This window comes from Curvibacter soli, from assembly GCF_029211125.1.
In the GTDB taxonomy this organism is placed as follows: domain Bacteria; phylum Pseudomonadota; class Gammaproteobacteria; order Burkholderiales; family Burkholderiaceae_C; genus Curvibacter_A; species Curvibacter_A soli.
Window position 1 is genome coordinate 1 of sequence record NZ_JARGEN010000008.1, and the last position, 50,189, is coordinate 50,189.

The 50,189-nt window shown below is 68.5% G+C and carries 45 protein-coding genes, 1 tRNA gene and 2 pseudogenes; 31 read left to right on the forward strand and 17 right to left on the reverse strand.

The window, feature by feature from the left end; genetic code table 11:
- Positions 1-315: 315 nt before the first annotated feature.
- Positions 316-810 (forward strand): DUF192 domain-containing protein, encoded by a 495-nt coding sequence (locus tag PY257_RS01065; RefSeq protein WP_419095639.1) that lies wholly within the window; start codon positions 316-318, stop codon positions 808-810.
- Between the two features lie 76 nt (positions 811-886).
- On the opposite strand, the gene PY257_RS01070 is transcribed toward PY257_RS01065, so the two are convergent.
- Both PY257_RS01070 and xseA read right to left on the reverse strand, forming a co-directional pair.
- Complete coding sequence (locus PY257_RS01070; RefSeq protein WP_275737885.1) at positions 887-1,468, reverse strand: superoxide dismutase; 582 nt, start codon at positions 1,466-1,468, stop codon at positions 887-889.
- Between the two features lie 50 nt (positions 1,469-1,518).
- Positions 1,519-2,814 carry an exodeoxyribonuclease VII large subunit gene (xseA, locus tag PY257_RS01075; RefSeq protein ID WP_275737887.1) on the reverse strand — a complete coding sequence of 432 codons (1,296 nt, stop codon included), beginning with the start codon at positions 2,812-2,814 and terminating at the stop codon, positions 1,519-1,521.
- 334 nt (positions 2,815-3,148) lie between these two features.
- On the opposite strand from xseA, the gene PY257_RS01080 reads away from it, so the two are divergent.
- The 11 genes and pseudogenes from PY257_RS01080 (at position 3,149) to PY257_RS01130 (ending at position 12,100) form a co-directional block, all read left to right on the forward strand.
- Positions 3,149-3,781, forward strand: a complete 633-nt coding sequence (locus PY257_RS01080) for a MotA/TolQ/ExbB proton channel family protein (RefSeq protein ID WP_275737890.1) — start codon at positions 3,149-3,151, stop codon at positions 3,779-3,781.
- A gap of 15 nt (positions 3,782-3,796) precedes the next feature.
- Entirely contained in the window at positions 3,797-4,228 is a 432-nt protein-coding gene (locus PY257_RS01085) for an ExbD/TolR family protein (protein WP_275737892.1), read from the forward strand.
- Between the two features lie 6 nt (positions 4,229-4,234).
- Positions 4,235-5,299, forward strand: coding sequence for a tetraacyldisaccharide 4'-kinase (gene lpxK, locus PY257_RS01090; protein ID WP_275737894.1), 1,065 nt, complete (start codon positions 4,235-4,237; stop codon positions 5,297-5,299).
- Between the two features lie 5 nt (positions 5,300-5,304).
- Positions 5,305-5,487, forward strand: coding sequence for a Trm112 family protein (locus PY257_RS01095; RefSeq protein WP_275737896.1), 183 nt, complete (start codon positions 5,305-5,307; stop codon positions 5,485-5,487).
- 19 nt (positions 5,488-5,506) lie between these two features.
- Positions 5,507-6,277, forward strand: a complete 771-nt coding sequence (gene kdsB / locus PY257_RS01100; protein WP_275737898.1) for a 3-deoxy-manno-octulosonate cytidylyltransferase — start codon at positions 5,507-5,509, stop codon at positions 6,275-6,277.
- Positions 6,274-6,891, forward strand: a pseudogene (locus tag PY257_RS01105) (helix-turn-helix domain-containing protein); the annotation flags it as partial. The gene kdsB and the pseudogene PY257_RS01105, both read left to right, overlap by 4 nt.
- Before the next feature lie 88 nt (positions 6,892-6,979).
- Positions 6,980-7,056: transfer RNA gene (locus PY257_RS01110), tRNA-Pro, on the forward strand.
- A 309-nt stretch (positions 7,057-7,365) separates the two neighbouring features.
- Entirely contained in the window at positions 7,366-9,282 is a 1,917-nt protein-coding gene (ftsH, locus tag PY257_RS01115; protein WP_275737900.1) for an ATP-dependent zinc metalloprotease FtsH, read from the forward strand.
- 80 nt (positions 9,283-9,362) lie between these two features.
- Complete coding sequence (folP, locus tag PY257_RS01120) at positions 9,363-10,235, forward strand: dihydropteroate synthase (RefSeq protein ID WP_275737968.1); 873 nt, start codon at positions 9,363-9,365, stop codon at positions 10,233-10,235.
- Positions 10,232-11,566, forward strand: a complete 1,335-nt coding sequence (gene glmM / locus PY257_RS01125; protein WP_275737902.1) for a phosphoglucosamine mutase — start codon at positions 10,232-10,234, stop codon at positions 11,564-11,566. Before folP ends, glmM begins: the two co-directional genes overlap by 4 nt.
- Positions 11,567-11,569: 3 nt before the next feature.
- A complete protein-coding gene (locus tag PY257_RS01130) occupies positions 11,570-12,100 on the forward strand; it encodes a GNAT family N-acetyltransferase (RefSeq protein ID WP_275737904.1) in 531 nt (176 codons plus the stop codon).
- Here PY257_RS01130 and PY257_RS16370 read toward each other — a convergent pair.
- The gene (locus PY257_RS16370; protein ID WP_275737976.1) at positions 12,066-12,260 is read right to left on the reverse strand and encodes an EAL domain-containing protein; all 195 of its coding nucleotides are present in this window, start codon (positions 12,258-12,260) and stop codon (positions 12,066-12,068) included. The two genes, PY257_RS01130 and PY257_RS16370, sit on opposite strands and share 35 nt — an antisense overlap.
- Positions 12,261-12,264: 4 nt before the next feature.
- Positions 12,265-12,387 (reverse strand): annotated as a pseudogene (locus PY257_RS01140) (diguanylate cyclase domain-containing protein); the annotation flags it as partial.
- 249 nt (positions 12,388-12,636) lie between these two features.
- Between PY257_RS01140 and PY257_RS01145 the strand changes: the two are divergent.
- From PY257_RS01145 to PY257_RS01155, 3 genes are all read left to right on the forward strand, one after another.
- Positions 12,637-13,452 carry a GNAT family N-acetyltransferase gene (locus tag PY257_RS01145; RefSeq protein WP_275737906.1) on the forward strand — a complete coding sequence of 272 codons (816 nt, stop codon included), beginning with the start codon at positions 12,637-12,639 and terminating at the stop codon, positions 13,450-13,452.
- A gap of 254 nt (positions 13,453-13,706) precedes the next feature.
- Entirely contained in the window at positions 13,707-15,758 is a 2,052-nt protein-coding gene (ppk1, locus tag PY257_RS01150; protein ID WP_275737970.1) for a polyphosphate kinase 1, read from the forward strand.
- An 18-nt stretch (positions 15,759-15,776) separates the two neighbouring features.
- Positions 15,777-16,241 carry a SixA phosphatase family protein gene (locus PY257_RS01155; protein ID WP_275737972.1) on the forward strand — a complete coding sequence of 155 codons (465 nt, stop codon included), beginning with the start codon at positions 15,777-15,779 and terminating at the stop codon, positions 16,239-16,241.
- A gap of 3 nt (positions 16,242-16,244) precedes the next feature.
- Here the strand turns inward: PY257_RS01155 and PY257_RS01160 are convergent, their stop codons facing one another.
- The 4 genes from PY257_RS01160 to PY257_RS01175 form a co-directional block, all read right to left on the reverse strand.
- Positions 16,245-16,466, reverse strand: coding sequence for a hypothetical protein (locus PY257_RS01160; protein ID WP_275737908.1), 222 nt, complete (start codon positions 16,464-16,466; stop codon positions 16,245-16,247).
- Positions 16,467-16,544: 78 nt separating this feature from the next.
- The gene (locus PY257_RS01165; protein ID WP_275737910.1) at positions 16,545-17,933 is read right to left on the reverse strand and encodes a CoA transferase; all 1,389 of its coding nucleotides are present in this window, start codon (positions 17,931-17,933) and stop codon (positions 16,545-16,547) included.
- 506 nt (positions 17,934-18,439) lie between these two features.
- Positions 18,440-19,921: a Ppx/GppA phosphatase family protein gene (locus tag PY257_RS01170; RefSeq protein WP_275737912.1), complete on the reverse strand. Its 1,482-nt coding sequence runs from the start codon at positions 19,919-19,921 to the stop codon at positions 18,440-18,442.
- Positions 19,922-19,985: 64 nt separating this feature from the next.
- The gene (locus PY257_RS01175) at positions 19,986-21,194 is read right to left on the reverse strand and encodes an ABC transporter substrate-binding protein (RefSeq protein ID WP_275737914.1); all 1,209 of its coding nucleotides are present in this window, start codon (positions 21,192-21,194) and stop codon (positions 19,986-19,988) included.
- A gap of 169 nt (positions 21,195-21,363) precedes the next feature.
- Here PY257_RS01175 and pstS point away from each other — a divergent pair, with 169 nt between their 5' ends.
- From pstS to phoR, 7 genes are all read left to right on the forward strand, one after another.
- Complete coding sequence (pstS, locus tag PY257_RS01180; protein ID WP_275737916.1) at positions 21,364-22,404, forward strand: phosphate ABC transporter substrate-binding protein PstS; 1,041 nt, start codon at positions 21,364-21,366, stop codon at positions 22,402-22,404.
- 132 nt (positions 22,405-22,536) lie between these two features.
- Positions 22,537-23,496, forward strand: a complete 960-nt coding sequence (gene pstC / locus PY257_RS01185) for a phosphate ABC transporter permease subunit PstC (protein WP_275737918.1) — start codon at positions 22,537-22,539, stop codon at positions 23,494-23,496.
- Positions 23,493-24,407 carry a phosphate ABC transporter permease PstA gene (pstA, locus tag PY257_RS01190; RefSeq protein WP_275737920.1) on the forward strand — a complete coding sequence of 305 codons (915 nt, stop codon included), beginning with the start codon at positions 23,493-23,495 and terminating at the stop codon, positions 24,405-24,407. The genes pstC and pstA overlap by 4 nt, the downstream gene beginning before the upstream one ends.
- A gap of 18 nt (positions 24,408-24,425) precedes the next feature.
- On the forward strand, positions 24,426-25,199 hold the full coding sequence (gene pstB / locus PY257_RS01195) for a phosphate ABC transporter ATP-binding protein PstB (RefSeq protein ID WP_275737922.1): 774 nt from the start codon (positions 24,426-24,428) through the stop codon (positions 25,197-25,199).
- Between the two features lie 17 nt (positions 25,200-25,216).
- Positions 25,217-25,918 carry a phosphate signaling complex protein PhoU gene (gene phoU / locus PY257_RS01200; RefSeq protein WP_275737924.1) on the forward strand — a complete coding sequence of 234 codons (702 nt, stop codon included), beginning with the start codon at positions 25,217-25,219 and terminating at the stop codon, positions 25,916-25,918.
- A gap of 25 nt (positions 25,919-25,943) precedes the next feature.
- Positions 25,944-26,648: a phosphate regulon transcriptional regulator PhoB gene (phoB, locus tag PY257_RS01205; RefSeq protein WP_275737926.1), complete on the forward strand. Its 705-nt coding sequence runs from the start codon at positions 25,944-25,946 to the stop codon at positions 26,646-26,648.
- A 48-nt stretch (positions 26,649-26,696) separates the two neighbouring features.
- The gene (gene phoR / locus PY257_RS01210) at positions 26,697-28,031 is read left to right on the forward strand and encodes a phosphate regulon sensor histidine kinase PhoR (protein ID WP_275737928.1); all 1,335 of its coding nucleotides are present in this window, start codon (positions 26,697-26,699) and stop codon (positions 28,029-28,031) included.
- Positions 28,032-28,095: 64 nt separating this feature from the next.
- On the opposite strand, the gene PY257_RS01215 is transcribed toward phoR, so the two are convergent.
- From PY257_RS01215 to trxA, 5 genes are all read right to left on the reverse strand, one after another.
- Positions 28,096-29,415: an MATE family efflux transporter gene (locus tag PY257_RS01215; RefSeq protein ID WP_275737931.1), complete on the reverse strand. Its 1,320-nt coding sequence runs from the start codon at positions 29,413-29,415 to the stop codon at positions 28,096-28,098.
- Positions 29,412-31,121, reverse strand: coding sequence for a hypothetical protein (locus tag PY257_RS01220; RefSeq protein WP_275737933.1), 1,710 nt, complete (start codon positions 31,119-31,121; stop codon positions 29,412-29,414). Before PY257_RS01220 ends, PY257_RS01215 begins: the two co-directional genes overlap by 4 nt.
- Before the next feature lie 142 nt (positions 31,122-31,263).
- Positions 31,264-31,524, reverse strand: a complete 261-nt coding sequence (locus PY257_RS01225; RefSeq protein ID WP_275737935.1) for a type B 50S ribosomal protein L31 — start codon at positions 31,522-31,524, stop codon at positions 31,264-31,266.
- A gap of 100 nt (positions 31,525-31,624) precedes the next feature.
- Positions 31,625-32,887, reverse strand: a complete 1,263-nt coding sequence (rho, locus tag PY257_RS01230) for a transcription termination factor Rho (protein WP_275737937.1) — start codon at positions 32,885-32,887, stop codon at positions 31,625-31,627.
- A gap of 258 nt (positions 32,888-33,145) precedes the next feature.
- Positions 33,146-33,481 (reverse strand): thioredoxin TrxA, encoded by a 336-nt coding sequence (gene trxA, locus PY257_RS01235; RefSeq protein WP_275737939.1) that lies wholly within the window; start codon positions 33,479-33,481, stop codon positions 33,146-33,148.
- An 86-nt stretch (positions 33,482-33,567) separates the two neighbouring features.
- On the opposite strand from trxA, the gene PY257_RS01240 reads away from it, so the two are divergent.
- Positions 33,568-36,201: a PD-(D/E)XK nuclease family protein gene (locus PY257_RS01240; protein ID WP_275737941.1), complete on the forward strand. Its 2,634-nt coding sequence runs from the start codon at positions 33,568-33,570 to the stop codon at positions 36,199-36,201.
- Between the two features lie 100 nt (positions 36,202-36,301).
- Here PY257_RS01240 and PY257_RS01245 read toward each other — a convergent pair whose 3' ends face one another.
- Entirely contained in the window at positions 36,302-37,063 is a 762-nt protein-coding gene (locus tag PY257_RS01245; RefSeq protein ID WP_275737943.1) for a 3-hydroxyacyl-CoA dehydrogenase, read from the reverse strand.
- 530 nt (positions 37,064-37,593) lie between these two features.
- Positions 37,594-38,142, reverse strand: coding sequence for a phasin family protein (locus PY257_RS01250; RefSeq protein WP_275737946.1), 549 nt, complete (start codon positions 38,140-38,142; stop codon positions 37,594-37,596).
- Positions 38,143-38,367: 225 nt separating this feature from the next.
- Between PY257_RS01250 and PY257_RS01255 the strand changes: the two genes are divergently transcribed.
- The 7 genes from PY257_RS01255 (at position 38,368) to PY257_RS01285 (ending at position 46,293) form a co-directional block, all read left to right on the forward strand.
- Positions 38,368-38,829 (forward strand): acyl-CoA thioesterase, encoded by a 462-nt coding sequence (locus tag PY257_RS01255; RefSeq protein ID WP_275737948.1) that lies wholly within the window; start codon positions 38,368-38,370, stop codon positions 38,827-38,829.
- Positions 38,830-38,970: 141 nt separating this feature from the next.
- Positions 38,971-40,155: a nicotinate phosphoribosyltransferase gene (pncB, locus tag PY257_RS01260; RefSeq protein WP_275737974.1), complete on the forward strand. Its 1,185-nt coding sequence runs from the start codon at positions 38,971-38,973 to the stop codon at positions 40,153-40,155.
- Entirely contained in the window at positions 40,152-41,489 is a 1,338-nt protein-coding gene (locus PY257_RS01265) for a sodium:proton antiporter (RefSeq protein ID WP_275737950.1), read from the forward strand. The genes pncB and PY257_RS01265 overlap by 4 nt, the downstream gene beginning before the upstream one ends.
- Positions 41,490-41,495: 6 nt before the next feature.
- Positions 41,496-42,482: a 2-hydroxyacid dehydrogenase gene (locus PY257_RS01270; protein WP_275737952.1), complete on the forward strand. Its 987-nt coding sequence runs from the start codon at positions 41,496-41,498 to the stop codon at positions 42,480-42,482.
- 21 nt (positions 42,483-42,503) lie between these two features.
- Entirely contained in the window at positions 42,504-43,841 is a 1,338-nt protein-coding gene (locus PY257_RS01275; RefSeq protein ID WP_275737954.1) for a DNA recombination protein RmuC, read from the forward strand.
- Between the two features lie 129 nt (positions 43,842-43,970).
- Positions 43,971-45,263 (forward strand): surface lipoprotein assembly modifier, encoded by a 1,293-nt coding sequence (locus tag PY257_RS01280; RefSeq protein WP_275737956.1) that lies wholly within the window; start codon positions 43,971-43,973, stop codon positions 45,261-45,263.
- A 31-nt stretch (positions 45,264-45,294) separates the two neighbouring features.
- Complete coding sequence (locus tag PY257_RS01285; RefSeq protein WP_275737958.1) at positions 45,295-46,293, forward strand: FecR family protein; 999 nt, start codon at positions 45,295-45,297, stop codon at positions 46,291-46,293.
- A gap of 39 nt (positions 46,294-46,332) precedes the next feature.
- On the opposite strand, the gene PY257_RS01290 is transcribed toward PY257_RS01285, so the two are convergent.
- Together PY257_RS01290 and PY257_RS01295 are read right to left on the reverse strand one after the other, a co-directional pair.
- On the reverse strand, positions 46,333-47,196 hold the full coding sequence (locus PY257_RS01290) for an LOG family protein (RefSeq protein WP_275737961.1): 864 nt from the start codon (positions 47,194-47,196) through the stop codon (positions 46,333-46,335).
- Positions 47,197-47,297: 101 nt separating this feature from the next.
- Complete coding sequence (locus PY257_RS01295) at positions 47,298-48,650, reverse strand: chloride channel protein (RefSeq protein WP_275737963.1); 1,353 nt, start codon at positions 48,648-48,650, stop codon at positions 47,298-47,300.
- Between the two features lie 201 nt (positions 48,651-48,851).
- On the opposite strand from PY257_RS01295, the gene PY257_RS01300 reads away from it, so the two are divergent.
- On the forward strand, positions 48,852-50,123 hold the full coding sequence (locus PY257_RS01300) for a putative Na+/H+ antiporter (RefSeq protein ID WP_275737965.1): 1,272 nt from the start codon (positions 48,852-48,854) through the stop codon (positions 50,121-50,123).
- Positions 50,124-50,189: the final 66 nt, after the last annotated feature.

Below are 50,189 nucleotides of genomic sequence, written 5' to 3' on the forward strand. Positions count from 1 at the left end.
AATCCAACAACCGTTAAACCTCAGCTAACATTCAACCGCCTTGCACACAGAAATCCTGACACTCCCGCTTGCGGGGGCGCAATCCACGATGCCCGCACCGTAATCGGTGAATCCTCCTGCGGCAACTTCATCGGTAGCGCCCGGCGCCAAGGCCACTCACAAGCAGGCGGCGGCAAGCAGCCATCACAAGGTGGCCAAGAAGAAATCGATAAAGACCAAGAAGACCACCTCATGAGAATGAGTCGGCGTTATCGACGAGAATCGATACGCGCCGGCGGATTCCTTCTGCGGCCTTTTGGAATGAGAAGACTTGGTATGGCTGGCACGATGCGGAAGCAACGCTCTTTGGTGGTTCATGCGCGCACTGCGGTGCTGGCCGCTCTGCTGCCACTCGTTTTTGCAACAGGCCATGCGCAGGAAGGTCCGCAGACAAATCTGCCGCGGGTACCGCTGGCGGCGGGCATGTACCAGATCGACGCACAAGTCGCACTCACCCCGGCGCAACGACAGATCGGGCTGATGAACCGTCCGGAGATGCCTCCGCAGGAGGGCATGCTGTTCGTGTTCGAAGAGCCTGCAACGCAGTGCTTCTGGATGAAGAACACGCTGCTGCCGTTGACCGCCGCTTTCGTGGCGGACGATGGCACCATCGTGAACCTTGCCGACATGAAGCCGCAGACCCTGGACTCGCATTGTTCCGGAAAACCCGTGCGCTTTGTGCTGGAAATGCACCAGGGGTGGTTCGCCAAAAAAGGGATCAAGGCCGGTTTCAGGCTGACAGGCAAACCCTTCCAGGCAGGAGCCCGCTGACCTGGCGATATCCACGGGCTTGCGCCCAAAAAGAAGAGCCGGCGCAAGCCGGCTCTTCTTTTTGGGAATCTGCAAATCAGCCGAAATTGGACTGCGCGAACGTCCAGTTCACCAGCTTGTCCAGGAAGGTCTCCACGAACTTGGGCCGCAGGTTGCGGTAGTCGATGTAGTAGGCATGCTCCCACACGTCCACCGTCAGGAGCGCCTTGTCGCCAGTGGTGAGCGGCGTGCCCGCGGCCCCGGTGTTGACGATGTCGACGCTGCCATCGGGCTTTTTCACCAGCCAGGTCCAGCCCGAGCCGAAATTGCCCACTGCGGACTTCACGAACGCTTCCTTGAACGCTGTGAAGCTTCCCCACTTGGCTTGGATGGCCTCGGCCAGCTTGCCCGAGGGCTCGCCGCCGCCATTGGGCGCCATGCAGTTCCAGAAGAACGTGTGGTTCCAGATCTGGGCGGCGTTGTTGTAGATGCCGCCCGACGACTTCTTCACGATCTCCTCCAGCGGAAGGCTCTCGAATTCCGTGTCCTTTTGGAGATTATTGAGATTCACCACATACGCCTTGTGGTGCTTGCCATGGTGGTATTCCAGGGTCTCCTGGGAATAATGCGGTGCAAGCGCATCGATGGGATAAGGCAAGGGAGGCAGGGTGTGTTCCATGGTGGGTTCCTCGTAGGTCGTTGTTGGAAAATCCGCACTGATTGTAGAAACTAAAACAAGAGCCGTTCGGTGGCGATCAGATCAACCTCTCCATCGACAAGGGCCGCACGCACCATCTGGCCCGGGTCTACGTTTCGGGCGCTGGTGATGGAGCGTCCTTGCGCATCGGACAGCAAGGCATAGCCGCGCCGCAAGATCGCACGAGGATCCAGCGCCGCCCAGCGGTGCTGCATGTTTTCCAGTGCCGGACGCCGACGTTCCATGTCCCGCGAAAAGGCCACGGGCAAGCGGGCGCGTTGCTGCTCGAACATCATTCTGGCCTGGGCCACCGCGTTGCGTGTCACATGATGCAACCGCTGGCCTTGCGCCTGCAATGCCAGAGCATGCCGCCCCGCCACTGCCGAAGGCCGCCCCAAATGCGCAGCCATGCCATCGAGCCGCAATGCCTGACCATCCAATTGCCGCAGCACGGCGGACTCCATGCGGTTCGCAGCCAGCAGGGTTGCATTCCACCAGGTAGCGCGGGGTTCAGCGGCCAGTTCGGCAGCCGCGGTCGGCGTGGGCGCGCGCAGGTCGGCCACGAAATCGGCAATCGTGAAGTCGGTTTCATGCCCCACGCCGGTTACCACGGGTACGGGGCTGGCCGCAATCGCGCGGGCCAGTCCTTCGTCGTTGAAAGCCCATAGATCTTCCAGCGAGCCACCCCCCCGGACCAGCAAGACGATGTCCACGTTCGCCGTCGATGGATGCCCCGGGCCGAATGCCCCCAGAGCCTGCGCCAGTTGCGCTGCCGCATTCGCGCCCTGCACCGGCGCCGGGACCACGGTCACCGGAATGTGCGGCACGCGGCGGTGCAACGCGGTGGCGACGTCGCGCAATGCGGCGGCGCCCAGGGAAGTCACCACGCCAATGGCACGCGGCGCCCGGGGCAATGCGCGCTTGCGGACATTGTCGAACAGCCCCTCGGCTTCCAGCCGCGCCTTGAGCTGCAGGAACCGCTCGAACAGGACCCCTTGCCCGACGCGCGAGACGCTTTCGACGACAAGCTGCAAATCCCCGCGCGGGGCGTAGACGTCGAGGCGTCCGCGGACTTCCACATGGTCTCCGTCGCGGAGCGAGAAATCGAGCAATTGCGATGCCCGCCGGAACATGGCGCAACGCAATTGGCCCTGGGAATCCTTGAGTGTGAAGTAGCAGTGGCCGCTGGCTGCGCGCGAAAACGCGGAAATCTCGCCGGAAACCGCAACGGGGTTGAACCGGGCTGCAACAGTGTCCGCAATGGCGCGGCATAACGCGCCGACTTCCCAGGAACGGGGTGGAAATTCAGCAGTTCGGGCGTCCAACATTAGCGTTCATGCGCGTTTCCGGCGCTTTCCAAGGGAAGAAGTCCACAGGACGGGCCTTCGGCATACCGCAACACCCAGGCCGGGCCGCTGGCCGTCAGCCACCCCCAGCAGCGATAAGTCAATGATTTGAATACCTTCATGCATCCGTTGTACCGTGGCATGGCTTGCGGTAGACGCACCTGGATGCGGGGGCAAAGGCGAGGCGCTTGGTTTCCCACAAAGTTATCCACACGCTGCGGCCTCCAAGGGCTGAATTGCACGGCCGCACGCGAAAGCGGACAAACAAGTGGGCCATAATCACACGCGAATTCCTTGCTGCGCGGAGAACCGTCAATTGTTTTCGATCATACAGGCCGCAGGATGGCCGATCTGGCCCCTTATCGCATGTTCCGTCCTGGCTCTGGCCTTGATTTTCGAACGCTTCCTGGCCCTGAGAACCTCGCGGGTTGCCCCACCCAAGCTCTTGAACGAAGCGCTGACTGTGTCGGCCAACAACCTCCCGACGCCCGATGTTGTCACGCAGTTGGAGCAGAACTCCGCACTCGGCGAAATTCTCGCCAGCGGGCTCCGGGCGCTGAATGCCAATCCCCGATGCAGCGAAAGCGAACTGAAAGCCACAATGGAAGGTGCTGGCAGGGCTGTCGGACATCGACTGGAAAAGTATCTGGGCGCGCTGGCTACCATTGCATCTGCGGCGCCGCTGCTGGGATTGCTGGGAACCGTGATCGGCATGATCGAAATTTTCGGCGCACAGACAGGCGGCGGCGTATCGTCGGGCAACCCCGCGCAGCTCGCGCAGGGGATATCAATTGCGCTCTACAACACTGCGTTCGGACTCATCGTGGCGATTCCTGCACTCATTTTCTGGCGGTACTTCCGCGGCCGCGTGGATAGCTATCTGCTGGGAATGGAACTGGCCTCGGAGCGGTTCGCCCGGCATCTCGCACGGTTCCGGCGCGGCAACTGAAGCGGGCACAGGGCCATGAACTTCCGCTCGCGCTCCAGGGATGAACCCGAAATCAACCTCATCCCGTTCATCGACGTGCTGCTGGTGATCCTAATCTTCCTGATGTTGTCGACCACCTACAGCAAGTTCACCGAACTCCAGCTCAAGCTCCCCCTGGCCGATGCGGAGCAGCAACGCGACCGTCCGCGCGAGATCGTCGTCACCGTCACGACGGACGGAAAGTACGCGATCAACAAGACTGCGGTTTCCGGCAACGCAGTGGACACGCTTGGCCGCGCCTTGCTCGCCGCCGCAGGCGATGGCCGGGACACCGCCGTCGTCGTCATCAGCGCAGATGCCAACGCCACGCACCAGTCCGTCGTCACGGTCATGGAGGCCGCGCGCCGCACCGGCTTGGCTCAGATCACCTTTGCCACCCAGGCCCCCGCGCAGGCGGGCCAACACTGACCCCCGATGCCGCTGGCTGCACGGCGCACGCTGCGGGCGACACTTACTGAAAGCTGGTTATCCCGCAGTACCTTGACCTGGCTGTTGTGGCCCGCTTCACTGCTGTATGGGGCTGCGGTGCATGTGCGGCACTGGCTGTATGCCTGCGGTGCCATAGCTGTCTACCGGGCGCCAGTGCCTGTCGTCGTCGTGGGCAACGTGGCAGTGGGCGGCGTGGGCAAAACGCCTGTCGTGATCGAGATCGTTCGGCATCTGCGCGCCCGAGGCTTCCGCCCTGGCGTGCTGTCGCGTGGATACGGGCGGCGCACCGGCCCCGGCAGCGCGGCAGTATGTGCGGTGACGGCCGCCAGCGACCCTGCCGAGGCAGGTGATGAGCCGGCCATGATCCACCGGGCCACGGGCGCCCCCGTATTCGTTGCGTCTGCGCGCTCCCGGGCCGCAAGCGCCCTTCTGGCGACCCACGCAGACACGGACGTGCTCGTCTGCGATGACGGCCTGCAGCACTATGCGCTCGCGCGCGATGTCGAAGTGTGCGTATTCGACGACCGGGGCATCGGCAACGGCTTCCAGTTGCCCGCAGGCCTGCTGCGCGAGGCATGGCCGCGGACCCCGCCGCCCGGGGTGCGCATGCTTGTCCTGCACACCGGCAATTCGCCGGCTTTCGCCGGCTTCCGGGCGTACCGGACGATTGCGCAGCATGCCTGCGATGCGCACGGAACCGTAGTGCCGTTCGACGTGCTGCGCGCGGCACCGCTCTGCGCCGTAGCCGGCATTGGCCAGCCGCAGATTTTTTTCGATGCGCTGCGCAGCCAGGGGCTGCGCCTGGAACGGGTGGAGGCCCTGCCCGACCATGCGGACTTTTCCATCTGGACCAACCCCTGCGGCACCAACCGCAGGCTCGTCTGCACGGAAAAGGATGCCGTCAAGCTCTGGCGCACCCATCCCCAGGCGCTTGCGGTGCCCCTGCACGTGCGCCTAGACGATGCGTTCTGGGATGCATTCGACCAGGCGCTGCAGGAAGCCTCGTTATCATCAGGCCCAGCCCTTGAAATCCCGCATCGCGAACCGTAAATCCCATGGACAGCAAACTGCTCGAACTGCTCGTGTGCCCCGTCACCAAAGGCCCGCTGACATATGACCGCGACAGGCAGGAACTGGTCTCTCGCAGCGCCCGGCTGGCTTACCCCGTGCGCGATGGCATTCCGGTCATGCTGGAAAACGAGGCCCGTACCCTGACCGACGAAGAACTGGGGCTGTAGCTCCTGGAATCTACCCCCCATGGCATACACGGTCGTCATCCCCGCCCGCATGGCATCCACGCGCCTGCCGGACAAGCCATTGGCCGACATCCACGGCCTGCCGATGATCGTCAGGGTTGCGCAGCAGGCCCACAAGAGCCAGGCCATGCGAACCGTCGTGGCCGCGGATGACGAAAAGATCGTGAATGCCTGCCGCATGCATGGCGTCGAAGCCATCATGACCAGGCCGGACCACCCCTCGGGCAGCGACCGCCTGGCCGAAGCCAGCCAGATCCTGAAGCTGGCCGACGATGCCATCGTCGTCAACGTCCAGGGGGACGAGCCCCTGATCGACCCGGCGCTGATCGACGCCGTAGCAGCGCTGCTGCAGGCATCCGCGCATGCAGACATGGGGACAGCCGCACATCCCATTGCGACGCCGGAGGAGTTCGACAACCCCAATGTCGTCAAAGTGATACTCAGTCACGACGGCTGTGCCCAGTACTTCAGCCGCGCCGCGATTCCGCACGCGCGCGGACAGCAGGGAACTACTTGGTGGCGGCAGGCTGGCGCCGCCCAACTCCACGCTCCGCTGCGGCACGTGGGCATCTACAGCTACCGCGCAGCCTTCCTGCGGCGCTTTCCGACGCTGCCGGTGGCGCCAACGGAAGCCACAGAGTCGCTGGAGCAATTGCGTGCACTGTGGCATGGCTGCCGGATTGGGGTACACGTCGCCCCTGGCGCGCCAAGCCCGGGGGTCGACACGCCGGAGGACCTGGAACGCGTGCGGGCCCTCTGGCGGGCGTTATGAACGTCTTGAAGCCACATTTGCAAACCACCATCTGGACGCTCCTGCGCGCGGGCAACACCCAGAGCGAGATCGAGCGCCGCACCGGCGTTTCCCGCCACACCATCCGAGCCTGGGCCAAGCGCTTTGAGGCCCAAGGCGATCCGCCGCCCCAGCCGCCCGACGATGCAAACTGCCCCAGGGTGGCCACCGACCCGCCCGCCCCTGTGGCCAGCCATACTGCTCCACCCCGGCCACTGGCTTCACTGCCGGTGGTCGCCCCGATCGCCATATCCCTGTGCGAACCCCACCGCGCCTTCATCGAAGCGCAGCTTCGCCTGGGCCGCAACACCACCGCCATCTACCAGGAACTGGTCGACGCCCACGGTTTTGCCGGGCACTACAACTGCGGCAAGCGTTTCGTGGCCCGCATCCGTGTACGCGAGAACCTGAGCAGTTCGACCGCCTGAGCTTGCTGCCCGGCGAAGAGATGCAAGTCGATTACGGCGAAGGCACGCCCACCCGCGTGCCCGGCTCGGAGCGCTGGCTGCAGGCCCCGCCTGTTCGTGGCTACGCTGCGCTACAGCCGCCACAGCTTTCGCCGCGTGGTCTGGAACTCGGGCCAGCAGGTCTGGGCCGGGCAGACCACGCTGCACTTGACGCCGATGCATGCCGCTGCGGAGGAGCAGGTGGACGCAAGCCAGCAGCGATTAGAATCAGCGCAGTCGGAGCGTAGCGCAGTCTGGTAGCGCATCTGCTTTGGGAGCAGAGGGTCGCGAGTTCGAATCCCGCCGCTCCGACCATTTTCTGTTGCATGGGTGCCCTTGACCGGTAAAGCGGTCGATTGAGGGAGAGTTTGAATTTTCGTGTGCAAGGCGCTGAGACTTTCCCGCGGTGGCGGGCGGCGCTTGCGACGAACCGACCGACGCGGTGGGAAAGTCGAAGTTCAATCTGGCGTCACTTCTTCCCTTGCTTCGCCGGCTGTCTCCGCATCATGTGCGAGCGGAGTCCATGGCTACAGTAGGCAAAAACGGCAGACAGCTCTTGAAGCGCCTAAAATTGCTTCCAACTAGGTTTGTATCTGCCCAACTTCCACGCGACTGGAGCCCTGCTTGAACAATCAATGGTTTTCCAAAATTGCCGTATGGCTTGTGATCGCCATGGTGCTGTTCACGGTCTTCAAGCAGTTTGACTCCCGGGCGGTTGCCGGTGCGGGCTATGTGGGCTATTCCGACTTCCTGGAGGAAGTACGCGGCAACCGCATCAAGTCCGCCACCATCCAGGAAGGGCAGGGCGGTACCGAGATCGTCGCGACGACCACTGACGACCGCAAGATCCGCACGACTGCCACCTATCTGGACCGCGGGCTGGTCGGTGATCTCATCAACAACAACGTCAAGTTCGATGTCAAGCCCCGTGAAGAGGGGTCGCTTCTCATGACCCTGCTCGTGAGCTGGGGGCCGATGCTGCTGCTCATCGGCGTATGGGTCTACTTCATGCGGCAGATGCAGGGCGGCGGCAAGGGTGGGGCGTTCAGCTTTGGCAAGAGCAAGGCCCGCATGCTAGACGAGAACAACAACCAGGTCACGTTCGCCGATGTCGCGGGCTGCGACGAGGCCAAGGAAGAAGTCAAGGAAGTCGTCGATTTCCTCAAGGACCCGCAGAAATTCCAGAAGTTGGGTGGCCGCATCCCGCGCGGCCTGTTGCTGGTGGGCCCTCCGGGTACGGGCAAGACCTTGCTTGCCAAGTCGATTGCTGGTGAAGCCAAGGTGCCGTTCTTCAGCATTTCGGGCTCCGATTTCGTGGAGATGTTTGTCGGCGTTGGCGCTGCCCGCGTGCGTGACATGTTCGAGAACGCCAAGAAAAATGCGCCTTGCATCATCTTCATCGACGAAATCGATGCGGTCGGGCGCCAGCGCGGTGCAGGGCTGGGCGGCGGCAATGACGAGCGCGAGCAGACACTCAACCAGATGCTGGTGGAAATGGATGGCTTCGAGACCAACCTCGGAGTCATCGTCGTGGCGGCCACCAACCGGCCCGACATCCTGGATGCCGCATTGCTGCGCCCGGGCCGCTTCGATCGGCAGGTGTACGTCACGCTGCCCGACATCCGGGGCCGTGAGCAGATCCTCAACGTACATATGCGCAAGATTCCCGTGGCCCAGGATGTCAATGCCGGCATCATCGCGCGTGGCACGCCTGGCATGTCGGGTGCCGATCTCGCCAACCTCTGCAACGAAGCGGCCTTGATGGCCGCCCGCCGCAATGCGCGCACGGTCGAGATGCAGGACTTCGAACGTGCCAAGGACAAGATCATCATGGGGCCGGAACGCAAGTCCATGGTCATGCCCGAGGAGGAGCGCCGCAACACGGCCTACCATGAATCGGGCCATGCATTGATCGGCAAGCTGCTGCCCAAGTGCGATCCGGTGCACAAGGTCACCATCATTCCGCGCGGCCGCGCCCTGGGCGTGACCATGAGCCTGCCGGCGCAGGACCGCTACAGCTACGACCGCGAGTACATGCTCAACCAGATCAGCATGCTGTTCGGCGGCCGCATCGCGGAAGAGGTGTTCATGAACCAGATGACCACCGGCGCCAGCAACGATTTCGAGCGCGCGACGCAGATCGCCCGCGACATGGTCATGCGCTACGGCATGACGGAATCGCTCGGCCCCATGGTCTATGCCGAGAACGAGGGCGAGGTGTTCCTGGGCCGATCCGTCACCAAGACCACCAACATGAGCGAGCAGACCATGCAGAAGGTCGATGCCGAGGTGCGCCGCATCATCGACCAGCAGTATGCCCTGGCGCGCAAGCTGATCGAGGACAACTCCGACAAGATGCACGCGATGGCCAAGGCCCTGCTCGAATGGGAAACCATCGACAGCGAGCAGCTCGACGACATCATGGCCGGCAAGGAGCCACGCCCGCCCAAGGACTGGACGCCACGCACCCCGCCGTCGGGCGGCGGCAGCAGTGGCGGCACGCCTGCCGTGGCACCGGATCCCGCGCCCACCGCTGCCTGATACTGCTGTGAAGGCGGTAACCAAAAACGGGGCGCAATGCCCCGTTTTTTCCATATGCGATGTGTTGAGTGCCTGAAGCCATGCACTGGCAGGCCGCGCGCTTTTCCATCGACCTGTCCCGTCCGCAGGTCATGGGTATCGTCAACGTCACGCCCGACTCCTTCTCGGACGGCGGCACGCATGCGACCGCTGGCGCGGCCCTGCGCCATTGCGAGCAACTCTTGCGGGACGGGGCGGCCATCCTCGACATTGGCGGGGAGTCCACGCGCCCCGGTAGCCCGGCGGTGCCATTGGCGGACGAACTGGCCCGCGTGCTGCCCGTGGTGCGCGAAGCCGTGAGACTGGGCGTGCCCATCTCCGTGGATACCTACAAGCCCGAGGTGATGCGCGCCGTGCTGGACGCGGGCGCGGACATCGTCAACGACATCTGGGCCTTGCGCCGTCCTGGCGCGGTGGAGGCCGTGCGCGCGCACGCCACCTGCGGCCTGTGCGTGATGCACATGCACCGCGACCCGCAGACCATGCAGGCGCTGCCCATGCATGGCGATGCGGTTCCCCAGGTGCGCAGCTTCCTCATCCAGATCGCCGACGCCCTGGAGGCACAGGGCATCGCGCACGAGCGCATCGTGCTCGACGCGGGCATCGGCTTCGGCAAGACCGTGGAACAGAATTTCGCCCTGCTTGCGCGCCAGGACGAGCTGGCATGCGGCTACCCCTGGCTGGCCGGCTGGTCGCGCAAGTCGTCCCTGGGTGCGGTGACAGGGCTTGGTGTCGGGGAGCGCCAGGCGCCGAGCGTAGTCGCCGCAGTACTGGCGGTGGACAGGGGCGCGCGCATCGTGCGCGTGCACGACGTGAAGGAAACGGTCGCAGGGCTTGCCGTATGGCAGGCCGTGGCGCAGGAAGAAGAGAAGGCGCCCACAGCGGCTGCCATGCAACAAGGAGAACGGCCATGAGCCGCAGTTATTTTGGAACGGACGGCATCCGCGGCACCGTGGGCCAGCCGCCGATCACCCCGGACTTCGTGCTCAAGCTGGCCCATGCCGTGGGCCGCGTGCTGCGCCGCACGCAGGAGCGGCCCACGGCGCTGATCGGCAAGGACACGCGCATTTCCGGCTACATGCTCGAAAGCGCGCTGGAGTCGGGGTTCAACTCGGCGGGCGTCGATGTCGTGCTGCTGGGGCCGCTGCCCACGCCGGGCGTGGCCTACCTGACCCGGACCCAGCGTGCCAGCCTGGGCGTGGTCATCAGCGCCAGCCACAACCCCTATGCGGACAACGGCATCAAGTTCTTCAGCGCCCAGGGCACCAAGCTGCCCGATGCGTGGGAGCAGGATGTGGAGGCGGCCCTGGAGCAGCCGCCCGTCTGGGCCGATTCGTCCGCGCTGGGCAAGGCCCGCCGCCTCGACGACGCGGCGGGCCGCTACATCGAGTTCTGCAAGAGCACCTTCGCGCACGACCTCACGCTGCGCGGCCTGAAGATCGTCGTCGATGCGGCGCACGGTGCGGCCTACCATATCGCACCCAAGGTGTTCCATGAACTCGGCGCGGAGGTCGTGGCCATCGGCTGCGCTCCCGATGGTCTCAACATCAACCAGGGCGTGGGCGCCACCCATCCCGAGGCGCTGGTGCGGGCCGTGGGCGAGCACCAGGCCGACTTCGGCATTGCCCTCGACGGCGACGCCGACCGCCTGCAGATGGTGGACGCCGCGGGCCGGCTCTACAACGGCGACGAACTGCTGTTCCTGATCGTGCAGGACCGCCTGGTGCGCGCCGAACCTGTCCAGGGCGTGGTCGGCACGCTCATGACCAACATGGCCGTCGAGCTGGCCTTGCAGGCGCGGGGCATCGACTTCGTGCGCGCCAGGGTGGGCGACCGCTATGTGCTCGAAGAGCTGGAGCGCCGCAACTGGCTGCTCGGCGGCGAAGGCTCGGGCCACCTGCTGGTGCGCGACAAGCAGACCACGGGCGACGGGCTGGTCAGCGCGCTGCAGGTTTTGCAAGCCTGCGTACGCGGCGGCAAGACGCTGGCCGAACTGCTCGCGGGCCTGGCGCTGTTCCCGCAGACGCTCACCAACGTGCGGCTGCGGCTGGGCCAGGACTGGGCTGCCAACGCCCGCCTGCGCGAGGAAACCCGCCAGGTCGAGCGTGAACTGGGCAAGGCCGGGCGCGTGCTGATCCGCGCCAGCGGCACGGAGCCGCTGCTGCGCGTCATGGTCGAGGCCGAGGACGCGCAACGCGCCCGTGCCTGCGCCGAGCGGCTGGCCCTCGCGGCCCAGGAGTCCTGAATCATGGATACAGTGGAAACACCCCTGGTCATCGATGTGCGCGACGTGCGCTACGGCGACCCCGCGGATGCGGCGGCGCTGGTCGAACTGCTCGATGCCTATGCGCGCGACCCCATGGGCGGCGGCGAGCCATTGTCGGCCTATGCTCGGGAGCACCTTGCCGCTGAACTGTCACGCAGACCCAGCGCTTTCAGCGTCATCGCATGGGTGCGGCGGGATGGCGAAGAGCATGCGGCGGGCCTCGTCAACTGCTTGGAAGGCTTCTCCACCTTCGCGTGCCGTCCCCTGGTGAATGTGCACGACGTGGCGGTGCGGTCCGAGTACCGCGGCCTTGGCATCGCCCGGCGCATGCTCGCGCGCGTCGAGGCGCTGGCCCGCGCGCGCGGTGCGTGCAAGCTCACGCTGGAGGTGCTGTCCGGCAACGGCAGCGCCATTGCCCTGTACCGGCGTGCCGGCTTTGCCGACTATGCGATCGACCTGCAGGCGGGGACGGCCCGCTTCATGCAGAAGTGGCTCGATCCACGCGATGCCTGAGCTGCGCGGCCTGGCGCTGTGCTGCCGCGCGTGCGCCAGAAAGGCCTCGCACGATGGCGCGGTCTTCCGTGTCCGACGTGATGTCCGGCACGAACGACTGGTCGATCTTGAGCTTGTAGATGTGAAAGCGCTTGAGATGGCTCAGCGACGAGTAGCCCATCCAGCAGCCGCCGGGCCAGCGCCACCAGCAGCGCGTCGCCGATGCGGTGGCCCAGGGAGTCGTTGACGTTCTTGAAATGCTCCGGGTCGAGGAACACCACCGCCAGCGGCGTCTGGTTGCGCCGGGCGATATGCAGCTTCCATACCAGCACGCCGCTCGGCGCCAGGCACAGGACGCCGACGAAGGCCGCGGCTGCACAGGCATCGCGGCAGGTATCGAAGGGGTGGGGTACGGCCACGGGCGGGATTGCAGGCAGGAACATGCCGTTGGCAGTCCTCCGGCCGGGGTGTCATGCAGTCGTCACCGGTACGACACGGCGTCGTCACGCACGTTCTCCACACTGCCGCCATTGTTGTTCCTGGATGGAGTTCACCCGATGACGACCTCGCTGCCCTCGCTGTTCCCGCCCCCGTCCCGCACTGCCGCGCCCTCACGCGGCGCGGCGTCCGGCGCCACGGCTGCCGCAGGCATCACGGTCGGCTGGGCGCGGCACCAGGACGAGGTGCGCCAGGCCCAGCGCCTGCGCCACACGGTCTTCGCCGCCGAAATGGGTGCGCGGCTCGACACGCGCATCCCGGGGCACGACATCGACCTGTTCGACGACTACTGCGAGCACCTGCTGGTGCGCGACGAGGCGTCGGGCGAGGTCATCGGCACCTACCGCGTCCTCACGCCCGTGCAGGCCCAGCGCGTCGGCAGCACCTACAGCGACACCGAGTTCGACCTGACCCGCCTGCGCAGCCTGCGCGCCCGCATGGTGGAGCTGGGCCGCAGTTGCGTGCACCCCGACCACCGCCACGGCGGCGTGGTGCTGGCGCTCTGGGGCGCGCTGGCCGACTTCATGGTTCGCAATCGGCTCGACACCATGATCGGCTGCGCCAGCATCCCCATGCTGCACAACGGCATGGTGAGCGGCGACGCAGCGGCCAGCATCTGGCACCAGATCCGCCAGACCCACCTGGCGCCTATCGAATACCACGTGCTGCCGCGTCTGCCGTTGCCGGTGGACCAACTCGACGGCAGCCTGGACGTGGAGCCGCCCGCGCTCATCAAGGGCTACCTGCGCCTGGGTGCGCGCGTGCTGGGCGCCCCGGCCTGGGACCCGGACTTCAATACCGCCGACCTGCCCATGATGATGCGCATCGCCGACCTGCCGCCGCGCTACCGGCGCCACTTCCTCGGCACCGCGTAGAATCCGGACTCCTTGGGGCATCGTCATGAACTGTCATGTGACTTTCGCGTGACGGTGTGCTACTGTCGTCCATCTCTATTTCAGAACGCTCCGTGAATCGCGGCCCCACGCCACCAGTATCTTTTGACATCCCCGCCACCGCGGCGGCGACGCCTGCGGACGATGTGCCGCCCACCGCCGAGGCCCTGCATGGCCCGTACACCGCGCCTTCGCGCCCGCACCCCGCAGCCACGCCGCCCGACGCGCCCACGGCCATCGCCTTCCTCGACCGCGACCGCAGCATCCTGGCCTTCAACGAGCGCGTGTTCGACTGGGCCCTGCGCGACGACGTGCCCCTGCTGGAGCGCCTGCGCTACCTGTGCATCGTCTCCTCCAACCTCGACGAGTTTTTCGAGGTGCGCGCCGCCGCCCACCTGACTGCCGCGCGCAGCCAGGAAACCAAGGGTTTCTACACCGTGCAGACCTTCGAGGCCGTGGCCGCCCATGCGCACGACCTCGTGGCACGCCAGTACGCGCTCTACAACGAAGCCCTCATGCCCGCCTTCACGCGCCAGGGCATCCACGTCCTTTCGCACGGCGAGCGCAACCCGCAGCAGCGCCAATGGGTGAGCGACTATTTCGAGCGCGAGGTGCGCCCGCTGCTCATGCCCGTCGGGCTGGACCCGGCGCACCCGTTCCCGCAGGTGGCCAACAAATCGCTCAACTTCATCGTCCGCCTCAAGGGCAGCGACGCTTTCGGGCGCGAGAACGAGATCGCCATCGTCAAGGTGCCGCGCGTGCTGCCGCGCCTGATCCGCCTGCCGGCCAAGGTGGCGCCCGAGGGCAAGACCTTCGTCAGCCTCTCCAGCATCGTGCGGGCGCAACTCGCCGGGCTGTTCCCGGGGCGCGAGGTGACCGAGTTCTCGCAGTTCCGCGTCACCCGCCATTCCGACCTCGCGGTGGACGAGGAAGACGTGCGCAACCTGCGCACCGCGCTGCGCCAGGGCCTGGAGCACCGCAACTACGGCATGGCGGTGCGGCTGGAGGTGTCCTCGGGCTGCTCGCAGTTCCTGCTCGATTTCCTGCAGCGCCAGTTCGAACTGCCCGCCGCCGCCACCTACCGCGTGCAGGGCCCGGTGAACCTGGTGCGGCTGGCCCAGTTGGTGGACCTGGTGAACGACCCGGCCCTCATGTTCCCCGCCTGGCGCCCGGTCATGCCGCGCCAGTTGCAGGCGGGCCTGCCGCTGATGCAGCAAATGCGCGAGCGCGACATCCTCATCCACCAGCCATTCGAGAGCTTCGACGGCGTGCTGGCCTTTCTGCGCGAAGCCGCGCGCGACCCGCAGGTGCTGGCCATCAAGCAGACCATCTACCGCACCGGCTCCGACCCCGAGATGCTCAACCTGCTGCGCGAAGCGGTGCGCAACGGCAAGGAGGTGACGGCAGTGGTCGAGCTGAAGGCCCGCTTCGACGAAGAGGCCAACATCAACTGGGCCGAGGCGCTCGAATCCATCGGCGCGCAGGTGGTCTACGGCGTGGTGGGGCTCAAGACCCATGCCAAGATGCTGCTCGCCACGCGCCGCGAAGGCCAGCGCCTGCGCCGCTACGGCCATCTTTCCACCGGTAACTACAACCCGCGCACCGCGCGCCTGTATACCGACCTGAGCATGCTCACCGCCGACGAGCAGCTCACCGCCGACATGGACGACGTGTTCCGCCACCTCGCCAGCCAGAGCCGGCTGCCCCGGCTGCGCCGCGTGTGGCTGGCGCCGTTCCATCTGCACAAGCGCCTGATCGAGAAGATCGACCAGGCGGGCCTGGCCGCCGCGCGCGGCGAGGGCGGGCGCATCGTCGCCAAGATGAACGCGCTGACCGACGACGCCCTCATGCGCGCCCTGGTGCGCGCGGGCCAGCGCGGCGCGAAGATCGACCTCATCGTGCGCGGCGCCTGCATGCTGCCCGCGCAACTGCCCGGCGTGACCGACAACATACGCGTGCGCTCCATCGTCGGGCGGTTCCTGGAGCATTCGCGCGTCTTCTACTTCCGCTGCGGCGCGGAGGAGCACCTGTACCTCTCCAGCGCCGACTGGATGAACCGCAACATGCTGCGCCGCGTGGAGCTGGCCTGGCCCGTGACCGACCCGGCGCTGCGCCAGCACATCATCGACGAGTGCCTCGTGGCCTACCTGGGGGACGACCGCGACGCCTGGGTGCTGGGCCCCGACGGCACCTACGCCCGCACCAACCCGCCGGGGCGCGGGCGCGGCGCGCAGGATGCACTCATGGCCCGCTACCGCCAGCCTGGTCCGGCCGTGCTGATGGTCTGACGCCAGCCGATGCCCACGATCATGGATCTGATTCTCTGGCGCCATGCCGAAGCCGAGGACGCAGCCGAGGGCGGCGACGACCTGCAGCGCCCGCTGACGGCGCGCGGCGAAAAACAGGCCGCACGCATGGCCGCGTGGCTGGACCGCCAACTGCCCGAGGGGCTGCGCGTGATCGCCAGCCCCGCCCGGCGCACCGAGCAGACCGCGCTGGCGCTGGGCCGCAAATACAAGCTGCGCGCCGAACTGCTGCCCGGCGGCGGGCCGCAGGACCTGCTGGACCTGGTGCAGTGGCCGCGCGCGCGCGGCGCCATCCTGGTCATCGGCCACCAGCCCATGCTGGGCCAGACCGCGGCCCTGCTGCTGGGCATGCAGACGCCCGAATGCGCGGTGCGCAAAGGGGCCGTCTGGTGGCTGCGCCAGCGCCAACGCAACGAGGACATACAGACCCTGCTGGTCGCGGTGCAGTCGCCCGATCTGCTTTGATCGCTATAAAAAATGTAGCTGCTGCCGCAATAAACCTAGAAACGGCAGTTGGATGCGCCTGCCGGTGCCGTGATCGGGGTGCCAGGCAAGGCGCGACGACGCGGCGGGCTTGCTGCCCGCAAGGAGGAGCAACGCCGCATGGCGCGCCGAGCGCGGTGCTGGCAGGTGCATGGCGCTCTCACCCACGAGGTGAACGCCATTGAAGCCGTCAACGCTTGATTTCATGCGGCTTGTCAAGGGATACGAAGCGGTCAACTGCCGTTTCTAGGATAAATTCAAGCGCTGATGCCTGATTACTGTAAATCAGGCATCAGCCCAACGCGGCGCAGCGCTGCCCAGCGCCGTCGCCGGGAGGTCCCAGCGCATCGCCGCGCCGTCGAGCGCCAGCGGTGGCAGCAAGCGCCGCGCCGGCCCCCAGGGCGTGGCCTCCAGGCCCGGCGCCAGGTCGTCCGCCTCCTCGGGGCGCAATGCATTCGCCAGGCCCTCGGCACCGGGCGGCATGCTGGCCAGCAGCGCGGCGGTGCGCGCCAGCGACGCGCGCCACTGGCTACCCTGGCCGGTCTCCAGCCGCCGCTGCAGGCCGCGCACCGCGGCCATGGCCAGCAGGTAGCCCGCAGCCTGGTCCAGTGCCTGCACCGGCAGCGGCGTTGGGCGGTCGCGCCGCCCCAGGCGCATGCCGGCCTCGGCGATGCCCGTGCTCATCTGCACGATGCTGTCGAAGCCGCGCCGCCCCTGCCACGGGCCGCTCCAGCCGTAGGCGTCCAGGCACACGTCCACCAGGCCGCGGCAGATGCGCTGGCGCTGCGCCGCCCCCAGCCCCAGGCGCTCCAGCGCGTCGGGGCGCAGGCCGTGCACGAACACGTCGGCTTCACCCAGCAGGCGTTCGAACGCGGCGCGGCCCGCGGCGTCTTTCAGGTCGAGCCGGGCGCAGCGCTTGCCCAGCGTGACCTCGGGCGCCAGACCGGGCTCTTCCCAGCCCGGCGGGTCGATGCGCAGCACCTGCGCGCCGAAGCCGGCCAGGCAGCGCGTGGCCACCGGCCCGGCCAGGATGCGCGTGGCGTCCAGCACGCGGATGCCGGCCAGCGGGCGCTCCGGCGTGGGCGCCCAGGCGAGCGCCGGGCCGCTGCCGGTGGCGGCGCTGTGCAGCAGGGGTTCGACCGCCACGGCCTGGCCTTGCGGGTGGAGTGCCCAATCGGCCTGCGGGCGCATCGCGCCCGCGCAGCCGCCGCGTGCCAGCACGGTGGTTTCCAGCTCGTCCATGTTCCAGCCGGCCACCGCCTGTGCCAGCGCGTCCTTGTCCGCCGGCGCGCCCAGTACGGCGAGTGCCGCCGCGCGGTGGTGCGCGGCGTTGGTATGCAGGCGTATCCAGCCGTCGCGCGCCGCGTAGTCGCCGGCCACGGGGTCCCAGGCCGGCGGCAGGCTCCAGCCCTGCGGGCGCAGCGAGGTGGCGAACCAGAACGAGGCCAGCCGCCGGTCCACGCGCACGGCGGGCCGCTGGCCGCCGCGCGCGGCCACGAGCGATGCCAGGGCCAGCCCCGCGCCAGCCATGGCGGCGGCGGCGAAGTCGCTGACCGCGAAGACGGAGGGCAGGGCGCCGTCGCCGGTGAAGGCCGTGTGGGCGAGGTCGCTGGCAGGGCCGCCGGCGGCGGACCAGATCGCGCGCAGGTAGTGGTGCAGGGGGGTGTCGTGCATGGGTGGAGCTTGGCGGGGCTGTCCGAGGGTAAAGCGTGTACGGGCGGCTGCGCAAGATGGGTGTGTTCGGGCGGGTGGATTATTCCTGGAAACAGCAGTTGACCGCTTTGCATCCCTTGCCAGGCCGCAGGCAATCGAGCGTTGACGGCTTCGATGGCGTTCGCCTCGTGGGTGAGAGCGCCATGCACCTGCCGGCACCGCCCTCGGCGCGCCATGCGGCGTTGCTCCTCCTTGCGGGCAGCAAGCCCGCCGCGTCGTCGCGTCTTGCCTGGCACGCCGATCGCGGCACCGGCAGGCGCATCCAGCTGCCGTTTCCAGGATTATCGATACTACCTGGGAGTATGTGCCTCCACCGCTTTATTTTCCTGCGGTGGCAGGTGGTATGCAGGGGAGTATTCTGTTTTTTGCCTGTTGTTGGTTTTGTTGCGGCTGGCCGGGCGCACATCCCGGCCAGCCACATGCAAAGCACGGCAGGGTGGCAAACAGGCGCACGGCCCCCAAGCCCCTCAAGGCAGGTCGAGCGCCAGGCTCCACGGCGACTTCTGCCACGCCACCGCTTCCTCGGCCAGCAGATGGGCCGACTGCGGAAACGCCGCCGCCCAGCCGGCACGCGCGGCGAAGGTGAACACCGCGCCGCGCCGCGCCAGCGCGCTGCCCGCCATGTCCGGGTCGCGCCGCGCGTGGCACAGCGCCAGCGCCAGCCGCAGACACAGGAGCTGGGTGACGAACTGCAGGTTGTCGAGGTCGGCGTCGAGCTTGCGCACCTTGCCGCGCTGGCCCAGCACCAGCGTGCTCAGCAGGTGCAGCTCGGGCTGGGCGAAGCCCGCCGCGTCGGTGTTGTCGAGGATGTAGGCGCCGTGGCGCGGATAGCCGTCGTGCGAGATGCGGCAGCCGATTTCGTGCAGCCGCGCGGCCCAATCGAGCTTGCGCGCAGCGCGCTCGCTGCCCGCGGGCGCGACCTGCTCGAACAGTTGGTTGGCCACGCGCGCCACGCGCTCGGCCTGTGGCGCGTCGACGGCGAAGCGCTGCATCAGCGCGCGCACCGTGGCCGCGCGCAGGTCGGTGGTCGGCAGTTCGCGCTCCAGCAGGTCGTACAGCACGCCTTGGCGCAGCGCGCCCTGGGCCACCTGCATGCGCTCGATGTCCAGCACGTCGAACACCGCGCGCAGCACGCTGACGCCGCCGCCGATGACGGGGCGGCGGTCGTCCTTCAGGCCCTCCAGGCGCACCTTGTCGGCGCTCTGGGCGCGCAGCAGCCGGGCCTGCAGCCGCTCCAGCGCGGCGCGCGTGATGGTGCCCGCGGGCGCATCGCCCAGCGCAGCCAGGATGTCGCCCACCGCGCCCACGGTGCCCGAGGCGCCGTAGGCCACGTCCCAGGCGCCGCGCGGGTAGGACTCCAGCGCTTCTTCGAGCACCGCGCGGGCCGCCACTTCGGCGCCGCGGAAGGCCTGCGTGGTGAATTGCCCGTCTGCGAAGTAGCGCGACGACCACGACACGCTGCCCACGCGGTACGAGGCCACGGCGCTGGCGGCGTAGCCCTGGCCCAGCACGACCTCGGTGGAGCGCCCGCCGATGTCCACCACCAGCCGCCGTTCGTCCGATTGGGGCAGCAGCCGCGCCACGCCCTGGTAGATCAGGCGCGCTTCCTCCGCGCCCGCGATCACGTCGATGGGAAAGCCCAGCAGGGCGTTGCCGCGCCGGATGAAGTCGTCGCGGTTGCGCGCCTCGCGCAGTGTCTGCGTGGCCACGGCGCGCACCTGATCGCGCCGGAAGCCGGCCAGCCGCTCGGCGAAGCGGGCCAGGCAGTCCCAGCCGCGCTGCAGCGCCTCGGGCGTGAGGTTGCGCTCCTCGTCGAGGCCGTTGCCCTGGCGCACGGTTTCCTTGAGGTATTCGACGCGCTGGATCTGTCCGTGTTCGAAGCGCCCGATTTCGAGGCGAAAGCTGTTGGAGCCGAGGTCGACGGCGGCGAGGAGGGTTCCGTTTTGCATGGTGGGGCCAGGGAGGGGCCTGGAGACAGGCGCGGGAGAACAGCCCGCATGGTAAACCCGCGCATCAGCCCACGATGCGGCCATCGGTGGCCAGCATGCCCTGGGTGACGCCGGTGGCGCTGCGCTGGCCGCCGGCGTAGTCGATGACGAAGCCGCCCAGGTCCATGGTCGCGCGGCGCTGAAACGCCGCGAGCGCCGTGGCGCGCGTGGGCGCCGCGTCCAGCCCGGCCAGTACCTGGGCCGCGTAGCGCGCCGCGATGTAGCCGGCCAGGCCGAGCGTCGAGGGGGGCTCGTCGAACAGGAGCGCCAGCGCCGCGCGGTAGCGCCGCACCACCGGCACGCCCGCGGTGAGCATCGGGACTGCCTGCGTGGCGATGACCGACACGCCGCGCGCCGCGATGCCCGACTGCGCCAGCACCTGCAGGTTCACGTCGGCCAGCGCCACCAGGTAGCGCCACAGGTTCTGCGCCCGCAGGCCGCGGATCAGCTCAATCATCTCGGGCGTGCCACCGACGAACAGCAGCATGGCGGGCGCCGTGGACGGCAGGTCGCGGCCCAGCGTGGCGAGCGAGCCGCCCGCGGCGGGCACGAATTCCTGCGTCTTCAGGCCCAGGCTGGCGGTGGCCTGGGCGATTTCTGCGCGCGCGTCGGCCTGGGTCTGCGCGTCGGCGTAGATGACGCCGAGTTCGCTCACCCCCACGACCGAGAGCGTGCGGATCGCGTAGGCGATCTGCGCCTGCCGGCCCGCGAAGATGGGGAAGGTGGTGTCGCCCACATCCGCCGCCGAATACTGCAGCCAGGGCGCGACCTGCGCCAGCGTGGCCGCGCGCTCGCCAGGGGGCTTGTCGCGCTGCAGCTCCAGGAGGCCCTGGGCCACCGAGTTGCCCACGCAGCCGCACAGCGCCACGCATGTGGCGTCCTCGTTCGCGGCCTGCCAGGCGTTGCGCAGGCTGGCCGGCGTGCCATCGATTTCGATGACCTGGTGGCGCACCGGTCTGCCACGCAGGCCACCGCGGGCGTTCAGTTCCTGCCAGGCGGTGCGCGAGCCGACCAGGAAGTCGCGGCTCACGTCCTGCTGGGCCCGCGACAGGTCGGCGATCTGGATGATGGTGGGCGGCGCTGCCGCGGCGCCGCTCTGCGGGCTCTGGGCTGCCGCGGGCAGCAGTGCCGCCGCCGCTGTGCCTGCGCCCCATTGCAGCCAGTGGCGGCGGCGCAGGTGCGGGACGGGAAGGGGAGGGTGGGAAAATGGTTCTTGGCGGTCGTTGGTGGGCATGGCGCGAAAAGGAAAAAAGCCAGCTGCCAGCCTAAGGCGCGCCGGTGACAAGTCCATGAACGGCCCGCGCACGCGCCGCAGCGTGGAATAAGACCGTCATGAACCCGTCATGACGGCGGCCTACGATGCCCATCGACACAGTTTGTGCAACCCTTGAAAGGTGTATTCCATGAAGAATTCGATGATCCGCATCCTGGCCGTGACGGTCGCATCCGCCGCAGGCTTTTCCGCCGCATGGGCGCAGCAGGAAGCCACGGGCGCTGGCGCCACCTTCCCGGCGCCGCTGTATGCCAAGTGGGCCTCCGAATACAACAAGGCCACCGGCATCAAGATCAACTACCAGTCCGTGGGCTCCGGCGCCGGCATCAAGCAGATCCAGGCCAAGACGGTGGACTTCGGCGCCTCCGACGCCCCGTTGAAGGACGAAGAACTCAAGGCCAAGGGCCTGGTGCAGTTCCCCGCCGTCATCGGCGGCATCGTGCCCGTGGTCAACATCAAGGGTATTGCCTCCGGCCAGCTCAAGCTCACCGGCCAGGTGCTGGGCGACATCTACCTCGGCAAGATCACCAACTGGAACGACCCCGCCATCAAGGCCCTGAACCCGACCCTGAGCCTGCCTGACGCGCTGATTGCCGTGGTGCGCCGCGCCGACGGTTCGGGCACGACCTTCGGTTTCACCAACTACCTCTCCAAGGTCAACGCCGAGTGGAAGGCCAAGGTCGGCGAAGGCACGGCAGTGAACTGGCCCACGGGTGCGGGCGGCAAGGGCAATGAAGGCGTTTCGGCCTTCGTGAACCGCCTGCCGGATTCGATTGGCTACGTGGAATACGCCTACGCCAAGCAGAGCAAGATGACCTACGCGCAGCTCCAGAATGCCAACGGCAACTTTGCTGCGCCGGAAGACGACAGCTTCAAGGCCGCCGCTGCCGGCGCCAAGTGGAACGAGAGCTTCTACCAGATCCTGACCAACCAGCCCGGCATCAATGCATGGCCGATCACCTCGGCGACCTTCATCATGATGCACAAGACCCAGGACAAGCCCCAGCAGGCTGCCACGGTGCTGAAGTTCTTCGAATGGGCCTACAAGCATGGCGACAAGATCGCCGCCGACCTCGACTACGTTCCCATGCCCGACAGCGTGAAGGACATCATCTACAAGTCGTGGGATGACATCAAGGACGCGTCCGGCAAGCCGATCGCTTATAAGTAAGCAGCGCCGCTTTCGCGACGCCCTTATCCCGCACTTTCACTACAGCGCGAGCCCGCCAACGTGTCAACTACACTGCCGGTCAGCCGGAAGACCCCGCCGAAGGTGGCGGGGTCTTTCGGCGCGACCAAGACCATGCCTCCCTCACCCAAGCCCCAGTTGTCCGGTGTGCTGGCCGACCGCGTGTTCGGCTGGCTCGCGCGTGGCGCTGCCTTGCTGACGCTCGCCTTGCTGGTGGCCATCCTGCTCTCGCTGGTCGTCGGGGCATGGCCTGCCATCTCGAAGTACGGCCTGAGCTTCCTCACGCGCAGTGTGTGGGACCCGGTGCAGGAGGACTTCGGCGGTCTGGTGATGATCTACGGCACGCTGGTCACCTCGGTCATCGCGCTGTTGATCGCGGTGCCGGTGAGCTTCGGCATCGCGCTGTTCCTGACCGAACTGTCGCCGGCCTGGTTCAAGCGCCCGCTGGGCACGGCCATCGAGTTGCTGGCGGCGGTGCCCTCCATCGTCTATGGCATGTGGGGGCTGATGGTGTTCGGCCCCATCCTCGCCACCTACGTGCAGCAGCCGCTGCAAAAGCTGTTCCACGGCGTGCCCTACCTGGGTGCGCTGGTGTCGGGCCCGCCCGTGGGTATCGGCATCCTTTCGGCGGGCATCATCCTGGCCATCATGGTCATTCCGTTCATCGCCTCGGTGATGCGCGACGTGTTCGAGGTCACGCCCCCCATGCTCAAGGAGTCGGCCTATGCCCTGGGCTCCACCACCTGGGAGGTGGTCTGGAGCGTCGTGCTGCCCTATACCAAGTCCGGCGTGGTCGGCGGCATCATGCTGGGCCTGGGCCGCGCCCTGGGCGAGACCATGGCCGTCACCTTCGTCATCGGCAACATGAACCAGCTCGATTCCCTGTCGCTGTTCGAAGCCGCCAACAGCATCACCTCGGCGCTGGCCAACGAGTTCGCCGAGGCTGGTCCGGGCCTGCACCAGGCTTCGCTGATCTACCTGGGGCTGGTGCTGTTCTTCATTACTTTCGTCGTGCTGTCGCTGTCCAAGCTGCTGCTGGCCCGGTTGAAGAAGAATGAGGGTTCGCTCGCATGAACCGCACCACGACCACCACTCCTCCCCCCGGTAGTACCGCGCAGCGCCGCATCGCCGCTGCCAAGCTGGCCGAGGTGCGCGCCACGCGCTACGCCAGCCGCAAGCGTGTGAACCAAGTGGCCCTTACGCTCTCGCTGGCGGCCATGGCCTTTGGTGTCTTCTGGCTCATCTGGATTCTCTGGGAGACGCTGTACCTGGGTCTGGGCGGACTCAGTACGACGCTGTTCACCGCCAGTACGCCGCCGCCCAACGAGGTTGGCGGCCTGGCCAACGCCATCTTCGGCTCGTTCGTGATGGTGCTGCTGGCCACCTTCATCGGCACGCCCATCGGCATCATGGCCGGCGTGTACCTGGCCGAATACGACACGCGCGGCTGGCTGGCCGTGACCACGCGTTTTGTCAACGACATCCTGCTGTCGGCGCCCTCCATCGTGATCGGTCTGTTCGTCTACGCCGTCGTGGTCGCGCGCTTCAAGAGCTTCTCGGGCTGGGCCGGGGTGATCGCACTGGCGCTGATCGTCATCCCGGTGGTCGTCCGCACCACCGAGAACATGCTGGTGCTGGTTCCCTCCAGCCTGCGCGAGGCGGCCTACGCGCTGGGCACGCCGAAGTGGAAGGTCATCATCCTCATCACGCTGCGGGCGGCCCGCGCGGGCGTCATCACCGGGGTGTTGCTGGCCGTGGCCCGCATCGCGGGCGAGACGGCACCACTGCTCTTCACCGCGCTCAGCAACCAGTTCTGGACCGCCGACCTTGGCAAGCCCATGGCGAGCCTGCCGGTGACCATCTTCAAATTCGCCATGAGCCCCTATGAGAACTGGCAGCGACTGGCCTGGGCCGGCGTGTTCCTGATCACGGTGGCGGTGCTCGGCCTCAACATCCTGGCGCGGGTCATGACCCGCCAAAAATAGCAGTAAGGACAATTCTCCATGCCAGTTGCCACGCCGCAGCGCGCCAAAATTGCCGTCAAGGACCTGAACTTCTACTACGGCAAGTTCCATGCCCTCAAAAACATCAACCTCGACATTCCCGAGCACAAGGTGACGGCCTTCATCGGTCCTTCGGGCTGCGGCAAGTCGACGCTGCTGCGCACCTTCAACCGCATGTTCGAGCTGTACCCCGAGCAGCACGCCGAGGGATCCATCGAGATCGACGGCGAGAACCTGCTTACGTCCAAGCAGGACGTGGCGCTGATCCGCGCCAAGGTGGGCATGGTGTTCCAGAAGCCCACGCCGTTCCCGATGTCGATCTACGACAACATCGCCTTTGGCGTGAAGCTGTTCGAGAGCCTTTCCGCCTCCGACATGGACGAGCGCGTGGAGTGGGCGCTGCGCAAGGCCGCACTCTGGAACGAGGTCAAGGACAAGCTGCCGCAGAGCGGCTCCGGCCTCTCGGGAGGACAGCAGCAGCGCCTGTGCATCGCGCGCGGCATCGCCATCAAGCCCGAGGTGCTGCTGCTCGACGAGCCCTGCTCGGCGCTGGACCCGATCTCCACCGCCAAGGTGGAGGAGCTGATCGCCGAGCTGAAGACGGACTACACCGTGGTCATCGTGACCCACAACATGCAGCAGGCCGCACGCTGCAGCGACTACACGGCCTACATGTACCTGGGCGACCTGATGGAGTTCGGCGAGACGGAACAAATGTTCTTCAAGCCGCAGCGCAAAGAGACGGAAGACTACATTACGGGCCGCTTCGGCTGATACAGGAGACGGACAGCATGCCCGACAAACACCTTTCCACCCAGTTCGACAGCGAACTCAACACCGTCTCCTCGCGCGTGATGGAGATGGGCGGCCTCGTCGAATCGCAGATCCGCCAGGCCATCTACGCGCTGTCGCAGTTCAGCTTGGAGGTGGCCGACCAGGTCACCGAGACCGAGCAGCGGGTCAACGCGATGGAGATCGACATCGACCGCGAGCTGTCCTCCATCATCGCGCGCCGCCAGCCCACGGCGCGCGACCTGCGCTTGCTGATCGCCATCTCCAAGACCACCGCCAACCTGGAGCGGGTGGGCGACGAGGCCAACAAGATCGCGCGCATGGTCAAGTCCATCATCGAGCGCGGCGAGATCCGCGGCCTGCCCTCGTCGGACCTGCGCGTGGCCGCCGACCTGGCATCGAGCCTGATGCGCCGCGCGCTCGACGCCTTCGCCCGCCTCGACGTGTCGGCCGCCGTGGCCATCCTGAAGGAGGACGACCTGATCGACCGCGAGTTCGACGGTTTCGTGCGCAAGCTCGTCACCTACATGATGGAAGACCCGCGCACCATCTCCGCGAGCCTGGACCTGCTGTTTCTGGCCAAGGCGATCGAGCGCATCGGCGACCACGCCAAGAACATCGCCGAGTTCATCATCTACATCGTCAAGGGTGCGGATGTGCGCCACACCTCCATGGATGAGATCGAATCGGCGGTGCGTTGAAGCCCATGCCCGCCACCTGCAGGAAATGAAGCGCATCCCCACCGTCCTGATCGTCGAAGACGAACCGGCCATCGCTGAGCTGGTGTCGGTCAACTTGCGCCACAACGGCTTCCAGCCCATCTGGGCGGAGAACGGTGAGTCGGCCCAGCGCGAGCTCGACGCCGTGCTGCCCGACGTGATCCTGCTCGACTGGATGCTGCCGGGCCAGAGCGGCCTGTCGCTGGCGCGCAAGTGGCGCGCCGACCCGCGCACCAAGCCCGTGCCCATCCTCATGCTGACCGCGCGCGGCGACGAACCCGACAAGGTGGCGGGCCTGGACGCGGGCGCGGACGACTACATCACCAAGCCGTTCTCCACCCAGGAGCTGCTCGCGCGCATCCGCGCCGTGCTGCGCCGCCGCGCGCCGGAGCAGGTGAGCGACAGCGTGGCCATCGGCGAGCTGCTGCTCGACGCGGCCACGCACCGCGTGTCGTGGCAGGGCCAGCCGCTGAAGATCGGCCCCACGGAATTCAAGCTGCTGCACTACTTCATGAAGCACCCCGAGCGCGTGCACAGCCGCCCGCAACTGCTCGACAAGGTGTGGGGCGACCACGTGTTCATCGAAGAGCGCACGGTGGATGTGCACGTCAAGCGCCTGCGCGAAGCCCTCGGTCAGGCCGGCGCCATGATCGAGACGGTGCGTGGCGCGGGCTACCGGCTGGCCGCATCGTCCGCCCTGCTGCGTGCCTGAGCCTGCCCGCAGGCCCGCCAGGGCGGAGGGTTGCCGATAATGGGAGCCTTGGCCGCGCGCATCCTCGCCTTCCTGCTTTGCATGTGCGTCGGTGCCGTACTCGGCGCCGCGCTGGGCCGCGTCTGGGAGGCCTGCGCAGGCGCCGCCGCGGGGGCTGCGCTATGGTTCGTCTGGGACACCCTGTGCGCCCTGCGCGTGCTGCTGTGGCTGCGCCAGGGCGCGGATCCCGCGCAGGCGCCATCGCTGCGCGGCGCCTGGGGCGAGGCGGCGGACCGCATGCGCAGCCAGATGCGCCGTTGCATCCAGCAGATCGACGAAAGCCGGGGCCGGCTGGAGGAATTCCTCTCGGCCCTGCAGGCCTCGCCCAGTGGCGTGGTGCTGCTCGACAGCGAAAACCGCATCGAATGGTGCAACCACACGGCAGTTGAGCACTTCGGCTTCGACGCCGGGCGCGATGTACTGCAGCCCATCGGCAACCTGCTGCGCGACCCGGTGTTCACGGCCTACCAGGCGGCGCGCGATTTCCGGCACGACGTGGTGCTGACCGGCCCCGCCAGTACCGCGGGCCGCACGGTGCGCCTGTCGGTGCAGCTCCACTCCTACGGCCAGGGCCGCAAGCTGCTGCTGTCGCGCGACGTGACGGCGCTGGAGCAGGTCGAGGCCATGCGGCGCGACTTCGTGGCCAACGTGTCGCATGAGATCCGCACCCCGCTCACCGTGCTCATGGGCTTCATCGAGACGCTGCAGACGCTGCCGCTCGATACCGGCGAGCGCACGCGCTACCTCGCACTCATGGCGCAGCAGGCCAGCCGCATGCAGACCGTGGTGAGCGACCTGCTCACGCTCTCGCGCCTGGAAGGCAGCCCGCTGCCCGGCGTTGCCGAATGGACGCCGGTGCGCCACCTGCTGCAGCGCTGCGAGGAAGAGGCCCGCGCGCTCTCTGCCCTGCTGGGGCGCGACGCGGCCAGGCATCAGTCCATCACCTTCCCCAGCGCCGAGGCGCTGCAGGCGGCGGGCGAGATCGCCGGCGCGCAGGGGGAACTGCAAAGCGCGCTTTCCAACCTCGTGAACAACGCGGTGCGCTACACGCCCGCGGGCGGCGCCATCGACGTGCGCTGGGCCCGCCTGCCCGACGGGTGCGCCGAATTCTCCGTGCACGACACCGGCCCCGGCATCGCGCCCGAGCACATCCCGCGTCTGACCGAGCGCTTCTACCGCGTGGACCGCAGCCGCTCGCGCGAAACCGGCGGCACGGGCCTGGGCCTGGCCATCGTCAAGCACGTGGTGCAGCGCCACGGCGCGGCGCTGCGCATCGAAAGCACGCCGGGCGCAGGCTCGACCTTCGCGGTCGTGTTCCCCGCCGCGCGACTGCGTGGCTTGTGAGTGTTTCAGGCCTCCAGCGCCCGCCGATCAAGCGCTATAAGCTATGCTATTGATAGCGAAAAGATCACCTTCGCACCGTGTGTGCCACCATGGCCGTGAACACCATGGCGGTCAGCGCCAGCGCCGCCGCCGCGGCGGCCCAGAACGCCGACGGGCTCTGCCATGCCGGGCCGCCGTAGGCCAGCACGAAGCCGCCCCGGAGTCCTATGCCCCAGAGCAGCACGCAGTACACGGCCAGCGGCAGGGCCGTGACGCGCCAGCAGCGCAGCACGAACACGCACAGCGTCTGCACCGCATCGGCCAGGTGGTAGAGCGCCACCCAGGACAGCAGACCGGCTGCCGCCGCCGCCACCGCCGGCTGGCTGGTGTACACGTCGGCGATCGCCCTGCGTGCTATGAAAAGCAGAGCTGCAAACGCAAGCGCCATCAGCGCGGAGAGCCTGAAACCCAGTGCAACCGCATGCCGTGCGCGCACCGGCTCGCCGCTGCCGAGCCAGAAGCTCGCGCGCGCGCTGGTGGCGATGGCGATGGACAGCGGCACCATGTAGAGCACGGCGGCCGCGTTGGACGCGATCTGGTGCGCGGCGGATGCCATCGTGCCCTGGCGTGCGATGAAGAGCGCCATCAACGTGAACGCAGTCACCTCCACCATCACTGACAGCCCGCCCGGCACGCCCAGGCGCAGGAACTGCCCCATCGCCGCACGGCTGGGCCGCTCCGGCCGTCGCCACAGGCGGTAGGGCGCATAGAACGGCTGGCGCCGCAGCAGCCACAGGGCCACCAGCGCCACGGCGAGGTTGTCCGCCACCGTGGCCCAGGCGCAGCCGGCGACGCCCTGTGGTGCCAGCCCCAGTCCGCCGAACGTGAACCAGATGGAGAGCGGCACCTTCACCGCCACCGAGCCCAACTGCAGCCAGGTGACGAGCTGGGGCTTGCCCAGCGCCTGGTTCAGCGTGGCGTAGAGCCGGAACAGCAGCGCGGGTGCGAACGCCAGCGCCAGGATGGACAGGTAGCGCGCCACGTCGCCCTGTAGCGCTGCGGGCACGCCGCTCCAGCGCAGCAGCGGGCCTGGATGCAGCAGCGCCGCGCAGCCCAGCGCGATGAGCGCGCCGCACAGGTACAGCGCCTGCCGCACCGAGCGGCCCAGCGCCGCCTGTTGCCCGCTGCCGTGCATCTCGGCCCACACCGGCAGCAGCGCCTGCACCACGCCCATGAGCGCCACGTAGACGCTGATGAAGATGGCCGAGCCCACCGAGAGCGCGGCCAGCGCCTCGCCCGCATAGCGGCCCGCGACGATGGTGTCGGTCACGCCGAATGCCATCACCGCGAGCTGGCCCGCCAGCACGGTGCCCGCGTGGCGGGCGATGGTGCGCAGCTCCGTCACGGGCCGCGGCGCTGGAACACGAACACGCGGTCATCGCGGTCGGTGGGGCGCTGCACGCTCGCGCGCTGCACCCACTGCTGCGTGTCCCCCGCCTGCGCCAGCGTGGGCAGCGCGGCTCCATCCACCAGCAGCCAGGGGCACGACGGCGCCTGCCCGGCCTGCACCGGCACCAGCGTCAGCCCGCCGTGGTAGCGGAAGGCCGCCGTCTGGCCGAGGTCGAAGCCCCAGGTATGGACGCAGGCCGGCTGGCCGGTCACGGCCACCACGTTGCGCACCTGCGGCGCGTAGCTGCGCGCGAAGTCGAGCAGCGGCAGCCAGATGGTCATCAGCAGCAGCCAGCACAGCGCGGTGCCACCCGCGGGCAGCACCAGGCTCTTCCAGAGGGCGGCGCGGTGCCGCCCGGTGCGCCACCACACCAGCGCGCACCAGACCAGCGTGGCGGCCAGCGCGGCGAGAAAACCGGGCCACGAGAACGTGGGCGTGAAGTCCGGCGCCAGCCGGGCCACGTTGGCGGCAGGCTTGGCTGGAAACCCCGTCTCCATCGAGATCCAGATCACCCAGATCGCAATCGCGCAAACGGTGAAGAACAGCAGCGTGAACCAGTCGATCAGCGCGGCCAGGTTGCGGCTCAGCGTGGGCAGGGCGAATGCCGCCAGCGCGGCCAGCGCCGGCAGCCCCTGCATCAGCGCGCGGTCGCGCGGCAGGGTGAGCAGCGTGGCCGCCAGCGTCACCGCCGCGAAGCCGAGCGGCAGCACCAGATGGCGCGGCAATTCGCGGCTGAAGACCTGGCGGCGCCAGCGCCAGAGCGTGAGCAGCCCCAGCGGCCAGGCGGGCCAGGTGAACCACAGCAACAGGCGCCCCAGGCTCTGCCATTGCATGCCGCCATTGGCGTCCGGCATGGCGATGCGCCAGCCCCACAGGCCCAGCGCCGCGCCCAGCGCGGCCACCGCCGCCGTGCAGGCGGCGATGGCCGCCGCCCAGCGCAGGCCGCGCCGCCGCGCCCGCGGCTCCTGCTGCGGCTCCAGCGCGTGCAGCAGCGCCCCGCCCATGCCGAACAGCGCGGCCAGCGTGGGCGCGCCGCTCAGCGCCAGGCCGGCCTGGCCCGCCAGCAGCGCGATGGCCGGCATCCAGGTGCGGTAAGGCGTGGCGGCGAACGCGAAGAACATCAGCGTGGTGCAACTGAGCTGCGCCAGGTAGGCCGTTCCCTCGTGGCTTAGCTGCGCGAGCCCCAGGCAGGCGATCAGCGCCAGCAGGCCACCGTCGGCCACGGCGCGCGCGTAGTCGGCAGGCAGGGCTTCGCCGCCGAAGGCGAAGGCCACGGGCTGCGCTTCGGGCCGGCGCGCCAGGTAATAGACGCTGTACCAGGTGGCCGCGAGCGTCAGGGCCAGCAGCGCCATGAATGGCAGGCGGGCCGCAAGATCGGGGGGAATCCACGGCGGCGCGATCCGCAGTGCCCAGGCGCCGAGCCAGTACGGCAGCGGGCCCGTGGTGTCGGGGGGCAGGCCGGCGAGGGTGGGATGCAGCCAGCCGGACCGCCCGGCTGCCAGCTCGGCCATGTAGCCGAAGGCCGTCACGTCGTCGTTGCGCCAGGGGCTGCGGCCCACGAAGCCGGGCACGATGTAGACCACGCAGAACAGCAGCAGGGCCCAGCGCGGCAGGCGGCGCACGGCGTCCTGGGAAACGATGGCGGGGGTGGGCTGGTTCACGCGGTCTATCGGTCGGTGGGCGGGCCGGCGGGGCCGCAGGCAAGGAAGGGCAAGGCGCGCGGCGCGGCGAAGAAGCAAAAGGGCAGCGCGGTGACCCGGGCTGCCCTTGTCTCGTCCTGCCGTGGAGGCAGCAGGGAGAAGGCTACTTCGCTGCCGCGGTCTTGCCGAAGCGGTTGCGGAATTTCTCGACGCGCCCGCCCATGTTGTCCACGGATTTCTGTGTGCCGGTATAGAAGGGGTGCGATTCGCTGGAGGTGTCCAGCTTGAACAGCGGCAGCTCGCGGCCGTCGTCGGCCTTGGCCGTTTCCTTGGTGGGTACGCAGGAGCGGGTCACGAACTTGAAGCCGTTGGAGAGGTCCACGAAAAGCACTTCGCGGTAGTTGGGGTGAATGCCTTCTTTCATGGCGGTTTCCTTCAATGTCTGCTGCGAGAGCCACCGATGCACCCATTGCACGGCACTTTTCGCGGGAAAGCCTTTGATTATCGCATGAACGGGGCCGGCTTCAACCGCCGCGGCGCATCATGTCGAAGAAGTCCACGTTGGTCTTGGTGGCCTTCATGTTCTTGATCATCAGCTCCATGGACTCGATCTCGTCCATGTTGTACATGAACTGGCGCAGGATGCGGGTTTTCTGCAGAATCTCGGGCGCCAGCAGCAGCTCTTCGCGGCGCGTGCCGCTCTTGTTGAGCTCGATGGCGGGGAACACGCGCTTTTCGTACAGGCGGCGGTTCAGGTGGATTTCGCAGTTGCCCGTGCCCTTGAATTCTTCAAAGATCACTTCGTCCATGCGGCTGCCGGTATCGACCAGCGCGGTGGCGATGATGGTGAGCGAGCCGCCTTCCTCCACCTTGCGCGCGGCGCCGAAGAAGCGCTTGGGGCGCTGCAGCGCGTTGGAATCGACGCCGCCCGACAGCACCTTGCCCGACGACGGCACCACGTTGTTGTAGGCGCGCGCCAGGCGGGTGATGGAGTCGAGCATGATCACCACGTCTTTTTTGAGCTCGACCAGGCGCTTGGCGCGCTCGATCACCATCTCGGCCACGTGCACGTGGCGCGCGGCGGGCTCGTCGAAGGTGGAGGCGATCACCTCGCCCTTGATCGAGCGCTGCATCTCGGTCACTTCCTCGGGCCGCTCGTCCACCAGCAGCACCATCAGGTGCACGTCGGGGTGGTTGGCGGTGATGGCGTGGGCGATGTTCTGCATCATCACCGTCTTGCCGCTCTTGGGCGGCGCCACGATCAGCGCGCGCTGGCCGCGCCCGATGGGGGCGATGATGTCGATGATGCGCCCGGTGATGTTCTCCTCGGTCTTGACGTCGCGCTCCAGCCGCATCTGCTCCTTGGGGAACAGCGGCGTGAGGTTCTCGAACATCACCTTGTGCTTGTTCTGCTCGGGCGGGCCGTCGTTGACCTTGTCGAGCTTGGTCAGCGCGAAATAGCGCTCGCCGTCCTTGGGCGTGCGCACCTCGCCCTCGATCATGTCGCCCGTGTGCAGGTTGAAGCGCCGCACCTGGCTGGGGCTGATGTAGATGTCGTCGGTGCTGGCGGTGAAGCTGGTGTCGGGGCTGCGCAGGAAGCCGAAGCCGTCGGGCAGGATTTCGAGCACGCCGTCGGCGAACACCTGCTCCCCGGCCTTGGCGCGCTTCTTGATGATGGCGAACATCAGCTCCTGCTTGCGCATGCGGCCCGTGTTCTCGATTTCAAGCTCTTCGGCCTGTTTCAGGACTTCAGACACGTGCAGTGCCTTGAGTTCGTTTAAGTGCATGGAGTTACTCCTTCGCGGAGTGCTGAAAAGATGGGAATGGCGGGGGAGGCGGGTGCGGAACACGCTGTTCAATGACAGGCGCCGCTTGGATTCGAGACCGGTGCGCCTGTGCCGTGCGCGCCGATGTGCGGGGATTATGACAGGAAAAGGGGGGGGGGGAAGGCAAGGCTTTGCGCAACCTTGCCGCCGTCGCCGTGCGCCCGGGCTTTGCATGGGGCCCCGGGCGCAGGCGGTGCCGGCGCATGCGGCTCAGGCGGCTCAGGCGGCGATCTGCTGGTCGATGAAGGCGGTGAGCTGCGCCTTGTTCATGGCACCCACCTTGGTGGCGGCCAATTGGCCGTTCTTGAACAGCATCAGCGTGGGGATGCCGCGAATGCCGAACTTGGCCGGCACGTCGCGGTTCTCGTCCACGTTGAGCTTGGCGATCTGCAGCTTGCCTTCGTAGCCCGCCGCCACCTCGTCGAGGATGGGGGCGATCATGCGGCAGGGGCCGCACCATTCGGCCCAGTAGTCCACGAGCACCGGCCGGTCGGCCTGCAGCACGTCGGCCTCGAAGCTGGAATCGGAGATGTGTTTGATCAGTTCGCTGGACATGGCAATTTCCTCGGTATGGATGGAGATGCAGCTACAGTTGGCGGCATTGTGACAGAAACCAAGCCTTCCCACCGGCCTCGGCTGCTATGGACCCCATAGCGAAAACCCATGGCGCCGACGGGCCCGCGCACCCGGCGCAGCGGCGTTGGTGCGGCACGCGGGACGGCATCGTGCCGCGCATCGCGCAGGCGCTGGCGGCCCGGGGCATCCACGCTGCGCATGCCGTCGTGCTGCTGCCCTATACCCAGCTCATGCCCGCGGCGCGGCACTGGTGGGCGCTGGCGCGGCCCGACGGCTTCGCGCCGCGCTTCGAGACCACGCTCAACTGGGCCCGCCGCCTCGGCGCATTCACGCCCGCGGGCAGCGACCTGGCGTTCGACGCCGCGCGCGACCTGCTCACCGCCCAGTCCCTGCTGGAGCAGGCCGGCCTGCAGTCCATGCGCCACGTGCTGGCCGCGCCGCTGGCCGAGGCCGCGCAGCAACTGGGCCGCCGCGTGGCCGCCATCGCGCCCCATGAACGCGCCGCCTGGGCCGTGCAGGCCCGCGCTGCCGTGGCGCTGGGGCTGGATGCGCAGGCGCTGGCCTACGAGGCGGCCCTGGCGCGCATCGCGCTCGAATGGGCGCTGGCTTCGGGCTATGCCACCGACGTGCTGTTCGACGCCTGCGCGCGCGATGTGCAGGCCGGCGGCGCGGCCTTCCTCGCGGTGCTGCGCGGCGTGCATGCCGAGCCGCTCGCGCAGGCGCTGCAGGCGCTCTGGGGCGAATGCGCCATCGCGCTGCCGCTGGCCGACGCGGCCCTGGGCGCCGATGCCGCCGCGTGGCGGCTGCCCGCCCTGCACGCCGCGCAGGACGCCGAGGACGAAGCCCAGCGCGCCGCCGCCTGCGTGCTGCGCCACGTGGCCGCGGGCCGCGCGCCGGTGGCGCTGGCGGCCACCGACCGCGCCCTCACGCGGCGCATCCGCGCCATGCTCGACGCGAGCGGCGTCGCGCTGCGCGACGAGAGCGGCTGGAAGGTATCGACCACGCGTGCCGCCGCCCACGTGATGCTGGCCCTGCGCGCGGCCGCGCGCCATGCCAGCGGCGACGCGGTGCTCGACTGGCTGAAGAACGCCCCCGCCTGGCGCGACGGCCCCGCGCTCGACGCGCTGGAGCGCACGCTGCGCCGCTACGGCGTGCGCGACTGGGCCGGCTGGCGCTCGCAGCCCGTGCGCGACGGCGCCGCCGCGCTGGCCGCGCAGGCCGATGCGCAGCGCGCGACCTTGCAGGGCGCGCGCCCGCTGGCCGCGTGGCTGGCGCAACTGCGCGCGGTGCTGCAGGCCACCGGCCAGTGGCCGCTGCTGCGCGGCGACGTGGCCGGCCAGTCGCTGCTGCAGGCCCTGCCGCTCGACGAGGAGGCGCAGGCCGCCTTCGCGCTTCAGCTCGAAGGCTCGCCCTGGGCCGCGCGCCGCATCGATCTGGCCGAGTTCACCGCCTGGGTCAACGGCACGCTGGAAGCCGCCAGCTTCGTGCCGGAATACCCGGCGCAGGAACAGGTGGCCATCCTGCCGCTGGGCCAGATGATCGGCAGGCCCTTCGCCGCCGCCGTGCTGCCCGGCTGCGACGAGCGGCGCCTGCCCGCCGCGCCCGAGCCGCCCGGCGCCTGGACCGCAGCGCAGCGCGCGGCGCTGGGCCTGCCCGACCGCGCCGCGCTGCAGGCCGAGGCCCGCGCCGCCTGGTGCCATGCGCTGCAGACGCCGCACTGCGACGTGCTCTGGCGCGGCGCCGACGACGGCGGCGAGGCGCTGCTGCCCAGCCCGCTGGTGCAGGAGCTGCAGTTGCGCGCCGACGCCGCGGCCCTGCCGCCGCCCGACGATCCGCGCGGCCTGCGCGCCGTGCCCGCCGCGCCCACGCTGCCGCCCGGGCCCGACGGCAGCGCCCTGGTGCCCGCGCGGCTGTCGGCCAGCGCGTACGAAGACCTGCGCCGCTGCCCCTACCGCTTCTTCGCGCTGCGCATGCTGGGGCTGGCCGAGGCCGAAGAGCTGGACGCCGCCGTGGACAAGCGCGACTTCGGCCTCTGGCTGCACGCCGTGCTGCGCATCTTCCACGAGGGGTGCCGCGGCGCGGGGGAGGGCGGGGGCCTGGCGCCCGATGCCGCCGCGCTCGACGGCGCCGCCGAGCGCGCCACCGCGCAGGCCGGCCTCTCGCCCGAGGAGTTTTTGCCCTTCGCCGCCGCGTGGCCGCGCGTGCGCGACGGCTACCTGGACTGGCTCGCGCGGCGCGCCGCCGACCCATCGGCCCCGCGCTTCGACGTGGCCGAGGCCTGGCGCGAGCAGCCGCTGGGGCCGCTCACGCTCGTGGGCCAGATCGACCGCGTCGACCGCCTGCCGGGTGGCGAGGCCGTGCTGATCGACTACAAGACCGAAAGCCCCGAGCGCACCCGCGAGCGCGTGCGCGACCCGCTGGAGGACACGCAGCTTGCCTTCTACGCCGCGCTGCTGCCCGACGACACGCTGCAGGCGCAGTACCTCAACGTGGGCGAGCGCGGCGGCACGGCGGCCTTCGCCCAGCCCGGCGTGCTGGCGGCGCGCGACGCGCTGGTGGAGGGCATGCTGGGCGACATGGCGCGCATCGCCGGCGGCGCGCCGCTGCGGGCGCTGGGCGAGGGCGCAGTGTGCGAATACTGCGCGGCGCGCGGGCTCTGCCGCAAGGATTTCTGGCTGGAGAGCGCAGGTTATTCTTGATACTCCTAGGGAGTATGTGCCTGTCTCGCTTTATTATTCTGCGCTGGCGGATGGCATGTGGGGGAGTATATGTTTCCGGGTGCCTCCCCCGCCGGCTTCGTCAGCGCGGCGCCAGCCGGATCGCGCCGTCGAGCCGGATCACCTCGCCGTTGAGCATGTCGTTCTCGATGATCTGCCGCACCAGCTTGGCGTAGTCCTGCGGGGTGCCGAGCCGCGACGGAAAGGGCACGCTGGCGGCCAGCGCGTCCTGCACCTCCTGCGGCATGCCGAACAGCATGGGGGTGCCGAAGATGCCGGGCGCGATGGTCATGTTGCGGATGCCGATCTTCGCCAGGTCGCGCGCGATGGGCAGCGTCATGCCAACCACGCCGCCCTTGGACGCGCTGTAGGCCGCCTGGCCGATCTGCCCGTCGTAGGCGGCCACCGATGCGGTGGAGACCAGCACCCCGCGCTCGCCCGTGGCGGCCTCGGGCTCGTTGCGCGCCATGGCCTCGGCGGCCAGGCGGATCATGTTGAACGTGCCGATCAGGTTGACCGTGACCGTCTTGGCAAACAGCGCCAGCGCGTGGGCGCCGTTCTTGCCCACGGTCTTCTCGGCTGGCGCGATGCCCGCGCAGTTCACCAGGCCCATGAGCTTGCCCTGGGCGGTGGCGGCGGCCACGGCGGCCTGGCCGTCGGCCTCCTGGCTCACGTCGCAGCGCACGAACACGCCGCCGATGTCCGCGGCCACGGCCCGGCCCTTGTCTTCCTGCATGTCGGCGATGACGACCTTGCCGCCGTTGGCCGCCAGCATGCGCGCCGTGCCTTCGCCCAGGCCCGATGCGCCGCCCGTGACGATGAAAACCTTGCCTGCGATGTCCATGAGATGGTCTCCTTGGGGGTAGTTGCGTTGACGTGAACGTCAATTATCCTGGAACCGGCAGTTGGATGCGCCTGCCGGTGCCGTGTCGGGGTGCCGGGCAAGGCTGAGCGCTGCGGCTCCAACAGCACCTGCGCCCTGCAAGGGCGACGACGCGGCGGGCTTGCCGCCCGCAAGGAGAAGCAACGCCGCATGGCGCGCCGAGCGCGGTGCGGGCAGGTGCATGGCGCTCTCGCCCACGAGGCGAACCCCATCGAAGCCGGCAACGCTCGATTTCCTGCGGCCTGGAAAGGGATGCGAAGCGGTCAACTGCCGTTTCCAGGATCATCGCGTCTGCTGCTGGCGGTTTGTGCTTTTCTGCTGGCGGCCTGCGGCAGCGCTGCGCAGGTGCCGCCGTGGCCGTGAACGGGTTCTTGAGGGGGCGGGCCCCTGCTGGCAGACAAAAAAAGGCCCGGCACTGTGGGCCGGGCTTCAAGGGGCCCCGCCGGGGCGCGCTGGGCGCCTGGCGGGTCCGAGGAGACTCGGGTATGCGCTCAGCGCTTCTTGGGCGCGGCGGTCTTGGCGGCGGTGGCAGCCGTGGCGGCCACGGCGTTGAAGTTGGCCTCGGCCACGTCGGTGGCCTGCTTCACCGCCTTATGCACGGAATCGAAGGCGTTGTTGGCCGCCGACACGGCGCTCTTGAACACGGCGACCGCCGTTTCGGAGCCCGCGGGTGCGTTCTTGGCGACATTGTCCACCAGACTGACGAGCGCCTTCTGCGTGTCGGCGGCCTTGGATTCGATGGCCTTGCCGAATTCGGTGCCAGTGCCCGAAGCGATCTCATACAGGTGGCGGCTGTAGGCGGCGCTCTTTTCGGCCAGGGGCTGCAGCAGGCTGGCCTGCAGCGCGAGCAGTTCCTGCACGTCCTTCACGCCGAACAGGGCCTGGGTTTGCGACGCCGCATCGGCCAGGGCCGCGCGGGATGCGGTGAGATTGAGCTCCACGAGCTTCTCGATCCCTTCGAATGCCTTGTTGGTCAGGTCGAAGAGGGTGTCGGCATTGGCTTTTTGCGATGCCAGCAGTTGTTCGGGGGTCATGGACATGAAATTGCTCCTGCAAGTTGAAATGAAAGCGGCGGAAAGAAGGCGGTTGGCCCATCCATCTGTGCTGCGCGCTTTTGTTGCGGTGCAGCATGCGGAAAGTATAGAGTCGCGCCACGCCATTGCAAGCCGTTTTTGTTGCGTTGCAGCATATTAGAGGCGGATTCCTAGACCGGCACGCCCTGGTTGCGGGCGCCGCGCGCATCGGCTGGCAGAATGGCCGCCACCATGAGCGATGACGAGACACCCTCCGCCGCCGCGCGCCCGCGGCCCGTGCCGCGCAGCGGCTTCCGCGTTTTCCGCGCCATACCGACGCGCTGGATGGACAACGATGTCTACGGCCACGTCAACAACGTCGTCTACTACAGTTGGTTCGACACGGCGGTGAACGCCTGGCTGATCGGGCAGGGCGCGCTGGACCTCCACCGGGGCGGCACCATCGGCCTGGTGGTCGAGACACAGTGCCACTACTTCGCGCCGCTGGCGTTCCCGCAGACGGTAGAGGCGGGCATCCGCGTGGGGCGCGTCGGCGCGTCGAGCGTGCGCTACGAGATCGGCCTGTTCGCCGAGGGCGAGGCCGCGAGCGCCGCGCACGGGCATTTCGTGCATGTCTACGTGGACCGCGACACCCGCCGCCCCGTGGCCCTGCCGCAGCGCCTGCGGGACGCGCTGGCCGGGCTGGCGGCCTGACACCGGTTCATCGCGGGGACTTTGCCGGCGGGCGCGGGCCGTCCGCGCGGCCTGATGACACAATGGCTGCCAGCCCCGAGCCACCGCACTGGCGGACGCAGCATGATGGAGACACGGCAGGCCGGGCGCGCCCTTTCGACCATGATCATCAACAGCCTTCTCGACACCGACCTCTACAAGTTCACCATGATGCAGGTGGTGCTGCACCAGTTTCCGGGGGCGCATGCCGAGTACCGCTTTCGCTGCCGCACGCCGGGCGTGGACCTCGCGGTGCACGCCAACGAGATCCGCGAGGAGGTGCGCCACCTGTGCCGCCTGCATTTCCACGAAGCGGAACTGGCCTACCTGCGCGCGATGCGCTTCGTGAAGAGCGATTTCGTGGATTTCCTCGGCCTGTTCCACCTCGACGAGAAGAACATCTCCATCCGGCCGCTGCCCGGCGGCGAGCTGGAGATCGCGATCGCGGGGCCTTGGCTGCACACCATCCTGTTCGAGATTCCGGTGCTCACCATCGTCAACGAGGTGTACTTCCGCAACACCCGGAAGTCGCCCGACTACGCCGAGGGCCGGCGCCGGCTGGAGGCCAAGATCGCCGAGCTGCGCGGCCCCGGCCTGCACACCCTCAAGATCGCCGACTACGGCACCCGCAGGCGCTTCAGCCGCGACTGGCAGGAAGAGGTGCTGCGCACGCTGGCGGCGGGGCTGGGCGCCGGCGCCGCTGGCCAGTTGGCGGGCACCAGCAACGTGCTGTTCGCCATGAAGCTCGGCCTCACGCCGCTGGGCACCATGGCGCACGAATACCTGCAGGCCTGCCAGGCGCTCGGGCCCCGGCTGCGCGACAGCCAGGTGTTCGGCTTCGAATCGTGGGCCAGGGAGTACCGCGGCGACCTGGGCATCGCGCTGTCGGACGTGTACGGCATCAGCGCCTTCCTGCGCGACTTCGACCTGTATTTCTGCAAGCTCTTCGACGGCGCGCGCCATGACAGCGGCGACCCGTTCACCTGGGGCGAGCGCGTCATCGCGCACTACCGCGCCAACCGCGTCGATCCACTGACCAAGACCTTGATCTTCAGCGACGCGCTGACCGTGCCGCGCACCATCGAGCTGTTCCAGCGCTTCCGTGGCCGCTGCCAGCTCGCGTTCGGCATCGGCACCAACCTGACCAACGATCTGGGCTATGAGCCGCTGCAGATCGTCATCAAGATGGTGCGCTGCAACGGCCAGCCCGTGGCCAAGCTGTCGGACACGCCGGCCAAGAACATGTGCGACGACGAGAAGTACGTGGCCTACCTGCGCCAGGTGTTCGACATTCCGTCCATCCCATGAGCGCTGCCACGCTGCCGCTGCCCTGGGGCATTCCGTTCGCGGGCATGCTGCTGTCGATCGCGCTGCTGCCGCTCCTGGCCCCCGTGTTCTGGCACCACCACTTCGGCAAGGTGGCCGCGGGCTGGGCGCTGCTGTTCCTGCTGCCGTTCGCCGCCATCCACGGCCCGGGCGCGGCGGCGGCGGGCTTCGCGCACGCGCTGGTGGGCGAGTACATGCCGTTCATCCTGCTGCTGACGGCGCTCTACACCGTGGCAGGGGGCATCTTCATCCGCGGCAACCTGCACGGCAGCCCGGCGCGCAATACCGCCATGCTGGCCATCGGCGCTGCGCTGGCGAGCCTGATGGGCACCACGGGCGCGTCCATGCTCATGCTGCGCCCGCTGATCCGCGCCAACGACAACCGTGCCCATTGCGCGCACGTCATGGTGTTTTTCATCTTCATCGTCGCCAACGCGGGCGGCTCGCTCACGCCGCTGGGCGACCCGCCGCTGTTCCTGGGCTTTCTGAAAGGCGTGGATTTCTTCTGGACCCTGCGCCACATCTTTCCCGGAACGCTGTTCCTCGTGGGCGTGCTGCTGGCGCTGTTCTTCGCCATCGACGCCTGGCACTACCGCCGCGAAGGCGTGCTGCCGCAGGACCCCACGCCCGATGCGCCGCGACTGGGCTTCGACGGCGCGGCCAACTTCTGGCTGCTGGGCGCCATCGTGGCGCTGGTGCTGCTCAGCGGGTTCTGGCGGTCGCCCGTGGTGTTCCACATCGCGGGCGCGGAGGTCGGCCTGCCGGGCCTGGTGCGCGATGCGGGCCTGCTCGCCGTCACCCTGGCGTCGCTGCGCATCACCCCGGCTGGCGTGCATGCGGACAACCAGTTTTCCTGGGGGCCGATGCAGGAGGTGGCCAAGCTGTTCGCCGGCATCTTCCTGACCATCATCCCCGTGATCGCCATGCTGCGCGCGGGGGTGGACGGGCCGTTCGGCGCCATCGTGTCCGCCGTCACGCGGCCCGACGGCCAGCCCGACCCGGCCATGTACTTCTGGGCCGCGGGCGCGTTGAGCTCGTTGCTCGACAACGCGCCGACCTACCTCGTCTTCTTCAACACCGCTGGCGGCGACCCGCACACGCTCATGACCACGCTCGCCCCCACGCTGACGGCCATCTCGGCGGGCGCTGTGTTCATGGGCGCCAACACCTATATCGGCAACGCGCCCAACATGATGGTCAAGGCCGTCGCCGAGGACTGCGGCATCCGCATGCCGGGCTTCTTCGGCTACATGGCCTGGTCGGGCTGCGTGCTGGTCCCGCTGTTCATCGCCATGACCTTCATCTGGTTTCGTTGAAGCACCATGAGCCCTCCCAAGATCCTCATCACCCGCGCCGTCTTCCCCGAGGTCGTCGAACGCCTGGCGCGGCATTTCGACGTGGAGTCCAACCAGGACGATGCCGAATGGAGCCCCGCCGAGCTGGCCGCCCGCCTGCAAGGCAAGGCCGGCGTCCTGACCACCGGCAGCGTGCGCATCGACGCCGCACTGCTGGCTGCCTGCCCGGACCTGCGCATCTGCGCCAACATGGCCGTGGGCTACAACAACTTCGACCTGCCGGCCATGACCGCCCGCGGCGTGCAGGCCACCAACACGCCCGACGTGCTGACCGAGACCACGGCGGACTTCGGCTTCGCGCTGCTCATGGCGGCCGCCCGGCGCATCACCGAGAGCGAGCATTACCTGCGCGCGGGCCGGTGGAAGCGCTGGCGCTACGACATGTTCGCGGGCGCCGAGGTGCATGGCAGCACGCTGGGCATCCTGGGCATGGGCCGCATCGGCCAGGGCATCGCCCGGCGCGGCGCGCACGGCTTCGGCATGGACGTGGTCTACCACAACCGCTCGCGTCTGGCGCCCGCGCTGGAGGCCGAATGCAAGGCCCGCTACGTGGACAAGGACGAGCTGCTGCGCACGGCGGACCACCTGATGCTGGTGCTACCCTACACGCCCGGGTCGCGCCACGCCATCGGTGCTGCCGAGATCGCGCGGATGAAGCCCGGCGCCACGCTCGTCAACATCGCGCGCGGCGGCATCGTGGACGACGCTGCGCTGGCCGTCGCGCTGCGCGAGCGCCGCATCGCCGCCGCCGGGCTGGACGTGTTCGAGGGCGAGCCGCAGGTCAACCCTGCGCTGCTGGCCTGCGAGAACGTGGTCCTCACGCCCCACATTGCCAGCGCCACGGTCGCCACGCGCCGCGCCATGGCCCAACTGGCGGCGGACAACCTGATCGCGTTTTTTGAACAGAATCGGGCTCTGACGCCCGTGAATCAAGTGGTTGTAGCTACGAAATAAGTAGCAAAAAAGGAGTGGCGCGTGGAGTTCTGGGGCTTGGTGGCGCTGTTGGCGCTGAATCTGTTGCTGCTGGTGGCCTTGCTGCTGCGCCGCCCGCCGCCCGATGGCCGGGCCGAGTGGCTGGCGCAGGTCGCGGCCTCGGGCGAGCGCGTGGAGCGCGAACTGCGGCGCGAGATCGCCGATTCCGCCCGCGCCGGCAGGCAGGAGCTGGCGCAGGCCTTCGCCACCTTCCAGCAGGCCGTGGTGCAGCAGAGCGGCGAGGCCACGCGCACGCAGAACACGCAGCTCGACGCCTTCGCCCAGCAGCTCACGCTGCTGCAGCGCACGCTCTCCGATACCCTGACGCTGCAGTTGCAGTCGCTCAGCGAGGCCAACGCGCGCCGCATGGCCGAGGTCCGCGCCACGCTGGAGACGCAGCTCGCGCAGTTGCAGGCCGGCAACGCGGCCAAGCTCGAGGAGATGCGCCGCACGGTCGATGAAAAGCTGCACGCCACGCTGGAGGCGCGCCTGGGCGAGAGCTTCAAGCAGGTGGCCGACCGGCTGGAGCAGGTGCACAAGGGCCTGGGCGAGATGCAGACGCTGGCCCAGGGCGTGGGCGACCTCAAGCACCTGCTGACCAACGTGAAGACGCGCGGCATGTTCGGCGAAGCCCAGCTCGGTGCGCTGCTGGAACAGGTGTTCGCGCCCGACCAGTACGCCGCCCAGGTGGTGACGCGCCCGGCCTCGCGCAACGCGGTGGACTTCGCCATCCGCATGCCGGGGCGCTCGGACGATGGCACGCCGCTGTGGCTGCCCATCGACGCCAAGTTCCCCAACGAGGACTACGAGCGCTTGCTCGACGCCCAGCACCGCGCCGACGCCGCCGACGCCGATGCGGCGGCCAGGGCGCTGGAGGCGCGCATCCGCCTGGAGGCGCGCTCCATCGGCGACAAGTACATCGAGCCGCCGCACACCACCGACTTCGCCATCCTGTTTTTGCCGACCGAGGGGCTGTATGCCGAGGTGCTGCGGCGCCCCGGGCTGGTGGAGGCGCTGCAGCGCGAGTACCGCATCGTCCTGGCCGGGCCGACCACGCTGATGGCCATGCTCAACTCGCTGCAGATGGGCTTTCGCACGCTGGCGCTCGAAAAGCGCTCCAGCGAGGTGTGGCAGGTACTGGGCGCGGTGAAGACCGAGTTCGGCAAGTTCGGCGACGTGCTGGGCCGCGTGCGCGCGCAGACGCAGACCGTGCTCAACACGCTGGAGCAGGCGCAGACCCGCACCAACGTGATGAACCGCGCGCTGCGGCAGGTCGAGGCGCTGCCCGAGCAGCAGGCCCTGGGGCTGCTGCCGGGAGCCGAGGACGCCAGCGCGCCCTGAGTTCGCCGTCATCCTTTTGTGATAGCAGGTGACAGCCGCAGGGGAAATGCGTTAGATTGCGCAAACTCTGGGGGGCTGGACATGGCGATTTCCTGTCGGTGGCCGCATGCGCGCCTTGCCGCCGCATTGATGCTGGGTTGTGCCGGCTGCGCGCTGGCGCATGCGCAGGACGGACTGCCGCAGCGCGCGGCGATACTGCTGGGTCAGGGCCAGGCCGCCGAGGCCTTCCGGTTGCTGGACGCCGAAGAGCCCCGCCAGGCCGGCGACCCGGCATTCGACGCCGCCATGGGCGCCGCCGCCTACGCGGCAGGCCAGTACGTGCGGTCCATACTGGCCTGGGAGCGCGTCGTGGCGGTGCAGCCCGACGACGTGGAGGCGCAGTTGGGCCTGGCCCGCGCATTGTTCGCCGTGGGCGACAAGCAGGGCGCGCTGCGCATCTCCGACCAGGTACGCGCGCAGGGCGTGCCGGTGGATGCGGCGCTGAGCATCGACCAGTTCCTCTACACCTACGACCGTTCGGAGCGCTCGGGCTGGTCATCGGTCAAGGGCTATATCGAGGCAACGGTGGGGCACGACTCCAACGTCAACGCCGGCCCTTCGAACGCGCAGCTCGTCTCGCCCGTGCCGGGCACGCCGGCCTGGACGCTGGCGCCCTCGGCGCTCAAGACATCGTCGGCCTTCGCCTCGGCCTTCGCCTGGGTGGGCGGGCGCTACGTGATCGACCCGCGCTGGTCTCTCGTCGGGCGCGCGAGCGGCACGGTGCGCGGGTACGAATCGCATGCCGACATGTTCGACAGCAGCGAGGCCGACCTGGCCGCGGGCGTCTCGTTCCGCGGCACGGAGCGCCAGGAGTTCACGCTCACCGGGCAGTCGTCGTACTACGCGCTGGACCACACGAAGCTGCGCGGCATCACCGGACTGGTGGGGGAGTGGACCTACCGGCTCGACGGCTTCCGGCAGTGGAGCAGCTTCGTGCAGTGGCTGCGTCTGCGCTATCCCACGCAGCCGCTGCGCGACGTGCGCCGCACGGTGGTCGGCACCTCGTATGCGCAGGTGTTCCGCGACGGCAGCATCGCCTACGGCGGCATCTACGGCGGCCGGGAAGCCCCGCGCGCCGACGACGTGGAATACCTGGGGCACCATCTGTTCGGCATCCGCCTGGGCGGGCAGTACGCCATCAACAACCGGTGGGCGGTGTTCGTCAACCTCGACCACGAGCGCCGCCGCTTCGGCGCCGACGACCCGTTCTTCGCACTGACGCGGCGCGACCGGCAGACCAACCTCGGCATCGGCCTGTCGTGGGTGCCGGCGCCCGCGTGGCGGATCACGCCGCAGGTGATGCTGACGCGCAGCGCCTCCAACCTGCCCATCAACGACTATGACCGCTCGGTGGTGTCCGTCACCGCGCGGCGCGAATTCTGATGCCCGGGCCGCGGCAGAGGCAGGAGACCGTATGAAGAGCGAATTTCCCTATCCACGCCTGGCCCTTGCGATGGCCATGGTGGCAGCCTACCCGATCTACGGGCACGCGGCGGCGGGGCTGGTGCAGTTCAGCGCCGGCGACGTGCAACTGCGCCGCGGCGACAGCACCATGCCTGCCGCCAAGGGCGGCGACGTCGAGAGCGGCGACGTGGTATCCACGGGCGCGGCGGGGCGCGCGCAGATCCGCTTTTCCGACGGCGGACTGGTGGCGCTCTATCCCGACACGCAGTTCGTCGTCGCGCGCTATGCCGACCGCGGCGACCCGGCGCAGGACAGCTTCCTCGTCAACCTGGTGCGCGGGGGCATGCGGGCGATCACCGGGCTGATCGGCAAGCGCGACGCGCGCAACTACCGCGTGACCACGCCCACGGCCACCATCGGCATCCGCGGCTCGGCCTTCCGAGTGGTGCTGAGTGCCGACGGGCAGGTGCTGGTGGCGGGCGAGCAGGACGAGATCGAGGTCTGCACGCGCGCGGGCTGCATCAGCCTGAAGGTGGGCGAGTCGGCCATCGTGGCCGCCGAGGACGAGCTGCCCCGGCGCACCAACACGCGCGCCGGCCTGCCGCTGCCGCCGCTGATGCAGAGCCCCGCCGCGGCGGGCAACCAGATCGATACGCAAGGGCACAGTGTCAGCGTGCAGATCGTGCCCGAACAGCCGCCGCCGGCCCCGCCGCCGCCGATCGAGCCGGTGCCGGCTCCGCCGCCGCCCGTGGTTTCCCCGCCACCGCCCGTGGTTTCCCCGCCACCGCCCGTGGTTTCCCCGCCACCGCCCGTGGTTTCCCCGCCCCCGCCCGCGCCCAAGCCGCCGCCCGCGCCGCCGTACATGCCGCCACCCACTTACACGCCGCCGCCGTGGTACCCGTCGCCATCACCCCCGTATCCGTCGCCACCGCCGACGGGCTGGCCCCCTTCCCCTTCCCCTTCCCCTTCCCCGTCGCCACCGCCGACGGGCTGGCCCCCTTCCCCGTAGCCATGACTGGGCCGGGGCCCCGCTGCCCGCAGCGCGCGGCTACAGCGCGTAGAACGCCTGGATGCGGCTCCAGGCTTCATGCGGGTTGTCGGTATAGCTGAAGAGTTTCAGATCGGCGGCGGAGACCATGCCCTCCTCGACCAGCACGTCGAAGTCGATGAGCCGCTTCCAGTAGTCCACGCCGAACAGCACGATGGGCACCGGACGCGCCTTGCCGGTCTGCACCAGCGTCAGCACCTCGAACAGCTCGTCGAGCGTGCCGAAGCCGCCCGGGAACGCCACCAGCGCCTTGGCGCGCATCATGAAATGCATCTTGCGCAGCGCGAAATAGTGGAACTTGAAGCTCAGCGAAGGCGAGATGAAGCGATTGCCGCTCTGCTCGTGCGGCAGCGCGATGCTCAGCCCCACGTTGGGCGCGCCGGCTTCGTGGGCGCCTCGGTTGGCGGCCTCCATGATGCCGGGGCCGCCGCCGGTGCAGATGGTGATGCGCTCCTGCGCTGGGCGCTTCTGGCTGTCGGCGGCCACCAGGTAGGCGAACTGGCGCGCCAGCTCGTAGTAGCGTGAATTGCGGTTGGCCAGACGCGCGTGGGCGATGCGTGCGGCGTCGCCGCTGGCCTCGGCCTCGGCCAGCACGGCGCGCGTCTCCTCCGGCGGGCGCATGCGCGCGCTGCCGTAGACCACCACGGTGTTCTCGATGCCCTGGGCGGCCTGTCCCAGGTCCGGCTTGAGCAGTTCGAGCTGGAAGCGGATGCCGCGCGTTTCGCGGCGCAGCAGGAATTCGGGGTCGGCGAAGGCGAGGCGGTAGGCGTCGGCGGTCAGCGGGTTGCCGTTGTTGGCGTGGGCCTGCAACTCGGCCCAGGCATCGGCCAGGCGGCTTTCATTGAGTTCGGTGTTCGATTCCATGGTGCGATTGTCGGGGCAAAAACCGGGCCAGCCCGTCGGCGGCGCATGCGCCGCCGGTGGCACGCAACTATGGACACAAGTTGCACGCCATGCATGCGTTGCTAAGCCCGTCGCGTCCTGGGCGCCTCGTGGGATGGCTTGGGCAAATGGGCTGCCGCGATCACCATGTGGTCTGCCAGCGTTTCGTACAGCGGACGGCTGATCATGCGCGACACTAGGCTCGCGAGCATTGCGCTGGCCATCAGGCTGAGCACCATCGAGTGCCCGTCGATCATCTCCATCACGATGATGAAGGCCGTCAGTGGCGCCTGGGTCACGGCGGCCAGGAAGCCCGCCATGCCCATGGCGATCAGGGCGGACCCGAGCGCCGGTTCGGTGAGCTGCGCGATGCCGTCGCCGATGCCCGCGCCGATCGACAGCGACGGAGCGAAGATGCCGCCCGGCACGCCGCACCAGGCGGTGAGCCAGGTCGCGATGAACTTGAGCAGCGTATAGAGCGGCGTGAGTTCGTCATGGCCGGCCAGCATCTGCTTGACGGCTTCGGAGCCGGCGCCGAAGGTGGCACCGCCCGATGCCAGGCCGATCAAGGCGACCAGCAATCCACCGATGGCCGCGAATCGCACCGGCCAGCGGGCGCGGCACCGGTTCAGGCGCTGCGGCGAGCCGGTCAGCGACGCGACCATGAGGCGCGCGAAAAGCCCGCCGGCCATGCCGCACGCGAGGGCCACCAGCAGGCCGGGGCCCAGCAGATTCCAGCCGGGCGGCGGCACGCGGATGATGCCGAAATAACTCAGGTTGCCGAAGGCCGAGACGGCCACCAGGCCAGCCAGCACGATGGCGGTGATGATCACGCCGCTGGCACGCGCCTCCAGCCGCCCCGACAGCTCTTCGATCGCAAACACCACGCCCGCCAGTGGGGCGTTGAACGCCGCCGCGATGCCCGCCGCGCCGCCCGCGATGAGCAGCGCGCGCGTGTCGATCGTGCTGTCTGGCGACAGCCAGCGCCGTGCATGCTGCATGACCCCGGCCGCCACCTGCACGGAAGGCCCCTCGCGGCCGATCGACAGCCCGGCCGCGAAGCCGGCCACGCCGAGCCCGATCTTGGCGACGGTGAGCCTGAGCGACGCGAACAGGCCGCGCCGTTCGGCTGGCACCGCGGGGTCGAGCGCGGCCTTGGTCTGCGGAATGCCGGAGCCGCCTGCGCCTGGGAACCAGCGGCGCGTGGCCCAGACGATGCCGGCGGTCATGGCTGGCGTCCACAGAAGCAGAGCCCAGGGCGCCGCGTGGTGCAGCCGCTCGAACAGACTGAACGCCCATTCGGTCGCGATCGTGAAGCCGACCACGAAAAGGCCGGCCGTCACCGCGTAGCCCAGCACGATCGTCCGGTCGAGCCAGGGCCGCCAGTTGGAAAGCTCGGAACGTAGGTTTCCGATGAAGTCTGGTTCGTGGTTCATTGGCAGTCATTTTGGCAGTTGCGCTTGCTTTCTTCGGCCTGCTGCGGCTTGCGCTGCCAGGCCGCTGCGCATGCGAAGGCAGGCATGTCGCGGGACAAGGCAAGGCAAGGTTAGACTTGGTGTCCAAGGGTGTTCGCTTCGCAGGGTGCGGGTCGGGCAGGTTCAGCGATGGTCGGGCCGCCACGCGAATCAGCCGCGACCATGCCCAACACGCCCCAGCACCTTCTTGAAGTCATCGCCTCGGCCCTTTTCGCGGTAGCGCTGGCCCACACCTTCGCCGCCAGGCTGTTCGAGCGGCTAGCCCATCGCTATCCGCGTCACGCCGGCGCCTTCCATCTGCTCGGCGAGGTCGAGGTCGTCTTCGGCTTCTGGGCCATCGTCCTCGTGCTTGTGATGGCCCTTGTCACAGGCGGTGGCTCTGCCCTGGACTATGCCGAGTCCCGCAACTACACCGAGCCGTTGTTCGTCTTCGTGGTCATGGTGATCGCGGCGTCGCGACCGGTTCTGCGCGCCGTGATGTCGACGGTCCATGCGATCGCCCGCGTGGCGCCCGTGCGCACGCCGCTCGCCACCGCCTGGCTCGGCCTGGCCGCGGTGCCGCTGCTCGGCTCGCTCATCACCGAGCCCGCCGCGATGACCATCGCCGCCCTGATGCTCGCCCCGCAGATATTCCGTGCGCAGGTGCCCGAAGGCATGAAGTATCTGGCGCTGGGGGTCCTGTTCGTCAACGTTTCGATCGGGGGCACGCTCACCTCGTATGCCGCGCCGCCAGTGCTGATGGTCGCGACCACGTGGCGGTGGGACAGCGCCTTCATGTTCGCCGCTTTCGGCTGGAAGGCTGCACTGGCAGTGCTGGTGAATGCATCCGTCGCCACCTTCGTGCTGCGCCGCCATCTGCGTCCAGCGCCGCCCGGCAATGACGACGTGCCGGCCCGGGCGCGCGTTCCGCTGTCGGTGGTCGTGGTGCACCTGGGCCTGCTGGCGGGCGTGGTGATGTTCGCCCACCACCCCGTCGTGTTCCTCGGCCTGTTCCTGATGTTTCTCGGCTTTGCCCAAGCCTACGAGCGTCACCAGAGTCCGCTCATCATCAAGGAAGCATTGCTGGTCGGTTTCTTCCTGGCTGGCCTGGTCGTGCTGGGCGGCATGCAGCAATGGTGGCTGCAACCCATTGTCTCTGGCCTGGCGCCAGTCGCGCTGTTCCTCGGCGCGCTCGGCCTCACCGCCATCACCGACAACGCGGCGCTGACCTACCTCGGCTCGCTGATCGCCAGCATCTCCGACGAATCGAAGTACATGCTGGTCGCGGGCGCCGTGGCTGGCGGCGGACTGACCGTGATTGCCAACGCACCCAATCCTGCGGGGGTGGCTCTGCTCAAGCGCGGCTTCGCCGACCAGACGATCGGCGCGGGGGGGCTGCTGCTCGGAGCCTTGGGGCCGACGGTTGTCGCGGCGGCAGCGTTCATGCTCCTATGATGAACGGGAGTGAGATAAATGAAGAGAGGGAGGCGCGATAAATCGGGATTTTCGGGGCTGTGACGG

Coding starts and splice junctions, on each gene's coding strand:
- PY257_RS01160 (WP_275737908.1), bottom strand. CDS start 16,466: ATGAAATCAAGCGTTGACGGCTTCAATGGCGTTCACCTCGTGGGTGAG.
- PY257_RS01240 (WP_275737941.1), top strand. CDS start 33,568: ATGGACCCCATAGCGAAAACCCATGGCGCCGACGGGCCCGCGCACCCG.
- PY257_RS01065 (WP_419095639.1), top strand. CDS start 316: ATGGCTGGCACGATGCGGAAGCAACGCTCTTTGGTGGTTCATGCGCGC.
- PY257_RS01085 (WP_275737892.1), top strand. CDS start 3,797: ATGAACTTCCGCTCGCGCTCCAGGGATGAACCCGAAATCAACCTCATC.
- PY257_RS01165 (WP_275737910.1), bottom strand. CDS start 17,933: ATGCACGACACCCCCCTGCACCACTACCTGCGCGCGATCTGGTCCGCC.
- PY257_RS01285 (WP_275737958.1), top strand. CDS start 45,295: ATGAAGAGCGAATTTCCCTATCCACGCCTGGCCCTTGCGATGGCCATG.
- pncB (WP_275737974.1), top strand. CDS start 38,971: ATGATCATCAACAGCCTTCTCGACACCGACCTCTACAAGTTCACCATG.
- pstC (WP_275737918.1), top strand. CDS start 22,537: ATGCCTCCCTCACCCAAGCCCCAGTTGTCCGGTGTGCTGGCCGACCGC.
- phoB (WP_275737926.1), top strand. CDS start 25,944: ATGAAGCGCATCCCCACCGTCCTGATCGTCGAAGACGAACCGGCCATC.
- PY257_RS01245 (WP_275737943.1), bottom strand. CDS start 37,063: ATGGACATCGCAGGCAAGGTTTTCATCGTCACGGGCGGCGCATCGGGC.
- PY257_RS01095 (WP_275737896.1), top strand. CDS start 5,305: ATGGACAGCAAACTGCTCGAACTGCTCGTGTGCCCCGTCACCAAAGGC.
- PY257_RS16370 (WP_275737976.1), bottom strand. CDS start 12,260: ATGGGCTACTCGTCGCTGAGCCATCTCAAGCGCTTTCACATCTACAAG.
- pstS (WP_275737916.1), top strand. CDS start 21,364: ATGAAGAATTCGATGATCCGCATCCTGGCCGTGACGGTCGCATCCGCC.
- PY257_RS01170 (WP_275737912.1), bottom strand. CDS start 19,921: ATGCAAAACGGAACCCTCCTCGCCGCCGTCGACCTCGGCTCCAACAGC.
- PY257_RS01070 (WP_275737885.1), bottom strand. CDS start 1,468: ATGGAACACACCCTGCCTCCCTTGCCTTATCCCATCGATGCGCTTGCA.
- PY257_RS01290 (WP_275737961.1), bottom strand. CDS start 47,196: ATGGAATCGAACACCGAACTCAATGAAAGCCGCCTGGCCGATGCCTGG.
- lpxK (WP_275737894.1), top strand. CDS start 4,235: ATGCCGCTGGCTGCACGGCGCACGCTGCGGGCGACACTTACTGAAAGC.
- xseA (WP_275737887.1), bottom strand. CDS start 2,814: ATGTTGGACGCCCGAACTGCTGAATTTCCACCCCGTTCCTGGGAAGTC.
- pstA (WP_275737920.1), top strand. CDS start 23,493: ATGAACCGCACCACGACCACCACTCCTCCCCCCGGTAGTACCGCGCAG.
- trxA (WP_275737939.1), bottom strand. CDS start 33,481: ATGTCCAGCGAACTGATCAAACACATCTCCGATTCCAGCTTCGAGGCC.
- PY257_RS01145 (WP_275737906.1), top strand. CDS start 12,637: ATGACGACCTCGCTGCCCTCGCTGTTCCCGCCCCCGTCCCGCACTGCC.
- PY257_RS01225 (WP_275737935.1), bottom strand. CDS start 31,524: ATGAAAGAAGGCATTCACCCCAACTACCGCGAAGTGCTTTTCGTGGAC.
- folP (WP_275737968.1), top strand. CDS start 9,363: ATGCACTGGCAGGCCGCGCGCTTTTCCATCGACCTGTCCCGTCCGCAG.
- PY257_RS01255 (WP_275737948.1), top strand. CDS start 38,368: ATGAGCGATGACGAGACACCCTCCGCCGCCGCGCGCCCGCGGCCCGTG.
- PY257_RS01280 (WP_275737956.1), top strand. CDS start 43,971: ATGCTGGGTTGTGCCGGCTGCGCGCTGGCGCATGCGCAGGACGGACTG.
- PY257_RS01130 (WP_275737904.1), top strand. CDS start 11,570: ATGGATACAGTGGAAACACCCCTGGTCATCGATGTGCGCGACGTGCGC.
- PY257_RS01250 (WP_275737946.1), bottom strand. CDS start 38,142: ATGTCCATGACCCCCGAACAACTGCTGGCATCGCAAAAAGCCAATGCC.
- kdsB (WP_275737898.1), top strand. CDS start 5,507: ATGGCATACACGGTCGTCATCCCCGCCCGCATGGCATCCACGCGCCTG.
- PY257_RS01295 (WP_275737963.1), bottom strand. CDS start 48,650: ATGAACCACGAACCAGACTTCATCGGAAACCTACGTTCCGAGCTTTCC.
- PY257_RS01265 (WP_275737950.1), top strand. CDS start 40,152: ATGAGCGCTGCCACGCTGCCGCTGCCCTGGGGCATTCCGTTCGCGGGC.
- phoU (WP_275737924.1), top strand. CDS start 25,217: ATGCCCGACAAACACCTTTCCACCCAGTTCGACAGCGAACTCAACACC.
- rho (WP_275737937.1), bottom strand. CDS start 32,887: ATGCACTTAAACGAACTCAAGGCACTGCACGTGTCTGAAGTCCTGAAA.
- PY257_RS01175 (WP_275737914.1), bottom strand. CDS start 21,194: ATGCCCACCAACGACCGCCAAGAACCATTTTCCCACCCTCCCCTTCCC.
- PY257_RS01300 (WP_275737965.1), top strand. CDS start 48,852: ATGCCCAACACGCCCCAGCACCTTCTTGAAGTCATCGCCTCGGCCCTT.
- glmM (WP_275737902.1), top strand. CDS start 10,232: ATGAGCCGCAGTTATTTTGGAACGGACGGCATCCGCGGCACCGTGGGC.
- PY257_RS01270 (WP_275737952.1), top strand. CDS start 41,496: ATGAGCCCTCCCAAGATCCTCATCACCCGCGCCGTCTTCCCCGAGGTC.
- pstB (WP_275737922.1), top strand. CDS start 24,426: ATGCCAGTTGCCACGCCGCAGCGCGCCAAAATTGCCGTCAAGGACCTG.